This window comes from Arenibacter sp. 6A1 (genome assembly GCF_012272855.1).
Lineage (GTDB): Bacteria > Bacteroidota > Bacteroidia > Flavobacteriales > Flavobacteriaceae > Arenibacter.
The window spans coordinates 57,672-110,876 of record NZ_JAAXCQ010000016.1; the positions used below are offsets into that span (position 1 = coordinate 57,672).

Genomic DNA, 53,205 nt, shown 5'->3' on the forward strand with positions numbered 1-53,205 from the left:
GTTAGGTTTATGCTTTTAAGGTAAGAAAGCGTGTTGGGGCCTTCGTTAAAAAGCAAGTCTAATATGCTAAGGTTCTTTATAAAATGGTGTCGGTCATCAAATACCTGTACATACTCAGGTTGTTCTAGTGCTACTTCTTTTTTGGATAAGATTAAAAATCTTCCGTCCTTATCCGGAGTCAAATCTTTTTTAAATTCCGAAGTTCTTGTCGTAGGCATCTTTATCTGAAGGCAATCGCAAACGGTCGCTATAGTGGCTAAATTATACTCCATCAAAGAGTCGTATTCATTTTCAAAGAGGGGCGCTAGTTCATCTTCGTAGAACTCAAAGAAAGGGGAAGTTCTATAGGCTGTTTGCAAGGTGCGCCAATGTTGTCTTTGCCATTGATAAGAATTATCGATCTTAAGTTCTGAATACTTTTGCTTACCACTAGTTTTTTTCTCGTGTTTTATGGGGATATTAAGCATATGCATGCCAATGTCCGTGGCAATATAGCAGCGGTTTCGGAAGGTTTGTTTTTGATAATTATCATGAACCTCCCAACAAATATTGTTCTGAACAATAGCGGCGAAATTAGCGATGTTAAGAAAGTAACCAGGGTGAAGGACAAGTGTCATGGTTGTGATTAAATCTTATTAATACGAATGTTTTATAGGGGTATTTTGAGACCGTTCCCAAAACCGGTTCAAGAAGCAAAGGATAGTAGTTTAGTGTATCAAGCTACTATCCCATGCATGATGTTGTTCTGCGGCTTCCGTTTACTATAAATGGAAGCCGTTATTTGACTCTAACTTTATTGGTCTTCTGTTTTCGCTTGTTTCTTTTTTCTAAAATAATCAAAGGCAAACCAAGCTCCTAGGGCAATTAAAAAGTATTTAAAATAAGAGACTGGTTCTCCATCGCCACCAACAGTGGTGAAAACCCTATCCCATCTAATTTTCCAATTGCTTAGGCCGTCATTAATGCCGTCTACGCTCATCCAAATAAAAACAGGAGTACCTACGACATGGTCTTCGGGAACATAGCCCCAATAGCGGCTATCTTCTGAACGATGTCTGTTATCTCCCATCATCCAATAATAGTCTTGTTTGAAGGTGTAGCTGTTTGCCACTTCCCCGTTGATAAGTATCTGGTTTCCATTTACCACAAGGTCGTTTCCTTCGTATTCCTTAATTATTTTTTCATATAAAGGAAGTACTTCTAGGTTTAGAGGAACCGTTTTTCCTTCTTCCGGGATGTAAATGGTTTTCATATTGTCCGAAGTTCCTGCATAGGCGGCATTTTGAGGGAATACATCCGTATGGGGAATGGTGTAAGCGAACTTTTTTATGTCAGTTATACCGGCCTTTCCGGTATAATTTTTAGCTTCTTCTTCTGTTAAATTAAAAAGAGCCATATTTTTTACTTCTTCGGCCTTTAGGAAATTCACAACCTTTTGGTTGCTGATATTACCAGTATAATAGGTATAGGCGCTATCAGAGCTAATCTTGTCTAAATGCATGGCATTAATAACCTCTTGGGCACGATCCTGTTCCAGAGAACTTGCTGGGACACGTATCACGTTTCCAGATACATTTTCCCTGCCTAGAAGGTCTATGGAGGCAGTAGTGAATTGATCGGCCACTGTTACCGTATGTAAAAATTGCGGTTTTGCCCTATAGGGAAGCACCGTTTTTTTGCCATTGATATGAACATAACCATCGATAATAGAAAGGGAATCGCCAGGGACTCCAACACATCGTTTAACGTAGTTCGATTTTTTGTCTATTGGTTTTCTTACCCCTGCCTGCTTTTTAAAGAATTGGTATACCGTATCGGCAGGCCAACTGAAGACCACAATATCATTTCTTTTGATTTTTTTAAAACCAGGAAGTCTTAAATATGGCAGCTGTAATTTGTTCCAGATCGAAGTTTTGTAGGTAGCCGGATCTACATCGGCGATATAAGATCTTGATTTAAAAACAGGTAAGGTATCGTGTACCATGGGCGCTGCAACGGTAGTCATTGGGACACGGGCACCGTAATGAAATTTACTTACAAATAGGAAATCGCCAACAAGTAAAGTCTTCTCTAATGAAGATGTTGGGATTACAAAGGGCTGAATTAAATAGGTATGTACCAAGGTAGCTGCAACAATGGCAAATACGATGGAGCTTACCCATTCCCCAATAGCTGTTCTTGGATGAAGATCCCTGTTTTCGACATATTTTACGTCTAAAAAGTAATTTACATAATAGATATATAAACCAAAGGTTAATAGTACTAGCCAAGTATCAACTAAGGAATTTTTGCCAAAACTACGGATGGTTTCTACCCATATCACAGGAAACATTAACAAATTGATGATGGGTATGAAAAGTAATAGAACCCACCATTTTGGCCTGCCAATAATTTTCATTAGAATAATGGCGTTATACACGGGTATGGCAGCTTCCCATGCTTTTCTTCCTGCCTTTACATAAAGTTTCCAAGTTCCCAAAAAATGTATAACTTGGATAATAAGAATAAAAATAATCCACTGTGTACCGTTCATAATCTATTGGTGTTGATTAATGATGAAGGGATCTTAATCCCGCCATAGTTAAGTCTTAGCTGTCTTGTTTTTGTTACGTTCCTTAACTTAGGTTTAACACATCTTTCATGGTAAAAACGCCTTTTTTACCGACAATCCACTCGGCTGCAACAACGGCACCAAGTGCAAATCCTTCCCGGTTATGGGCGGTGTGCTTAATTTCAATCGAATCAACTGCACTATCATAAGATACGGTATGGGTTCCCGGAACATCGGCAATACGTTTGGCTGTAATGGCAATTTCGTTCTCTTTTGCCGTATCCAATTGCCACCCGGAGTAATCTGTTTCTTCAATAATCCCTTCTGCCAAAGTTATTGCAGTACCACTAGGGGCGTCTAGTTTTTGGGTATGGTGAATTTCTTCCATACTTACATTGTACTCTTTAAGTTGCTTCATCATTTTGGCTAAATGTGAATTTAGTTCAAAAAATAAATTCACACCAAGACTATAGTTAGAGGCATAAATGAAGGCACCATTTTTTTCTTTACAAAGGCTTACTGCCTTGTCGTAATCTTTTAACCATCCGGTAGTTCCGCAAATGATAGGAATATTGTGTTCCAAACAACTTTTAATGTTGGAAAAAGCGGCATTGGGCATACTAAAATCGATGGCAACATCTATTTTTGAGTAGTCGATATCTGTGGTATCCAAATCAATTTTTTCTACAATGGTATGGTTTCTGTTTAGGGCGATTTGTTCAATCATTTTTCCCATTTTCCCATAGCCAAACAAAGCAATATTCATAAATTAAAACTTAATGGTTAGAGCCAAACCGTAAACTGGATTGGCGGTAATTTTATTTATATCCAAATATGGCCTAAAATCCATACTTAGGTTGTCATCTACATTAAATTGTTTTAAATGAGCGTCGACATTGGCGTCTACTATATTTAAAACATACATCCCTATAGTGGCTAAAAGCCACAAATCTCTATCGTTCTGATATCTTTCTTGGGCATCTTCCAAGGCCTTATCAGAAAAATCGGGGGCCGACCCAGGAGGGTTTGGACTGCCTAAATCGTAAAATTCGTCATCGGTAAATCCGGCTTGCCTACGTTTAAAAGCCGTACGAAAGCGATCATAGAGATCGTCATTGTACATATAGGCATATACTCCGGTGCCTATGGCAGCAAATACAATGGGGGTTTTCCAGTAACGTTTGTTGTAAATTTGTCCAAGACCGGGAAAAACAGCGGAATAAAAAGCAGCTTTACTAGGAGCCAAGGGGTTAATACCTCTTTTTTTTATGGAAAGGGTGTCTATGACAGTGATGCCTTCTTTTTTAAGAGAAGTCTTAATAGAGTCCGAGGGTTGAGATTTCTTCTTGTCGTCTTGAGCTGTGCCAAGAACTACAAAAAAACAAAGAAACACCCATGATACAAGAGTTTTATTCACCTGTGATCAATTTTTTTAATCGACTAAATTCTTCCTTAGAATTAAAGGCAATAGTAATTTTACCTTTTCCTTTTTCCGAAGCTTTAATATCTACTTTGGTTGATAGGTAGTTCGAAAAAGAACCAAGATTTTCTTTAATAAATTCTGGCTGAAGGTTTGGCTTTTTTTGGACTGGAGGAATATTTGCTCCAGCATCGCCGTTTAGTATTCTTTCTTGATATTCCTTAACAGCTTTTTCTGTATCTCTAACCGAAAGGTTTTCGCCTACGATTTTCTCATAGAGTGCTAATTGGTCTTTTTGCTTCTCTATATTTACCAAAGCCCTTCCGTGGCCCATAGAAACAAAACCATCGCGAATACCGGTCTGAATAATAGGGTCTAACCGTAGTAAGCGAAGGTAGTTGGTGATGGTTGAGCGTTTTTTTCCGACTCTTTCGCTCATTTTTTCCTGAGTCAATTGAATTTCATCAATTAACCTTTGGTATGATAAAGCTATCTCTATAGGGTCTAGATCTTGTCGTTGGATATTTTCTACCAAGGCCATTTCCAAGGACTCTTGGTCGTTGGCAATACGGATATAAGCCGGAATGGTTTCTAAACCGATCAGTTTGGAGGCCCTAAAACGTCGTTCCCCAGAAACTAACTGATAGCTATTAAAATCGAGTTTTCTGACCGTAATGGGCTGAATAACCCCTAGTTCCTTAATGGAAGAGGCCAGTTCTTGCAGTGCTTCATCGTTAAAATTGGAACGTGGTTGGAAAGGGTTTACTGAGATGCTTTCCAGATCTAATTCTACAATATTGCCAACTACTTTATCGGCATTTTTGTCGGATACCGATTGTATATCATTGTTAGGGTCTTTTAATAAGGCCGATAGGCCTCGTCCTAGTGCTTGTTTTTTGATTGCTTTCGCCATTATACTGTTTCCTTGTTTTTCACTACAACTTCATGGGCCAAATTTAGGTAATTGGCGGCTCCTTTACTACTGGCGTCGTATTTAATAATGCTTTCTCCGTAACTAGGGGCTTCGCTAAGTCTAACATTTCGTTGAATGATAGTGTCGAAGACCATTTCGGAAAAATGGTTTTTTACTTCTTCCACCACCTGATTTGATAATCGTAGTCTAGAATCGTACATGGTGAGTACCATGCCCTCTATATCTAAGTCTGGGTTATGGATTTTTTGAACACTTTTAATAGTGTTTAATAACTTGCCCAATCCTTCCAAGGCAAAATATTCGCACTGAATAGGGATCATGACAGAGTCTGCCGATGTTAAGGCATTAAGGGTCAGAAGCCCTAGAGAAGGAGCACAGTCTATAAGAATATAGTCGTAATCGTTTTTCAGGTCTCTTATTGCTTTTTTCATCATATACTCCCTTTCGTCCTGATCTACAAGTTCTATTTCAATAGCAACAAGATCAATGTGGGCAGGAATAAGGTCGACATTAGGAGAAGAGGTTTTTACAATCATTTCCTTGGCAGCTTTGGTATGCTCCAAAAGTTGATAGGTGCCATACGCTACACTTTCGACATCGATACCTAAGCCAGAAGTGGCATTTGCTTGTGGATCAGCATCAATAAGTAATACTTTTTTTTCCAAAACCCCCAAAGAGGCAGCCAAGTTTACCGAAGTAGTAGTTTTTCCTACCCCTCCTTTTTGATTCGCAATAGCAATTATTTTGCCCATTTTCCTAGTAAGTTAGAGGGTAAAAATACAATTATTTATGGTGTTATAAAATGTAATTTGTTAACACAAAGTGAATAACTTAAGGTATAATTTGTTAAATAAAGTTAATAACTAAAGGTGGTCGCGAACAATAAATGATTATAGGGGGCTTAATCGATCAATATTTTCAAAATTTCAATGGCGGCATCGCTTATTTTAGTCCCTGGACCATAAATAGCCACCGCTCCAGCATCATGTAAGTAGGCGTAATCTTGTTTAGGAACTACCCCTCCGACGATCACCATAATATCTTCACGTCCATGGACTTTTAATTCCTGTAATACTTGTGGTACCAATGTTTTGTGTCCACCTGCTAAAGAGGAGACCCCTAGAATATGTACGTCGTTTTCCACGGCTTGTTTTGCGGCTTCTGCCGGGGTTTGGAAAAGTGGACCTATATCTACATCGAAGCCTAGATCGGCATAGCCGGTTGCCACTACCTTTGCCCCACGGTCGTGCCCATCTTGGCCCATTTTTGCAATCATGATACGTGGCCTACGGCCTTCCTGCTCTGCAAAAATGTCGGCCAATTCGCGTGCTTTTTTAAAGCTATCATTATTCTTTATTTCTTTTGAATACACCCCGGTAAACGATTTTGTTTCTGCTATATGGCGCCCAAAAGCTTCTTCAAGAGCCGAACTTATTTCTCCTAAAGTAGCTCTGGCCTTTGCAGCCTTGATCGCTAAAGCTAATAAATTTTCGTCATTATGAACCGGTCCTCGACTGCTTTTGTCATTGGCTGATGCTTTTTGATGGGCTGTATCCGTCAGGTTTTTTAGAGCCTGTTTCACCGCCTCTTCCTTTCTGTTTTTCTTTACTTCTGCTAAACGGCTCAGTTGTTGCCTTCTCACCGCTGCATTATCGACTTCTAGGATTTGAAGGGTATCTTCTGAGGAATATTTATATTTATTGACACCTACAATTATATCCCTATCGCTATCGATACGGGCTTGTTTTTTTGCCGCAGCTTCTTCAATTCTTAATTTAGGAATGCCTGCTTCAATAGCCTTGGTCATACCGCCTAGAGCTTCTATTTCTTCAATTAGTTTCCAAGCTTTTCTGGCAATTTCGTCGGTCAGTTTTTCTACGTAGTAACTTCCTGCCCAGGGATCTACCGTGTTTGTAATTCCGGTCTCCTGTTGCAAGAACAATTGGGTGTTTCTGGCAATACGGGCCGAAAAATCGGTAGGTAGGGCAATGGCCTCGTCCAATGCATTGGTATGCAGGCTTTGGGTACCCCCAAAAGCAGCCGCGGCCGCTTCTATGGTAGTACGTGCAATATTGTTAAAGGGATCTTGCTCCGTCAGACTCCAGCCACTAGTTTGGCTATGGGTGCGCAACATCAAACTTTTTTCGCTTTTTGGATGAAACTGTTGTACCAGTTTGGCCCATAGTATCCTTCCCGCCCTCATTTTGGCGACTTCCATAAAATGGTTCATTCCTATGCCCCAAAAGAAAGATATCCTGGGGGCAAAGGTGTCTATGGACATTCCTGTTTTTAGTCCGGTTCTGATGTATTCTAGGCCATCGGCAAGCGTATAGGCCAATTCTATGTCTGCCGTAGCCCCTGCTTCGTGCATGTGGTAACCAGAGATACTGATACTGTTAAATTTTGGCATATACTTGCTGGTATACTCAAAAATATCGGAAACAATTTGCATGGAAGGTGCTGGGGGATAGATATAAGTATTTCGCACCATAAATTCCTTTAAGATATCGTTTTGTATGGTGCCAGCAAGATCTTTGATAGCAACGCCTTGTTCTTCTGCAGCTACGATATAAAAAGCCATAATCGGTAAAACGGCACCGTTCATGGTCATGGAAACCGACATTTTATCTAAAGGGATGTCCTGAAATAAAATTTTCATATCCTCAACAGTATCAATGGCTACTCCGGCCTTACCAACATCGCCCACCACCCGTTCATGGTCACTGTCATAGCCTCTATGAGTGGGAAGATCAAAAGCCACTGAGAGGCCTTTTTGCCCCGCTTTTAAATTTCTACGGTAAAAAGCATTGCTTTCTTCCGCGGTGGAGAATCCGGCGTACTGCCGTATGGTCCATGGCTTTTTTACATACATAGTAGAATAGGGGCCTCGTAAAAAAGGCGGAATCCCGGCGGCAAAATTTAAATGTCCTATTCCTTCAATGTCATCGTGGTTATATAGAGATTTTAAAGCGATGCCTTCAGCAGTTTCAAAGGTAGTGGGCTTTTCTTTCCCAGAGTTGGCCGCCATCTTCTTGTCCTGCCAATCTATAGGTGATTCTTGGGAAGGCACTAGTTGTATGTGTTGAAGATTTTTTCTTGCCATGGTATCTAAAGATGATTAGGTAGGTTTAGTACAATATTTGTTGGTGTCATAGAACCAAAAATACTACGGTAACGGTAATTGTTTATGCTTGTTCTTGTTTTAACCTATTTTGTTCCAGGGTTTCCGACAGTCTTTTCTCTATAATTGGTTCAATAAGGGTTTTTCTGGTTTTGATTTTTACAAAAGGGTAAAGCTCTAGCATGTCTTTCATTGCGTCTTCCTTGGAACTATATTTATTGGTTCCAACAAGGATTTTTTCTTGATGGTTAAATAGCTGTTCTTCCTTGACGGCATTTTCCTTGATCTTTTTCTGTATTTGGTGTTCTTTTAACTGTACCAAAAAACCTCCGCCTTTTTCAATTAGCTTAAAGAGGTCCAAAGCTTTTGAAGCTAGTTGATGCGTTAAGGATTCTATATAATAGGAGCCCGATGAAGGGTTATTTACTTTGTCAAAATAACTTTCATTTTTTAGAATCAGCAACTGATTTCTGGCCATGCGTTCTGCAAACTCATTATCTCTGTGATAAATGGCATCATAGGGAGTGTTGCAGATAGTATTGGCCTCGCCCAATATGGCCGACATACATTCTGTAGTGGTACGGAGCATATTGGTATTGTAATCGTAAATGGTTTTATTGCGTTTGCTAGGGATAGCAATGATATGGCAGTTGGGACGGGCACCGTATTCGGTGGCCAGGGAGGCAAATAGCCTGCGTAAAGCCCTTAATTTTGCTATTTCAAAGAAATAGTCGCTACCCACGGCTACTATAAAGGTAATAGTATGCTGCTGTATCCCTGCTTTTTGGGTATTGTTTATATGGTTTAAATATTCGTTGGCATGGGCTAGGCCATAGGCCAATTGTTGGGTGATATTAGCACCTGCATTTTGATATAAAGTCATATCTACCCCCAAGGTCGTAGCGTGGCCCAGTGATACTATAGTATCTAGTTTCTTATGGTCTTCTTTTAGGTTGAAGAACCAATTGCCCTGCCTTGCCAAATGACCAATGATATCTATATTCAGAAATATTTTGGCCGATTTGTTTTTGCCAAGCTCGAGAATGGACCTAGTATAATCCTCGGAAAGAAATTGAAGGTCGAAATAGATTGGAGTACTCGCCAGGTCTATACCCTTTAAGAGCTCTTGAATTTCGGTTTCTGCGGAAGGCACTGTAAAATAGATACTTTCGGCACCACGGGAAATAGCATCTAAGGCTTTGTTGTTGGCTACAATCGCATTTCCCGAAAATATTTTTTGACAAATTCTCCAATTGTTTTCCTGGGGAAAGGAGTTCAAAGGTAGGTCTGTTATATCTTCTGAATTGTAAAAAGGCTTAACCTTAATACCTTCAGGTGATTCCCATACCAAAGTTTCGTTATAATCGGCCCCTTTGAGGTCTACCTGAATTTTTTGTTTCCAAGCCTTGGATGTTGTTTCGGAAAATTCACTAAATAGATCGGGTTTTTCCATTATTTTTTAGTTTTTAAACTATCCTCGTATTCTATTAAATAAATTTCTTCGTTCTTCCTTTTTAGGTAGTACTGTTCCCTAGCAAATTTTTCGAGTTCGTTTTTGTCCGATAATTTTTCGATAATCAATTTGTCTTTGGCAATTTCTTCCTTTAAAAACTGTTGTTGTTTTTCTAATTTTTCAATTTCCTCTTTGAGTTCCCAATGTATTAAAAGGGAATTGGTGTCAAAAAAAACCATCCAAATGACAAACACCGTAAGGATCAACACATAGGTGTTGGTAACAATGCCAAACCATTTTTTCTTTCTTATACCCTTCATGCCCATATATGATTATCCTATTTTGTCGTTTATAATGGTACGTACTATATCTACGGCAACGGTATTGTATTTATTGTTCGGAATTATAATATCGGCAAATTCCTTGGTAGGTTCTATAAACTGATCGTGCATGGGTTTTAAAGTATGTTGGTAACGGTTAAGTACTTCCTCTAAATCACGTCCACGTTCATTAATATCTCTTTTTAACCTTCTAATGAGGCGTTCATCCGAGTCTGCATGTACAAAAATTTTAATATCGAATAATTCACGAATTTCTGGTTGTGTCATGATTAAAATTCCTTCTACGATCATTACCTTTCTAGGATGTGTAAGAATAGTATCCTTGGTCCGATTGTGGTTCACAAACGAATAAATCGGTTGATGTATTGGTAGACCCTCTTTTAAGCTTTTGAGGTGACTAACGAGCAAGTCAAAATCTATGGCCCGTGGATGATCGAAATTTATTTGTGAACGCTCCTCATAGGTCAAATGGGACAAATCATTATAATAGGAATCTTGAGAAATAACTCCCACCTCCTCATTAGGAAATTCATTGATAATTTGGTTGACGACAGTTGTTTTTCCACAGCCTGTTCCTCCCGCAATCCCTATAATTAGCATGCTTGTATTTTTTGTTTCAAAAATAAGGATTTGGCACGAAACCAACCCGATTAAAATAAATGGCTACCGTTAATAAAAGATATTCCTTAATGAACAGTACACCGAATTTGACTTTTTAGATGTAAAGATGTCAAAAACCTTCAATAAGGAATTAAAACACAGTCCATATCCTATGTACATTCTCTTCCGTAATAGGATCCAACCCTATTGGTTATTGTCGACTTTTGTTGTCTTTTTACGTATAACGAAACCTTAAGAGGTTTAGGTTTTCTATATAGGATAGCCTCTCGTAGCATCTTTGTGAAAGTTAAGGAATGTTTTTTTAACAAAAAAATGGATTTAAATCAGTGAAATCCCTATGATTTATTAGTGTTTTTTATTTTTATAAGTGATTAAAAATTAACAGTTTGTGGACGGTGATATTAAATACCTTTGTTCTTGTAATAGTTACTAATATATGAGAAACCTCTTTTTAATTTTCTTCGGTTGTTTTATGTTTTCATGTCCTATGTGGGCACAGAAAGAATTGCCCTTACATCTTGATGATGCTAAATTAAAACCCTTAAGGAGTTTAGAGCACACTCTTTTGCAAAAGAATTTAGAGAAGGAGCTCATGGCCAATGCCCGTTGGAAATCGCTCATGAACCAAAAGAAAATGGCTGTCGGGATTGTAGATTTGAGGAATCCAGAACAAGCAAAATTTGCCAGTATCAATGGTGCCCATATGATGTATGCAGCAAGTTTGCCCAAAATAGCAATATTATTAACCTCCATGGATGCCATAGAAAAGGGAGAGTTGCAAGAAACTGACGAAATTAAACGAGACATGCGTTTAATGATCAGTAAGTCTAACAACCAGGCTTCTACAAGAATGATAGACCGATTGGGGTATGATAAAATAGAGTCGGTAATGACCGACCCTCAGTACAAATTCTACGATAAAAGCCGCGGGGGCGGTCTTTGGGTAGGAAAACGTTATGGCGGAGGTGGGGATACCAATAGGGAGCCCTTGAAAAATTTATCGCATGCCGCTACTGTAAATCAGGTCTGTAGGTATTATTATATGTTGGTAAACGGGAAATTAGTAAATAATCAACGCTCCAAACAAATGCTGGACATTATGGGGGAACCAGAACTACACCATAAATTTGTGAACACACTAGATCAAATTGCGCCCACGGCAAAATTGTTCCGGAAATCGGGTTCTTGGAAAAACTTTCATTCGGACTCAGTCTTAGTGTGGGGAAAAAATCCTTCTAGACGTTATATTCTGGTAGCATTGGTCGATGATCCCAATGGGGACGAAATTATTAGGAGCCTAGTAAGGCCCGTAGAGAAAGTTTTAAAGAAGACCGTAAATACAGTGGCTTTAAATTAAGACGACCTAATAAATAGTCCAAGAATTTTCTTCTGGCTATAACGGCTTTAGTCTCTTTGTAATCAATTATTTCCTTAAATTACCACGGGATGAATCTTGTGAGATGGTTGGCCTTACGGCAAGGGTCATAAATAAGATTCAAAAGGAAACATAATACAAAGAGCTAAGATCGTAATCATTTATGCTAAGAACTTTACTGACAAGATTATTCGATATTCGCGAGGGTGAGTATAAGGTGTCCTTATGGATGCAGGCATATATTTTTATAATCATTGCCACCTTGCTTATTATTAAGCCAACTGTTAACGCATTATTTCTTTCGGAATTAGGGGTAGAAAATTTGCCATTTGCTTTTTTATGGGTGGCCTTAACAGCAGTGATAAGTTCTTATTTCTATACTAAGGCGCTGCGTAAATTCCCTCTTAATAAAATAATAGAAACCACTCTTATGGTTTCTATAGTGCTTCTTTTAGGACTGGGGGTATTTTTACAATTGGGGGCACGCACCAATTGGGTGCTCTATTTCTTTTATGTTTGGGTGGCTATTTATGCCGTGTTATCGGCTTCTCAATTTTGGGTATTGGCCAATTTGGTGTTTAATATAAGGGAGGCAAAGAGATTGTTTGGGTTTATTGGCTCTGGCGCAATTTTGGGCGGTATTTTTGGAGGCTACCTCACTTCTTTGTTAGCACCAATCATAGGAGTCGAAAATGTCATATTTGTTGCAGCAGGTTTATTGATGTTAACCCTGCCTTTATTGCGCAAAATTTGGCGTAATAGGGTTAAGAAACTCAATGATTTTAAGCAAAAAAAACGAAGCGTCTCCCCAGAGGAAAGGCCAATTGCCCTGATAAAAAAATCGAAGCACCTTAGTTATGTGGCCGGAATAGTTGGAGTGAGCGTTATAGTAGCCAAATTAGTCGACTACCTCTTTAGTGGTTTTGCCTCATCTGCTATTCCCGACCCCGATGAACTAACTTCCTTTTTTGCCTTTTGGTTTTCTACCTTCAACGTTTTATCTTTAGGGATTCAATTGTTTTTTACCCAACGGGTGGTTGGCGTTTTTGGAGTGGGCTTTTCCCTGGTCTTATTACCGCTTGGGATTTTGATCAGTAGCAGTTTGTTCTTTGTTTTCCCTGAGCTCGCTATTGTTATTTTAATTAAAGCGATAGATGGCACCTTAAAACAGTCGATCAACAAAAGCGCTATAGAGCTGTTATCGCTACCATTGCCTTTTGAATTAAAGAATAAAACTAAATCCTTTATCGATGTGGTAGTCGATAGCATAGCTACTGGTATTGCTGGTTTTATTTTGATTTTTGTCATCAAGGGCTTCGAGTTAAGTACTACCTATATTGTTTCTATTATTCTTATCCTAGTTGGAGTATGGGTGTATTTTGTAAAGAAGGTAAGAAGCGAATATTTTAAAACTTTCAGGGAAAACCTAACATTACTGACCGATAAGAGCGGTCATAAAAAACTACCAGTAAAACCTGTTTCTGTGATACAGGGAATGAAAACAGTTTTTGAAAGCGGTTCCGAGACACAAATTTTGTTTATGCTTAAAAAGCTTCTCGAAATAAATGACAAACGATTTGAGTTAGAAGTGCAGCAACTATTATCGCACCCAAGTGATAAGGTAAAAACGGCAGCCATACAGAACATGTATTTCCTAAATAGCAATACAATGGTTACTCAGGTTCCAGCACTATTACAATCTGAGGACGCGGAACTTGTTACTGCTACGCTTGCTTATTTGTTATTGCATTCCAACAAAAATAGTGCTGTAGTTTTTGATAGCTATTTGTCTGATGAAAATCCGCATATTTCCGATGCCGCTCTCTTGTGTTTAGCTCGTGAGGCGAGGGATAATTATTCCTTAAAACAACACTACAACTTGGAAGGACTCATTGAAAAGAAGATAACTTATGTAGCAGCTCATCCCGAGGACGAATTTGGGTTACATATGCTGTTGAAGACCATTGGTGCGGCCAATATCCCTAAGTTCCATTCTTTTCTTATTAATTACTTTGAGCATGCCGACACCAAGGTTGTACGTATAGCCATTGAAGCTGCTGGCGCTACTTTAAACGGAATGTTGATTCCCCATCTTTTATCCTTTTTACCCCACAAAGGGTATCGGGAGAGTGCTATTTTAGCCCTACATAACTATGGAAGGGAGCTGCTTCCCCAATTAAGGGCTATGGTGGCAGACCGAAAAATTACGGAGGCCTATCACCAATACATTCCCAAGGTTATGGAAACGTTCAACTCTCAAGAAGCTGTCCGGAATTTGTTCTTTTTGCTAGAAGATAAGGATTTAAATATGCGGTTAGAGGCCCTGCGCTCCCTGAATAGTTTGAAGCGAAATACGCCAAGGTTAAAATTTAATAAATTTAAAGTGGTAGCGATTATTCTGGAAGAGTGTAAAATGTACCATCAAACGTTATCCGCTATGCATGCACAAATTATTATTGCTTACCGAAACAGGAAAAAGTCTAAAATACAGGTGAGTGCCGAGGAATATGATGCCAGAGCTACCTTGTTGGATTTGTTGGAAAGGCGGTTAGATTTGGGGCTTGAACGAATTTTTAAACTATTGGGATTAAAGTATCAACAAGGCGATGTTGAAATAGCCTATTCGGGCCTTCTTAGTGAACGACAAGAGGCTCAGGCCAATGCCATAGAGTTTTTGGACAACCTTCTTACCGGAAATCTTAAGCGTACCCTATTGCCCATTGTCGAGAGTACTATTTTAGACGTAACTACCGAAGAAGGGATACAGAAAATAAAGCATAAGATTCCATCAGAATTAGACTGTTTCCAAATGTTGATAGAGGCTCATGATTTAAAATTAAAATTAGCTGTTTTATATCTTATTAAAGTACAAAAGGACATTCGCTACCTTCCTCTTGTTGAAAAATTAAAGGATAGTGAGGAAGTTAAAATACGAACTTTTGCCCAAGAGGCCTTGTTGGCGTTGGGGGATATCGCTAGCCCTTCTTAACAATTTTATCAATATTGGTCGCTAGGGTCATATGATCAGTGGCCGAATTTTTTCGCAATACATTGGTCATCAAGACCACCATATAGGTACAGTTGTTAGGGTGTTCTATAATAGCAACGGAATTCATAAAGTTGCTTATGTTGCCCATGTATTTACCGCAGGGCTCACCACTGGTTTTGTTGCATTGGTAAAGGCTTCCAGATTTAAAATATACGGCGGCCTCTTTTAGGGCGGGCGATTGGGCATATCTAATACGGCGATCAGTCATATACATAAGGCGTTTCATTTCCACGCTCGATTTTTCATCGACAACATTGCCTTGTTCTAATTTGATCAAAAACTTCATTATACCTATAGGGCTACCAATACTACCTCCTTTATCGCCTACATAGTTATTGGCTCCTTTGGTAAAAAAACTTCCCAAACGCCATTCGTCCGTAGTAATCCCTAATTTCCGTAGTGGTAGGTTTACCACACTATTTCCTAAATCTGTCAGTTCTTTTCTCGGGGTAGTTGCAAAATAGGAATCTGCCTGTTCTTGGGTCAAGTTGGGGTAGTCCTTGCCAAAAGCGGCCATAAGCATCGCTTCTCGCCATACGATACTGGCTGCGCCGTTATTACTTACCGATAACATATGGTCTGTCCATTCAAATAAGCTAAATACATCACTGGGAATTACTTGCCTTTTGAGCAGTTTATTGGTTTCTATATTAAAAATAGGAATGGTATGCGAATCTGTCATTCCCCATTGGCCAGCTTTTACAGATTTAGTACGCAATAACTCGAGTCGTTTTTCAAAGGAGTCGGGGTATATATTAGCCAATTGGGTAAACAAGGCTACTAGTACGGCTATTTTTCCGACACTTCCAGGTTGGTAGCCAGCGGTTTCATTACGTTTTGCAAAACGAAGGTTTTCCGGATCTGAAATATCTAAAACGGCAATGGAATAGCTTTTGTCCAAGCCTCTGAAAAGTCCGTTTATTTCGCTCTGAAAGTTGTCGTTTACCTTAAAAAAGGAATTGGTGCTGTCATTTTTTTTGGCAGTTAGGTTTAGGGAAATATCCATATAAGACTTCATGGCTCCCGGTGGAAGGGTGTTCGGTTCTTTGATAACGCCATTTTTTATAAGTTCTACTCGCAGTAGTCGTTTAATACCAGTACGGGTATACCCGTCAATAGGATAGTAGGCGATCGTGGTAAAGGCCAAACAGAATAGTGCAGGTACTAGAAATTTTAAATGATTTTTCATCCTATATTTTTTTAGAAAGCGGTATTCGCTTATTAATATCTATTTTCGGAGTTATGGATTCCAAATAATCGGAAGTCAGCGCTTTTTTATTTTCCACGAAGGGCCGTATTTGAAACAACCACAATTTGTTGTTTTGGAATCCTAGTTCCACATCATAGGCACCCTCATAATCTGAATGGGTTTCTTTAGGTAGGGTCTGTCGGATGGTTTTTGCAAATTCCTTAATATCTTGAATGTTTTTTGGATTAAGGATGAAGTTTTCAAATGTGGATGATTTTTTTTCGGTTCCACCGGTTGCCGGCAGTCTATTGTGGTACATATCCCTAGCAGGAGCCAATAATTGTATTCCGCCCGTATCTTTTAGCAAATAGGTTTCTGCAGCCTGACCGTCCACAGCTCCTCCGGCACCACGACTAAAGGCAATGGTTAAATCCTTGTCATTGCCAGAGCTAATGCCTTTTGTAATTAGTACCCCTGAATAATCCACATCGACACTTGGAATGACCAAAATGGAAGGGAAAACATTTTCTGGATTGAGCAGGTATTTTTGACGCCATTTAAAACTGCGTTCGGTATAGGGGGAGGCCCATACATCTTTAATACCTGATATGATTTTTTCTTTGGAAATGACATTAAAAATAGTCAGGTTTAATCCGGCTCCTGTAAAATCTTTAAGGTCTTCCATATTGGTGTCACTTCTTAGGAAAACCGGAAGATCTCCAATGTCCTTTCCTAGTACATTCTTAAAATCTGATTCTAATTGGGCTATGAATTGGGGTTGTAGGGGCATTTTTTTTATGGCCTCTCGCAACTTTTCTAGCTGTCTTAGCTGGTAGTTTTCTATTTCCATTTCAGGAATACCTTTGCTGTGCATACCCTCGGCTTCTTTGAACATTTGGTTTAAAAACTGCCAATAGGTGATTTTTTGCTCTGGCATAGCTTGGTCCATATGGGCTCTAAAGATGCCAAAAGGAATGACCAAGCCTTCGACTACTTTGTCTGGGAACATTTTTTTTAATTGCCCTAGATTAGCAGCTTTTGGACCGCAAAGTTTTCCAGAGTCATCGGCATCAACCGATCTGAGGTTAAGGATTTTGGTATTCGTTAATTCAATGTTCTGTATGGGGACTTGAATTTTTTCTTCTTTACGTTCCTTTTTGGCAAAGAGGTTTTTCTCTTCTGGGGTCATGTCCTTTTCTAATTTCATAATAACATTCCCTTTATTGGAGACGGCGTAAAAAACTCTTTCTCCATGGAATGTTTGAAGATTTAGCAAGTTGTCATCTGCTAGGGCCACATTGGGAATTCCAAGGTTTCGCGCTAATAATTGCACGTGAGACACCATATTACCCTCTGAAACCGTAGCAATACCGGCAATGGGTTTTAGATCGGCCGGGGGGCGTTGAAACACATATATTTTATTGGAAGCTACTTCAATATTGTCTGGCGATCCGCTTACGACAACCAGTTCTCCAAGGGCATATCCGGGGTTGAGACCTCTTATGCCACTTTGGTTGGGAATGTTTAAAACCTTATTGGTCAGTGCTGATTCCTGAGCGATAATATCGCCCAAGTCTCCAACGGCCTTGCCTAAATGCAGGGCAATGGACCCCCTGATTTTATCATCGATAAACCCATTAGCCAAGGGTTCAAATTCAGTATATAAGTCAACTACTTCCTGATAATTAGCTTTTACCATGCTAGAACTCCATTCTACTTCCCTACGGGCATTTTCTAATATCGCAGTCAGGTCTTCCAAGGAGGCCGTTTTTTGTGAAGAAGAAATAGTACTTAAATTCAATTGTTCCCATTCTGCTAGTTCTATATATCCGGCGCCGGCATTGGCCATTCCTAAGTAGCATATTTTAGTTAATAAATCGTTTAGGGTTTCTGGTTTCCAAAGGGGCGAATTTTTAAAAATGACTTCTTCCAATTTTAAGGAGGCATCTAAAAGTTGGAGTTTGGCAGCGGGACTTTCTTGTGTTAGTACTGCTTTCCTTATGGCCAATAGAAGCTCTGCTGTTGCAGGAACAAGAAAGGAAGGCTCGTTTTGGTCCTTGTTATTGGAAATATAGGTCTGGATGGTTTTTCCTATTTCATCCTCCTTTACCAAAGAAGTCTTTTGTTGTAGGGAAGCGATATCTATTGGTTTGTAAAAACCGATCATATTCTCTAACAAAATATCTATTTTGGCGTGGATGGCAGAAGATAGTTTATGGCCGTTGGTGCGTTTAAATTCCTTTACTTTTTCGATGTCACTTGCCTCTGGTTGTCCATGTATTTTTATTCTGATGGACATAAAATCTGGTGCCATATCAGAGATGACTTTAGAATCGCTGCGGATTAATTGCGCTATGTTATCGTCCCCTAAATGGGGTATGTCTTTTAAGGATTGGCGGATGAGGTAAAAATTCTCTTTTAAGTTATTATTGTCCGAGAGCAGCCATTTGTAAAAATTGACGCCCCAGGCTTCTTCATCTTCGGCCTGGATAGAGCCTCTGTAATATTGTCCTTTTTGAAGGATCCAACCATTGTCTACGGTTCTTAAATATTGGTTGAGCTGGTATTGTTTTAAACGGGAATGGTTGTTTTCTGCATCCCAAAATTCCTCTTGTGCGGTATAGGCCAAAATTTGACCAAGATAAATATGATGCTGCTTTCCGAGTTGGATAATAGAAGGCTTGTAAGTGGCGTGCTGTATTCCAGGGCCTATGTTTTTAGGACACGGATCTTTTGGCGCTCTGGTACTACCATCGGTACAGAACCAACGAATTTCTTGATAAGGTCCCCGGATATCTGATTTGTAAGAAGCTATCTGTTCTTTAATTTGGTTCGGGCTTATTTTTTGCGCCACTCCTAAATGGAAAGCATAAAATAATATGAAGGTGAAAACAAGTTGTTTAGTCATAGGTTTCGATTGGTAATAAAAGCTAGTGGTCGTTTAAATGTAATATCAAATATTAATCCAAAGGGTATTTTTAAACATAAAATCGTTTTTTAGAGCATTAATGCCGATTTTATCATCAACTGAATGCTTCAGAATCAATACGGAGGCATTCGTTTTATCTTTTGGAAGATAAGAAAAAATCAACCGAGTTTATAAATTATCGATGAGGGAATACTAGATGTGTTTATTTTGTGTTGAGGAATCTAACCCGCAGCGAAATCAGACAGATTGTTTTAGGAAAATACCCGAATAGCGTACATTTGAAGAGATCCTATTGCCTATGGGATACTCGTAATTATTAGTATGAACAAAAAAACTAGCGAAATATGAAGGTCAGCGAAAACCATATTCAGATCGTTGAAATGCTCTAAAAATAAAAGTATTCTGACTATTCTATAGCTTGATATGGTGCCGAATTTTCGGAACAATAGATCTTTTAATACCAACCGTAATGGGATTGTTCAAAATGTATTAAAGTTCTTGATCTTTTCTAGAAATTGGATTACAAACTCATCGGATTAGTAGTTTATTATTTAATTATTATAATATCTTTAAGCCTTTTTAGAAAAGCTTCATTTGCGAATTCGTAAACAAATTTTGATGAGAACAAAAATTTTATTCTTCTGTTTTATAAGCATTATAATTAGTCCATTATACTCACAGGACACTGTAGCAAATCTAACCCAGGAGGATCCGGTAGAACGATACGAGGAATTACCCAACCCTATAGCTGTAAACCCAAATAAATGGGGAGCTGCACCAAGCACTATGGTGGCATGGGGGAGTACTGATGTCCGCTACAATAAAGAGGAGCCTGCTACTGCCATTGAGGACTCTAAAACTCTTTCCCTTACGGGGTGGAAGGGCGAACAAGTATCGGCTCAGTTTGTAATATCGAATAAAAAAGGCGCCAAAGACTTTAGTTATACTATAGGTGATTTGGTACACGTTTCTGATAAAAAGCAACGTATAACATCGGATAATATCTTTTCTGGCTTTGTTAGGTATGTATTGACCGATGGCTTGAACAAAGACGGCAAGGGTAGTTGTGGTTATAGAAAAGCAATAGATTTTGATTCTACTTTAGTGGCCGATCCTATTGACCACCATGCTACGGTGCTTACCGTAGGGCCGATGAATAGCCAAGGGGTATGGATACGGACCGCTATTCCTGCCGATGCTAGACCGGGAAATTACAAAGGAAAAATTATAGTAAAAGCAGACGGAAGGCGAATAGAAACATTGGTATTTCAAATAAAGGTACAGGACAAGGTATTGCCACAAGTAAGTGATTGGAAGTTTCACTTAGATCTTTGGCAAAATCCTTATGCCGTGGCTCGTTATTATGGGGTGACTCCTTGGTCCGATGCTCATTTTGAAGCCTTGCGAAAAGAACTGAAACCCTATGCAGATGGGGGTGGAAAGGTAATTACCGCTTCTATTATGCACAAACCGTGGAACGGACAAACCTTTGATTATTTTGAAACCATGGTCACTTGGATGAAAAAGGCCGATGGCAGTTGGGCTTTTGATTATACGGTGTTTGATAAATGGGTAGAATTTATGATGTCTATGGGGATAGACAAACAAATAAATAGCTATTCAATGATACCATGGCGGTTGTCGTTCCAGTACTTTGATCAAGCGACGAACTCCCTGCAGGTTGTAGAGACAAAACCAGGGGATAAGGCTTATGACGAAATGTGGCATGCCATGTTGACTTCTTTTGCGGCACACCTAAAAAATAAGGGATGGTTTGATAGAACCTATATTTCTATGGATGAACGTCCTATGGATGCCATGCTAAAAACATTGGCGGTAATCCGTAATGCCGATCCAGCATTTAAGGTGTCATTGGCCGGAGCTTTGCACGAGGAGTTAGTAGGGGAATTAGATGATTATTGCGTGGCTTTGCGCATGAAATATTCCGATGAAACTATTGAAAAACGCCGTGAGGAAGGTAAAATTACCACTTATTATACCTCTTGTGAAGAGCCGTACCCTAACACTTATACTTTTTCGCCACCGGCAGAATCGGAATGGTTTGGATGGTATGCTGCCAAGGCCGGATTAGATGGGTATTTACGTTGGGCATTAAATAGTTGGGTAAGTAATCCTTTACAAGATAGTAGGTTTACAGCATGGGCTGCCGGAGACACTTATTTAATTTACCCAGGGGGGCGAACCTCTATGCGTTTTGAGCGTTTGGTAGCAGGAATTCAGGCTTATGAAAAAATACAAATTTTAAAAGAATCCTTTAAGAAAACGGGAAATCAGCAAGCTTTGAATACGCTGGATAGTGCATTACAGGCATTCGATGAAACAACCTTGGATGAAACTGCTGCTGCTGAGGTCATTAAAAATGCAAAAGAGGTGGTAAATAATCTTAGTGTATTGTAATTTATTCGTGTTCAAAGGATTAGTGATCTGTGGGTTTATAAGATTATTGTTATTTCCGTTTTCCTATAAATCATTCAGTAAAATGCCGTTATGGGTACAGACCTTTAGGTAATGGTCCGAAATGGTGTGTTTTATGTGATGACATTGAAATTACCCGCGGCTATTTTATGGCTATAGTTTTGCTATATATAATTTTGGTTGAGTCTTGTTTACGGGGTGTAAGTAGTTTATTATAAATCGGTTAAGGTTTTAGTCTATGGCCTATACTAATACACTCGTAAACTGTTATCATTATGTTATAATAAAGAGTAGGTTATTTTGTCTATAGGCTTATGCGTACTTTTGCCGGATGCAAAAATCGCAAAGTAAGCCTCAATTTGAATTTGTTGCCATTATGGCGTCCTTAATGTCTATTGTAGCTTTGGCTATCGATGCCATATTGCCTGCCATGACCCATATCGGTATTTCTGTAAACAGCTTGGACCCCACGGTAAATCAAATGTTTATCACTATGATATTTTTGGGGTTGGGAGTTGGGCAATTGGTTTTTGGGCCATTGTCTGACAGTTTTGGAAGGAAGCCCATTGTATACCTTGGTTTTTCGATATTTATTATCGGTAGTATACTATGTATTATGGCTCCTTCTTTTGAATGGATGATAATAGGGCGGGTATTACAGGGTATTGGACTATCGGCCCCGAGGACTATTAGTATTTCTATGATCAGGGACTCTTTTAGGGGCGACTATATGGCCAAGATTATGTCTTTTGTTACGGCCTTTTTTATTTTAGTTCCGATAGTAGCTCCTGCCATGGGCAAATTCTTCTTGGACCATTACGGTTGGGAGGCTATTTTTTATGTACAGTTGTTTTTTACCCTTTTGGTAAGTCTTTGGTTTTGGAAACGACAACCAGAAACCTTAAAAAAGGAGTACACCATACCATTTTCCAAACATGTATTTGTAGATGGGTTTAAGGAGTTGTTCCGTCATAAGGAAACGGTTGCATTTACCCTTGTATCTGGACTAATAACTGGGGCATTTATGGTGTATCTAAGTACAGCCCAACAAATTTTTGAAATCCAATATAATTTGGCAGACGATTTTCCGTACATCTTTGCAGGACTGGCTATTTCTGTAGGTTTGTCTACCCTTTTAAACGGTACCTTGGTAGTACGTCTGGGGATGCGCAGACTGGTTTATATAGCACTTTCCTTGTATTGCAGCATTGCTTTAATTTATATAGGGATGTTTTGGAATGCTCCCAATCCTAGTTTAGGGGTATTGATCACTTTTTTAACGCTCCAATTTTTTACCCTTGGTTTTTTATTTGGGAATTTACGTGCTATTGCCATGGAGCCCATTGGGCATATTGCCGGAATAGGGGCGGCGATAACCGGTTTTATTTCGACCATGATGGCCATTCCGATTGCCACTTATATTGGTAGTTTTGTGCAGAACAGTACGTTGCCTTTATTTATTGGATTTTCTGTCTGCGGGGTGATTTCATTAGGGGTTTTTCTAATGATGAAGGGTAGGTCACTATTGGCGACTGCCTAATCTTTTTTTTCTTATGGGTAAGATTGGATAATGTTTTTAAAATTTGCATTACTGATTGCAGCGGCATCCTTTTTATGCCGAAGAATGAGGCGTAAAAAGATATAGCGTAAAGCAGGTGCCACTTTTTGGTTTCCCAAAAAGTGGCAATGCCCTAACAATTATTAACAGTTGCTGCTTCTGTATTACAGCCCTACAGTGCGCTATCCTTAATCACATCTACAATTTCCGGATTTAGCAGGGTAGAAGTATCTCCCATATTGCTCATGTCCTTACTAGCGATTTTACGTAAAATACGCCTCATGATCTTACCAGAACGGGTCTTGGGAAGGCCACTAGTAAATTGGATCTTATCTAATTTGGCGATAGGGCCAATATGTTCCGTAATGATTTGATTGATCTCTTTTCTTAGGTTGTCGTGCATACGGGATTCCCCGGATTCCTTGAGGATAACGAAGCCATAAAGAGCGTTTCCTTTTATATCGTGTGGGAACCCTACAATTGCCGATTCTGCCACCGCCGGATGTTCGTTAATGGCGTCTTCTATTGGGGCGGTACCCAAATTATGTCCAGAAACAATAATTACATCATCGACACGACCGGTAATTCTGTAATAACCTACCTCGTCCCTAAGGGCGCCATCGCCAGAAAAGTACATACCTGGAAAGGCCGAGAAATAGGTGTCTTTGTAGCGCTCATGATTGCCCCAAATGGTTCTGGCCATCCCTGGCCACGGGAATTTTATGCACAAGCGACCCTCTACTTGGTTGCCTTTTAATTCTACTCCTTTTTCATCGAGTAGTGCTGGTTGTATCCCTACAAAAGGAAGTGTAGCGTAGGTTGGTTTTGTTGGCGTTACAAAAGGGATAGGAGTAATCATAATGCCACCAGTCTCTGTTTGCCACCAAGTATCTACAATTGGACTTTTCTTTTTCCCGATAACATCGTTGTACCAATGCCATGCTTCTTCGTTAATTGGTTCTCCAACGGAGCCCAATACTTTTAATGAAGAGAGGTCGTGTTTTTCGGCGAAAGATATATTTTGTTTTGCCAAGGCCCTGATTGCGGTAGGAGCGGTATAAAACTGATTGACCTTATGTTTTTCGACAATTTCCCAAAAACGGCTGTAGTCGGGATAACTAGGGACACCTTCGAACATTAGGGTAGTGGCACCATTGGCCAATGGCCCGTACACAATATAACTATGACCGGTAATCCATCCTATATCTGCGGTACACCAATATACATCGTTCTCTGTGTATTGAAAAACGTTTTTAAAGGTATAGCCGGTATACACCATATAGCCCCCTGTAGTGTGGACCATTCCCTTCGGTTTTCCGGTAGATCCTGAAGTATACAGAATAAATAAGGGATCTTCGGCATCCATGATCTCTGGAACACAGTCTTGGTAAGCTTTGTCTAATAAGGGCTGTAGCCATTTATCGCGTCCCTCTTTCATGGTAACTGCTGTATTGGTTCTTTTTACAACCAACACGGTTTCTACCCCTGGGCAATCTTCCAAGCCTTCGTCTACAATTGCTTTTAGGTCAATAGATTTGGAGCCTCTGTATGAGCCATCTGAAGTGATGACCAATTTACAATCACTATCATTGATCCTGGTAGATAATGCGGTAGATGAGAATCCGGCAAAAATCACGGAATGGATGGCCCCAATTCTGGCACATGCCAATAACGCAATGGAAAGTTCCGGAATCATGGGAAGGTAAATACACACCCGATCTCCTTTTTTTACCCCTTGATCTTTTAATACATTGGCCAATTGGCATACACGGGCATGAAGCTGTCGATATGTAATATGTTGAGCTGCTTCTTCTGGATTGTTTGGTTCAAAAATTAAGGCAGTTTTGTCTCCTCTGGTGAGCAAATGCCTGTCGATACAATTTTCTGTTATGTTGAGTTGGGCACCTTGGAACCATTTTACTTCAGGAGTATTAAAATCCCAACTTAAAACATTGTCCCATTTTTTACGCCACATAAAATGCTCTTCTGCGACTTCTCCCCAAAAATTTTCTGGTTCTCTTACTGATTTTCTATAAACTTGGTAGTATTCTTCTAAATGTTTGATGTGGTAGTTACTCATTGTTTCTCTATGAATTTTATTGAATCATCAAAAAATAGGGATGATTATATTGAACGATTTAAATTTACTATAATAATATTAAATATCTAGCTCTTTTATGTTTTTCACCGATGTTGTCAATGCATTTTAGCATTCTCCGCACCGCTAGGTATACGGATGTTTTCTACGATTTCTTGAACTTGTAAAGGAGGTTGTGGAGTGAAGCGACTGATAATCAGTGCCACGATAAAATTCACGACCATGGCAACACTTCCAAATCCTTCTGGAGATATGCCAAACCACCATTCGGATTTATCGGGAATTTCTCCTAGCCAGCCCAATTTAAATTTGGCCATATAGTAGAGCATCAGGCCTATACCTACTATCATTCCGCTTACCGCCCCTTCTTTGTTCATTTTTTTATAAAAGATCCCTAGGATAATAGCGGGAAAAAAGGAGGCTGCGGCCAAGCCAAAAGCTAGGGCTACAACAGCGGCGACAAACCCGGGAGGGTGAATGCCAAAATACCCAGCAACGATTACGGCTAGGGTAGCAGCAATACGGGCTGCCCACAATTCCCCTTTTTCCGAGATATTGGGATTAAAGACATTTTTGATCAAATCATGGGAAACCGAGGAGGAGATCACCAATAGGAGGCCGGCTGCCGTAGATAAGGCCGCTGCTAGTCCACCAGCGGCTACCAAAGCAATGACCCATGCAGGAAGGTTGGCAATTTCAGGGTTAGCCAAGACCATAATGTCATTGTCTACGGTCAGTTCGTTTTTGCTATTGTCTGCAACATATTGAATAATGCCATCCTGGTTTTTATCTTCAAATAGTAATAGGCCAGTGTCTTCCCAATTTTTAAACCATTTGGGCATATGGCTATATTCTTGATTGCTTACTGTATTCAGTAAATTTGTTTTTGCAAACACGGCAACTGCCGGGGCAGTAGTATATAAAATGGCAATCAGTAACAGCGCTATTCCGGCAGATTTTCGGGCGTCTTTAACTCGTTTCACCGTAAAGAACCTCACAATAACATGGGGGAGGCCTGCCGTACCAACCATTAATGCCAAGGTAATGGCAAAAACATCTATCATATCTTTAGCACCATCGGTATAGGCCGCAAAGCCTAATTCTGTGGAGAGGCCATTTAAGCGGTCCAGTAAAAATGTTCCAGAACCGTCATTTATGGTAGCGCCCATGCCTAATTGAGGAATAGGATTGCCCGTCATTTGCAAAGAAATAAATATTGCCGGCACCATAAAGGCAAATATTAAAACACAATACTGTGCGACTTGGGTATAGGTGATTCCTTTCATACCCCCCAATACGGCGTAGAATAGTACAATAACCATCCCAATAATGACCCCGGTATTTATATCGACTTGTAAAAACCTTGAGAATACCACACCAACACCCCTCATTTGTCCGGCCACATAGGTAAAGGAAACGATTAGTGCGCAGCATACGGCTACGATACGGGCGGTTTTTGAATAGTAGCGTTCCCCAATAAAATCGGGAACCGTAAATTTCCCGAATTTTCTAAGATAGGGAGCTAACAGAAGGGCCAATAGCACATAGCCTCCGGTCCACCCCATTAAGTATACCGAGCCGTCATAGCCAGAAAAGGCTATAATACCTGCCATAGAAATAAACGAAGCAGCGGACATCCAGTCCGCGGCAGTGGCCATTCCGTTTGCCAAAGGAGATACGCCACCCCCGGCGATATAAAATTCTGTGGTAGAGCCGGCCCTAGACCATATAGCAATACCTATATATAGGGTAAAGGTAATTCCGACAAGGAGGTAAGTCCATACTTGTACACTCATAAGTTTAGGTTTATTGGTTGGTGGTAGGGGTTATTCGTTGTAGCCGTATTTTTTATCAAGTTTGTTCATGAGGCGTACATAGACAAATATTAAAACAACAAAAACGTAGATGGCGCCCTGTTGGGCAAACCAAAAACCGAGTTGAAATCCGCCGATCCTAAAATTGTTCAAAGCATCTTTTAATAAAATTCCGGCACCAAAGGAAACGGCAAACCAAATTGCCAGAAGAACTAAAACGTAGCGGATGTTTTCTTTCCAATAGGCGGTAGCTTTTTTTTGTTGATCACTCATTTTAAATACGGTTTTATTAGAGATATCTGTGGTTTGGTCAGATTAGTTTCTCGAATATAGGAAATTGTACTAAAATAAACGATTGGTTTTTTTAGGAAGGGAGATAGATTACGCCGCCCGAACAATCTTTTTTTGCACCGGTAACGGAGCTTAGGCAATTGGTTTCTTCTACATCTCTTAAGACACCCATAAGGGCAAAAATAAGCGCTTCCTTAAATTCTATAAGGGTGTCGGTAGGGATAATAATTTTTACGTTGGCCCCTAATTTATCTTGTAAAGTATCCATTAAAAAAGTATTCAATGCTCCACCTCCTGTAACAAATAAGCGGCTATTTGTTTTAATATTATGCAATTTTATCTGCACATTTATCTGTTCGGTGATGTGATGGATACTAGTATGCAATAAATTTTCGATACTATCTTGGGTGTTATCTACAATAGGCAGTACTTTTTCAACGAACCATTCGAACCCAATGGACTTTGGAAAGGGCAACTGATAAAATTCCAACTTGTTTAATTCTTGGAGCATATAGCTATTAATCTGTCCCTTGGAGGCCATAGTGCCATTTTTATCATAGTTAAGATTTATTTTTTGGGTGATGTGGTTTAGGATCATATTGGCCAGACCGATGTCATAGGCCAAGCGTTGGCCATTTTTTTGGAAAGAAATATTGCTGATTCCGCCAAGATTAAGACAGTAATCGTATTGGCCAAAAAACAATTGGTCTCCAATAGGAACTAATGGAGCCCCTTGTCCGCCCAAGGCCACATCGTTGGAACGAAAATCACAAATAACCTTTTTGCCACTTTCGTGGGCCAGATGTTGTCCAGATCCGATCTGGAAGGTAAATCCTTTTTGAGGCTGATGGTGGGTCGTATGGCCGTGACTGGCTATAAAATCGACTTCTAAATGATACTTGTCAATAAATGCTTTTGCCTGTTTCCCCAACCAAGAGCCATAGGTATTATGGAGCTCTAACAATTCTGTTGCGGGCAAGTAGATCGCATTTTTTAGTTGTGATTCCATGGTTTTGTCATAGGCAATGCTTTTGGATCGTTTAATCTCGAAATCCCATCCTATAGGTGTTTTCCAAATATGGCAATAGGCAAGGTCTAGACCATCTAGAGAAGTGCCCGACATTAATCCTATGACTTTATATATCTTCATTCCAGGGAGTTTTGATGTTATTTGATGGCGTCGTACAAAACTTGCTGAATATTGGTACGAGTATTCAGTTTGTACAAGGTAGTATTCTCCCTAGTGGGGAGGACACGGTTGGAAAGGAAAACGTATAAAAGGTCTTCTTTAGGATCCATCCAAACCATGATTCCTGTAAATCCGGTATGTCCAAAACTATCGCTGCTCGCATCTTTGGCGGTATTGCTATTTTTACCTTTATATTCCAAATAAGGCTTATCGAATCCCAGTCCTCTGTGGTTGTTGTTCTCGGGAAACTGTGCTTTGGTAAATTCTTTGAGGGTGTTTTCTGCTATAAATTGCTCCCCGCCATAGGCCCCCATATTGAGGTACATCTGCATGAGTTTGGCAAGGTCGTTCGCATTGGAGAACAGCCCTGCATTAGCCGACACTCCGCCCATCATCGCAGCCCCTTCATCGTGAACGGCGCCATGCACCGGAAGGTGTCTGAACATAAAATCGTGCTCGGTTGGGACTATCCGTTTTTTAGCAAATTTTTCCGATGGATTGAATGTCAAGGAGCCCGCTCCTAATTTGTCATAGAAATTCTGATCCATGTAATCCACAAAATTTTCCTTTGTAATTTCTTCAATCATCTTGGGCAAGAGCATAAAAAGCAAACCAGAATATTTATATTCCTTTTTTTCGAGCAGGGGCGATTTTTTGATAGCCTTAAATATCTTTTTTTGATACTTGCGATGCAGCCACATGTTGGAGGTGATCTTTATGGGAAAACGTGCCGAGGAATCTTTTTTGATGGTACTCCATTTGTAGCTGCCATTTTTCCGAAGGGTATTTTTCCAATAGGTGATGTAGGGGTTAAACCCGGCCTGATGGGTCAGTATTTCCTTAAAATTAGCATCATCCTTATTGGAGTTTTTAAAATACTTTAGATAATCGCCTATACCTTTGTTGAGGTCAAACTTCCCTTCATCGTGTAATTTCATAAGGGCGGGAAGGGCAGAAGAAATTTTTGTTACGGATGCTAGGTCATAGATATCTTCAAGAGCCACTTTAGTGGTGTCGTTATATTTTTGCAGGCCGTAAGCCTTGTGTAAAACAACCTTACCGTTCCTAGCGACCAATAGTTGCCCTCCTGGAGTAGCTTTGGCATCCATGGTTTGTTGCATTAGAGAATCTACACCATGGATTAGGGTTTTAGAATCCATCCCTGCATCCTCCGGCAAGGTATATTTAAAACGTATTCCGCCTTGAATAGTAAGGCCGTCCCCTGCATTAAACTTTTTGCCGATTCCAATTGGGAGTCGGCCATTGGCCCCGATTCCTCCAAAAATTAATTGTGCGGTCAGGTCTTGGGCAGATTTACTATCCTGATAGGCGGCAATTAGTCCCAAAGAATTTTCAATATTATCTAACTTATCTATGGAATATGGGTTTTTAAAATAAGCAATTAGCGTTTTTTCAAAAGGAAGGGCCTGTATAAAAGATTGTACAGATTCCGAAAATTTTATGGTATTTCGGGGTCTTGGGCTATCGTCGTGCACACCAATGATGACTAAATTGTATTGGGGGAATTTTTTCTGGATTGCCTCAACCTCTTCAAAGGATGCTTCCATAGGCAAGGTAAAATGAGCAACTTCTGAATATAGATCTAGCGTCTTTTGAAATTTAGTCTTGGTGTCCGTACCTATTGAAACCGACATGATTTTAAGGGTGTCCAACCTTTTTAAAGGGATGATATCTCCTTCGTTTTCTAATACAGTTAAGGAGGCTTCCGTTAAATTTCTTTCTAACAATAAGGCCTGTGGATTATGAATATCTTCTATGAGGTTGGTGAGGGGTTGGTCTTGGTATTCGTTTAATTTTACCCACTGCTTGGCGGCTAAAATTTTTCTGACCCTAGCATCTACCACTTTCTGGGAAATTATACCTTTGTCTATCGCTTTTTTTATTTCAGTAATAGCCTTTTCTACATCCTGCACCAGTTCTAGGACATCATTGCCCGCCAAAACGGCTTTTTTATCTACCACCCCGGGTTGGTTGCCTTTGGTTACTCCCTTCATTTCCATGGCGTCGGTAACTATCAATCCTTTAAACCCTAGTTGGTCTTTTAAAAGATCGGTGATGATTGCTTTAGAGAGTGTTGAAGGTTCTCCGCTAGGATCTAGGGCCGGAATATTTAAATGGGCCACCATCATGCCATTGATACCGGCCTTTATAAGTTCCTTGAAGGGGTACAGTTCCAAATTGTTCAATCGTTCCAAGGAATGATTTATTTGAGGCAGATCGTAATGAGAATCGGTGCTGGTATCGCCATGTCCCGGAAAATGTTTGGCCGTAGTGATCAATCCGCCATCTTGCATTCCCTGCATATAGGCAATACTCTTTTCGGCAACCTTTATTTTATCTTCGCCAAAAGAACGATAGTTGATCACGGGGTTCTCTGGGTTGTTATTTACATCGGCAACAGGGGCAAAGTTCAGGTGCAGTCCCACTCTTTTTATTTGTTGAGCCACTTCTTTCCCCATCTTATAGATTAGGGTGTTGTCTTCAATGGCACCCAAGGCCATCTGAAAAGGGAAACTTATGGTGTTATCTAATCGCATCCCAAGTCCCCATTCGGCATCGATAGCACCCATTAACGGTACTTTGGCTGCATTTTGGTATTCGTTCATCAATTTTACCTGGGTAAGGGGATCGCCTTGAAAAAAGACCAATCCCCCAATATTCCATTTTTCAATAGCTTTTAGGATATCTGCTCGGTGTTCCGGCCCTCTATTAGAATAGGCAGACACCCAGATAAGTTGCCCTATTCGCTCTTGGGGCGTTAGGGATTTCATAATGGAGTCTACCCATGTACTATGAGTATATTTTAAAAACTCAGGGGGTTTTGAGGCGTTGTCCTGAGCGCTTAACAGATTGACGAGCAGTATTAAGGCGATAAATAACCTTACTTTTCTTAAAAACATATTGATGGTGATTATTATACTTTAATATAGATTCTTTTTTTGTCGAGCACATAGCCCAAAAGCCACATCACTACAATAAAACTTACGGCAAAGCCAAGGGAAGCATTCAGGTCCTCCATCCAGCTTAAATATAAATTAGCGTATAGCCAAGACTTTAGAGGGACTGCATTGACATAGATCAGCGCCAAAAGGTTTGCTGCCAGCCCCGAAACCACATAGATAAATAGTGGGTTTTTGCCAAATGGCTCAAAGAAATAGGCCCATTTTTTAAAGTTCAATAATTCAATGGTATAGATCAATATAGCTAACACAATTAGTGTCCATCCTGTACTGTACAACACAAATGAACTTGTCCATATAGGTTTGTTAATGGGGAAATAAATATCCCAAATAAGGGACACAACGAGTAGTATCAAGCCTGCGGCTATAAGTTTCAATACAGTTTTAATATTATTTCCAGATTTCTGTACAAAAATACCAGCCACATATCCAGCAATTACGTTCACGGTGGCTGTCAGGGTACTCAATAGTCCTTCGGGATCAAAAGTAATTCCAAAACCTTTGTAGATGTTTTCGGTCCTAAAAATTAGGCTGTCAAATTTTAAGGCTGCATTATTTTCCAAACTGAAAGGCAATGGCGATGATCCAAAAAAGTACATAATGGCCCAATAGGCCAAAAGGATGAAGACCCCTACTATTATAGATTTTTTTAGTTTTAGATAATGGATTATCAAAGAAGCAAAAAGGTAGCAGAGCGCAATACGCTGCAAAACTCCCATAATCCGGATATTGGCTAGGTTTTTAAGGACAATTTGCCCATCGATACGCTCAACAAAGGGAAAGGCATTTAATAGGAGGCCGATCAAAAAAATGGCTCCGGCCCGTTTAAATATTTTTTTTAAAAACTCGCCGTTCCCAAGCAGCTCATATTTTCTTAAACTAAAGCTCATGGCGGTGCCCACTACAAACAAAAATGTGGGGAACACCCAATCTGTTGGGGTGAAACCATGCCAAGAGGCATGTTTTAGGGGAGAATAGATATGGGACCAGGTTCCGGGGTTGTTTACCATTATCATTAAGGCGATGGTCATGCCGCGTAGAATGTCCAAGGCGTAGTACCTTTGAGGGGTAAGTGATTCTTCCATTAAGTATTGGTTTTATGAAGGTTTAAGTCGATTATTGTGTTGAGCCTAAGTGCTATGTAATTTAAAACGTTTTTACGGCATAGAGTACTTAAAATATGATTGCGTTGATGGTTGGTTGTTAAGAATCAAAGCAGGTTTATCCCTTCCTTTCGATATTTATTTAGGGCGGCTGAGCTTGGGTCTAGTTCAGTTACTAATGTGTCAAGAGCATTTATGTCGCAAATTTTATATCGATTAGTGGTGTTTAATTTTTCTGATATAGTAAGTGAAACTAATTTTTTGGAAGCCTTGATCATAGCTTTTTTCATTTGAGCTATTTCCCAATCTACCTCTGTAATTCCGTTTTCTTTATCAATATATCCTGTTCCTAGAAAACAAATATCAGCGGTGATTTCCGATAGAATATTGATAGCACCTCCCCCGGTTGTCAATTGTGATCCTCTAGAAAGTTTTCCTCCAATAAGATTAACTTCATATCGGCTAGAAGAACTATTGAGTAATTCAATTGCCATGGGCAAACTAGGAGTGAAAAATGTCAGATTCATTTTTCTAGGAAGCAGTTTTGCAAGTTCTAGATTAGTAGAGCCACCACTGATCAAGACTACATCGCCGTGTTTTAAAAGGGAAATTCCCTTTTGTGCGATAAGGGATTTGTTTTCATACTTATACACTTCATTTGTACGGTCTGAATATAAATTAAATCCATTTGAAACTGCTCCTCCATGAACTTTTTTTAGTTGCTGTAATTTATCGAGCTCCTTAACATCTCTACGAACGGTGTCCATAGAAACATTTAGTATTCCGGCTAAATCGTTTAAAAGCACTCTATTATGAATATGTACTTCGTTGAGGATAATTTGATGTCGTTTATTCTTTTCCAAACTATAGCTTTAAAATTAGTCTGTATTTCGATTTGTTGTAAAACAGCCGCTTATCGTTTTTTTATGTTCAATTCCGATGTTTTGAAGCTTGAACAAAAGATTGCTACTAATTACCGAGGGTGAAAAATAGTATTAAAATCATCATGGAACAAAAAAAACAGCAATAAAACCTTGCAAATATATTTAAAATTGCAAGTAATTTGCTGTTATGCAAGATTAATTGCTGTTTTATATTGCACAATACGATTTTCTGTCATAAGTTTGAATACTAATCAATTTTAACTAAAAATTATGAAAGTAAATCGATTTCTACTACCAACGCTGTTGCTGGTGTTTTTCTCTCGGATCTTGATTGCCCAAACTGGTTTGGTTTCGGGTATAATTAAGGATGAGAGCGGAGTTCCGCTTCCTGGCGCAAGTATTGTTGTAAAGGGGACAACTAATGGTGTTGTTGCCGGTTTTGACGGTGATTTTAGCATAGAAGTTAACAGGGGGGATGTTCTCGTTGTATCTTATTTAGGGTATGCTACCCAGGAGGTTACTGTGGGAGACAAGGTGAAAATAGAAATTACTATGGTGTTGGATGCCTCTGCTCTTGATGAAGTGGTGGTAACCGCTTTAGGAATTAAAAGAGAGTCCAAAGCTTTGGGATATTCATTGACCCAAGTAGATGGAAGTGAGTTAGCTCAAGTAAAAACCACCAGTGCTGTAAATTCCTTGCAAGGAAGAGTTGCCGGTGTAAATATTTCTACGAGTAGTTCTGGTGCCTCAGGATCAAGTAGGATAATTATTCGTGGAGCAAGTTCGTTGACAGGGAATAATCAACCACTTTATGTGGTTGACGGAATTCCTATTATCAATAATACAAACGGATCTGTTGTTGGGCCTACTAATGATGGTACAGGGGATGGAGGAGACGATATTTCCTCGATCAACCCAGATGATATTGAAACAATATCGGTATTAAAAGGAAGTTCTGCCGCCGCTCTTTATGGTTCCTTGGCGTCTAACGGGGTCATCATGATAACTACAAAATCAGGGAAAGGTAAAAAGGGTTTTGGTGTTGAGTATTCTAGTTCTTATTCTTTTGAAAAAGTCAATATGGGGCTTTTAAATCTACAAACCACCTATGGTCAAGGAAATCAAGGTTTAAGACCTGGTTATGAGTATGACTTAAACAATAATCCAGTGGAAATTTCAGATCCTGCTTTAGCTATTGATAATTCTTTTACGTACTCATTGCAATCGTGGGGGGCGAAGTATGATGGCAGCCAAGTGTATAACTGGGACGGAGTAAAAAGACCTTACACATACCTAGGCAGTAATTTAGATAAGTTTTATAATACAGGAAAAACGGCTGTAAATACTGTTGCCTTGTCCAATGCCAGCGAAGATTATAATTATCGATTTTCAGTATCCAATTTAGATAATAAGGATATTTTTCCAGGATCAAATTTGGATAGAAAATCATTGTCATTAAATGCTTCGGCAAAAATAAATCCTAAATTAACCTCTACGATCAACGCTAAGTATGTAATCGAAAAAGTGCATAACCGTATTAACCTTGGTGACACTCCGGGGAATGCCAATACTGTAGCCTACACACTTCCTGGTAATTTGGATATTTATAATTTGAAACCAGGAGCGAATGACCAAGGAACAGAGTTGTTGTTTCAACCTAGTCAGTTTATTTCTAATCCGTATTGGGTAGTGAATAATTTTAACAATGATGATAAGAAAAATAGATTTACTGGGTCAACAACATTAAGATATGATATAACGGATTGGCTTTATGTAAATGGTAGAGCTGGTTTGGACACCTATGATTTGGCTAGACAAAAAGTAACTCCTTACGGAACAGCTTACCGTCCTGCGGGTGAGTTATTGCAAAGTAAATCTAAATTTACTTCGGTTGATGCAGATTTAATGTTGGGTGTAGAGTTGCCAATTACCGATAAAATATCGACCAATTCTATAGTTGGAGTGAATTCTAGAGCAACAACGTTTGAATCACTGAGTGCTTTGGGTAGAGGTTTTATTGTTGTGGGGTTGGAAGATATAAACAACACTACGCTTCCAGAGCCTAAAAACGATTATTTTAAAACTGAAACAAGTTCTGTTTATGGTTCTTTTGAAGTTGATTATGATGATTTATTATTTCTAACATTTACGGGGAGAAATGACTGGTTCTCTACCCTTTCTTTTCCTGATAAAAAGACTCCTAATAATGATTTTTATTGGTCTTTAAGTGGTAGTTATTTGTTAAGTGAAGCTTTAAATTTACCAAAGGCCATCAACTATGCAAAAGTTAGGGCTAGTTACGCCCAAGTCGCAGGGGGTGCTCAGGATGCCTATGCCCTAAATTTGGATTATGCAATTTCTGGATCATTTCAAGGGCAATCTTTTGGCCAGCTAAATGGCAATTCTATTCCTAATCCCAATTTGGTTCCTTTTCAAAAAACGGAATATGAGTTTGGTCTTGAGGGTAGGTTTTTTGATAGCCGTTTAAATTTGGATATAGCCTATTACGCTAACCAAACCAATAACGACATTGTAAGGGCCGCAGCTTCGCAATCTTCTGGTTTTACCTCTGCAATTTTAAATATCGGTGAGCTGGAAAATAAGGGAGTTGAGTTATTGATTGGCGGAACACCGTTGAGAACTGAAGATTTCTCTTGGTATACTTCCTTTAATTTTGGCTTTAATGATAGTAAAATAATAGCTACAGATGAAGAGAATACCCCTATCAATGTTGATGGCAGCCAAACGAGATCTAGAACTGCCATTATTTCACATATTGTAGGAGAGCGGTACGGCGTAATTTATGGTTCTTCCTATAAAAGAGATGAAGCAGGTAATATTTTTTATGATAATAGTGGTACAATACCAAGACCAGTACAGGGAGAAAATAAAATTTTGGGGGAAGGTGTAGCTCCGTATACCTTAGGTTTCTCAAATACCTTTAAATATAAAAATATATCCCTTGGGTTTTTAATTGATGCCAAATATGGTGGAAGTGTTCACTCTGGAACTAATAGGGAATTAGTACTAAGAGGACTTGATAAAAAAACACTTGAAGGTCGTGAAAATGGTTTAGTTGTATCGGGGATAGATGATGCCACAGGGCAGCCTTTTTCTACAACGGTAGAGCCAATAAACTTAAGGACATATTATGGTCGTGTAGGAGAAGAGAGTTCTGGTATCTCTGAAGAATTTGTATACAGTACTGATTTTATAAAGTTTAGAGAGTTGTCATTATCCTACAATTTGCCAAAAAATGTTTTGGGAAAAACTTTTATGAATGATTTGAGATTTTCGTTAATCGGTAGAAATCTATTCTTTATCTCAAAAGATATTAACAACGTTGATCCAGAAGCGGCTTTAAACAATCTTAATTCTCAAGGGATTGAGAGATTTGGTGTGCCGGCAACCAGAAGCTTTGGTTTTTCTGTAAATGTTAAATTCTAAAATTGAATTAAAATGAAAATAAAAAAAATACTTACTGTACTAGCAATAGTTGTATTGGTTGGTTCTTGTGACAAGGGTTATGAAGAGCTTAATGTAAACCCTACAAAACCAACACAACTAGATCCTTCAACGAAACTTACTTTTGTTCAGCTATATACTGGCGGAAGTAGTTATGTGGCCTATTTGTTTTGGAATGTTATTCATTTAATGCAGAATATTCAACATCTTAACAATACCTCTTATGTGTCCTTTTTATATAAGGAAGGAAACACACATCAGTTTTTCGAAGAGCAATTTTCCAATACTGTTAAGAATATTGTCGATTTAGAAGCGCAATTAGAAGCAAGTGAGTCGCCTACCGTTGCAACTGATTTGGCAATTGCAAGAATACAAAAGGTTCTTATTTTTAGTAGGTTAACCGATATTTATGGTGATATACCTTATAGCGAAGCGGGAAAGGGCTTTTTAGAGGGGATTCGTTTTCCTAAATATGATAAGCAAAGCGACATTTATGCCGATATGCTAGCCACTTTAGAAAGTTCAGCGGCTATTTTAAACGCTGGTGGTGCTAGTTCTTACGGCTCGGCAGATCTGTTATATGGTGGGGATGTTCTAAAATGGAAAAAGTTTGCAAATTCCTTAATGCTTCGTTTAGCGATGAGAATGGTGAAAGTAGATAATGCCGCAGCACAAGCATGGGCTACTAAAGCTATTAGTGGCGGTGTTATGACCAGTAACGACGATATTGCTTATACGAAATATGAGAATTCTGCAAATGACGGCGGACCTAATGTAAACCCCCTAACAAAATGTTTTACTTCAAGAGCTCCAACACAAGTGAAAATTTCTAAAACGTTAATGGACTTCATGAAAGATAGAAACGACCCACGGGTTTCTGTGTTATTTTCTACCGTAGATGGGGACACAGATCCTGCATTACAATTTGGTCAAGATATTAACAATCCGGAAAGAGGTGTTGCAAACTCAAAACCAAATATTAATATTTTTGGTGGCTCTGGCGTCGTAATTTATGATGCTCCTTTTTTCTTCCAGACGTATGCTGAAGTTGAGTTTATGTTAGCTGAAGCTGCGGAACGATGGAATTTGGCAGATGGTGATGTGGAAGGACATTACAACGCAGGAGTAACTGCGGCCATGGAATATTTGGCATTATACGGTCACGGGGTTAATATAACACCAACTGAAATTAGTGATTACTTGGCAGCAAATCCTTTTGATCCTACAGAAGCATTAAAAATGATAAATGAACAATATTGGGTTGCCACTTTTGGAAACGGATTAGAAACATTTTCGAATTGGAAGCGATCGGGGTATCCTGAATTAGTTCCTGCGGAAGTAGCAACAACTCTTACTGGAGGTAAAATACCAAGAAGATTACCTTATCCTGGTTCCGAAAAACTAAATAATCCTAAAAATGTCGAAGCGGCAATATCGCAGCAGGGCGGTGATGGTCTGCTTACCAGAATGTGGTGGGATAAAGAGTAAGAAAGTTAAAGAAACTTAAGTTGCCTTACTTATACTTTTTAATGAATAATATTAATGCCACTTGTCTACAGATCAAATGTTGATGAGTGGCATAATTATAATTGATTCCCCAAAAAATTAAAGAACTATTATAAAGAATTGGGCGGAATAAATTGTTCGAATGAAAAGTTGGATTCATTTGAACATCTAGAAGACTAAAAAGACCTGTTTATTTCTGAAAAACTCTAGTAGGTCATATTTGGAAACACTAAAAAAAAAATAAAAGTTTGAACCCTATACTTATACTTTGTGTCTTAGTAATTTATTTTGGAATGCTAATGACAATTTCCTATTTCACCTCTAAGAAAAGAAGCGATGAAACCTATTTTACAGGAGACCGACAATCTCCATGGTTTTTGGTGGCATTCGGTATGGTCGGTGCGGGCCTTTCCGGGGTTACTTTCGTTTCCTTGCCAGGAATGGTAGGGAATAACAGTTTCTACTTTTACCAATTTATACTGGGTAATGTAGTAGGTTATTTTTTCATTACGTTTGTGTTGATACCGCTTTATTTTCGGTTAAGATTAGTGTCTATTTATTCCTATCTAGAAGAAAGGTACGGGAAGAAAACCTATAAGACAGGATCATTGTTCTTTTTGGTGTCTCAATCCTTTGGTGCCGCCTTGCGATTATTGTTGGCGGCAAAAATTCTTCAATTTGCCTTTTTTGACAAGTTTAATATTCCGTTTTTTTTATCGGTTATAATTATTTTACTTTTAGTTTGGTTCTATACCAACAAATCAGGGATAAAAACTATCGTGTGGACTGATACCATGCAAACCACTTTTTTGATATTAGGAGCCGTTATAACTATTTACACCATAATTACAACTTTAAATTTATCTTATGGGGAATCTGTTCAACAAGTGATTCATCATAAGTATTTTGAAGTTTTTAATTGGGACCATAAATCGAGTAATAACTTTTATAAACAATTTATTGCGGGGGTTCTGGTAGCCATTGGAATGATAGGCCTAGATCAGAATATGATGCAAAAAACATTGACGTGTAAGAATAAATGGGATGCTCAAAAAAACACCTTGACCTATAGTTTAATACTTGCGGTTACACAATTCTTGTTTATGGGGCTTGGTGTGTTATTGTATATTTATGCTGAAAATAAGGGCATATCCCTAACTATAGGTGATAATGGCCAACTCTTGGATACAGATACGTTGTTTCCTGATTTGGCATTGAATCATCTTGGATTATTTGCAGGAATGTTTTTTTTGTTAGGAATTATAGCAGCTTCTTTTTCAAGCGTAGATTCGGCCCTAACGGCTCTTACCACTTCCTTTACATATGATTTTCTGGACATATCCGATAAATCCCATAAGGAAAAGAAAAGACTTAAAAACTGGGTGTTAGTAGGATTTTCTGTTGTAATATTTATAATTATTATGTTGTTCGCAAACAGTAGGGGGGATGTCATTTCTCTTATATTCAATGTGGCGGGGTATACCTATGGTCCACTCCTAGGACTATATTTATTAGGGATGTTTACAAAAATAAATATCAAGGATAAGTTGGTGCCGTTTATCTGTGTAATAGCTCCAATAGCTACCTATCTCCTGAGTACCTATTTTAAAAAGAGTTGGGATTTCGATTTTGGTTTTTTAAGTATAGCAGTGAATGCTAGCTTAACGGTCGTTGGTCTGATATTGATTAAGGAAAAAACTAAAAGATAAAACTTGATTTATAATAATTGTCCATCTAGAATGATAAAGAATAAATGTGCTTTTGCTTAGTAGTAATAACAACAACTATTGCCGTACAATTATTCGGCACAAATTAGAAGGCGGCTGATAATAGCGTAATAGTACTAGGGATATAACCAGAATAAATCTAAGGTTCTTGAAAACCCTAAAAGCGAAACCGAATCATGCCAACCCAGGTATTGGGGACCCGATAAACCAAAGATAAAAATACATTATTAGGAATTAAAACCATTTAAAATGAAGGTTACTAAAATTTTAAGAAGCAATTTTTTTGCATTTTTAATATGCGCTATTTTTTCATTGATTGGCTGTGGACAAGCTGTCAAAAAAGTAGAACAGATAACTAGTACGGATAAAGAACATATTGTAGTTGGGGCAAATCGAACGGAAAAATATTTGCCTCAATTAAAAGGAAAGAATATTGGGATAGTTGCCAATAACACCTCTGTAATTTTTAAAGACTATGAGGGAAGGGAGCCATATATTCACCTTGTAGATTCTTTATTGTCTCTTAACATAAATATTGTTAAGGTTTTTGCTCCTGAACATGGTTTTCGAGGTAAAGCGGATGCGGGAGAGGTCATAGTGGATTCTAGAGACGCTAAAACAAATTTGCCTGTTGTTTCGCTTTATGGAAGTAATGTAAAGCCTACTGCAGAGCAATTACGTGGTATTGATGCCGTGATGTTCGATATTCAGGATGTAGGAGTTCGATTCTATACTTATCTATCTACAATGCATTATATCATGGAAGCATGTGCAGAGAATGGTATTCCTGTTATAGTTTTAGATAGACCAAACCCTAATGGACATTATATTGATGGCCCAGTTGTGGAGAAAGGCTATGAAAGTTTTGTAGGGCTTCATCCTGTACCAATTGTCTATGGCATGACCATCGGGGAGTACGCAAAAATGATAAATGGGGAAAAATGGCTTCATGAAGGACTTCAGTGCGATTTAACGGTTATTCCATTAGTAGGTTATACTTATAATTCATCTTATAGTCTTCCTTTGAGGCCTTCACCTAATCTGCCAAATGATAAAGCTATTAATCTCTACGCGAGTCTTTGTTTGTTCGAGGGTACCAATGTGAGTTGTGGGAGAGGCACTGAAAGGCAGTTTCAGATATTTGGTTCCCCATATCTCCTTGGGGATACTTATGATTTTACATTTGTACCTAAACCGAATTTTGGTTCGAAAACACCAAAATATATGAACGAAGAATGTTTTGGATTGGATCTTACAAAAACGGAGAATTTAGATAGGTTAAATTTCACTTGGCTTTTAGAAGCATACAATGGTACAAATCCAAAAGATAAGTTTTTCAATAATAACAAACACTTTGATAGATTGGCAGGAACACCAAAATTAAAAGAGCAAATAATACAGGGAAAATCTATTGAAGAAATTAGAGCTACTTGGAATAAGGGTCTTGAAGAATTTAAAAATATTAGGGATAAGTATTTAATGTATCAATAATCATAAAATTGCATGGCTGCTAGTAATAATCATAAGTAATGAGTATGGACACACTAAAAAAAATAATTTCGACACAAGCTTTGGCTACTTTGAAAATTGTACGGGTCACACTCACAGTATCATTCAGTTATGCTACTACGGCTGTTGTTTAATTCAAAATTATGACCATGTAATGATAGCTTGTTTTTTCAATAAATCCTTTGGAGTTTGATATAGTATTGCCTTGAGCTACATTTATTGTAAAACTTAGGATTAGGAAAGATTCTATGTAATCATCGATGTTATGGACTACATAGAATTAAAAATAGAATTACTTTTGCTCATTACTTATTGGTAAAACACAATCGTTGTCAGCATAAAATGTAGGTTCTTTATTAAGTTGGCGAACCTTTACCTTTAGAAGGATTAAAGTGCAAGGCAACAACATTTAATATCAAACAATACAATTATATCAAGTATGTCAAATTATAAAAAAATTACCGAATCATCATCCAATTATACAAATCTGGAAATGATGGATACGGATACCATTCTCACCAGTATTAATGAGGAGGATAAAAAAATTGCCGCGGCGGTAGAAAGGGAAATACCGGCAATCACAAAATTGGTAGATGGCTTGGTGGAAAGATTCAATAAAGGAGGGCGTTTGTTTTATATCGGGGCAGGGACCAGTGGCCGACTAGGGATATTAGACGCCTCTGAAATTCCACCTACTTTCGGTTTACCTCATGATAGGGTCATAGGAATTATTGCCGGAGGGGATACCGCTATTAGGAAAGCAGTAGAAAATGCAGAGGATGATTGGAAACAGGCCTGGAGCGATTTAAAGGCCTTTGATATAAATGAAAATGATACGGTAGTAGGTATTGCCGCTTCGGGGACCACTCCTTACGTTATTGGAGGTGTTAAAGAAGCTTTGGAGAACGGCATTTTGACGGCTTGTGTTACCAATAACCCAGGCTCTCCCCTTACTCAGGCCGTAGAAATCCCTATTGCCGTTAACGTAGGACCCGAATTTGTAACTGGTAGTACACGGATGAAAAGCGGGACTTCCCAAAAATTGGTGTTGAATATGATCACTACAGCCCTCATGATCAGAATAGGACGGGTGAAGGGGAATAAAATGGTGAATATGCAACTTAGCAATATAAAATTGGTAGACCGTGGAGTCCGATTTTTAATGGATGAATTAAAAATAGAGTACCAAGAGGCCGAAATTCTTTTGAAAAAATACGGGTCGGTGAAAGCCGCTATGGATGCCCAATAAAAGAAAAATTTTGGAGTTTTTATAACAAGGAACCGGCCAAGGACGTTATTCTTTAGAAATGGCGGCCACCTCTTCAGGAGTGACGGTTTTATCCGATTTATTTCCCCAAGAATGTAAAATGTAGTTCATTACATCTGCTATCTCTTCGTCCGCTAGTCCCATGGGAGCCATGGTGCCATTATAGTTTATACCATTGACGACAATAGGGCCTTGTTGACCATATTTGATACCACGGATGCTTTCTTCTCTTTTTTTAAGTAGATAATCGGAATTGGCCAAGGGAGGAAAGGTGTTTGTAACGCCTTCTCCCTTGGACATATGGCAGTTGACACAAAAGTCGGTGTAGATGTCTGCTCCTCGTTTAATGCTTTCTTCTAATTCCTTGTCCTGGAAAATAAAAATGGACAAAAAAACGACGGAAGGAATATAGGTTAAAAAGAACAATTTCATTTTACGAAGGTTTATGAGGGATAGTAATTTTTATTCTTTTCTGGGCATTGAAGTAACCCTGACTTAGCAAAACTAGCGCTTAATTAGGGATCAATTTATAAATTCCCTTTCCTTCTACGGCCACATAAATATAACCGTTCGGAGCTTGCCTAACATCGCGTACGCGGCCAATATCGGTCATTAATTTTTCGCGTTTTACGACTTTATTGTCCTTAAGAACCAATCTTTCTAAGTATTGAAATTTTAGGGACCCTATCAATAAATTATTTTTCCAATCAGGGTATTTGTCCGAAGTCACAAAAGTCATTCCGCTCGGGGCAATAGAGGGTACCCAATAGTATATCGGTTGTTCTGTCCCTTTCATTTCCGTGCTGTCCGTGATAGAGGTTCCACTGTAATTAATGCCATAGGTAACCAAGGGCCAACCATAATTTTTGCCTTTTTCAATAATGTTGATCTCATCGCCACCTTGGGGCCCATGTTCGTGTTCCCATATGGTACCGGTTACAGGGTTTTTGATCAGGCCTTGAGGATTTCTATGGCCATAACTAAAAATAGCTTTTTTAGCCCCTTCTTGACTTACAAAAGGATTGTCTTCAGGAATAGAGCCGTCGTCATGGAGCCGGTATATTTTTCCTCCATCTCTGCTAATGTCTTGTGGATTAATGTCTCTGTCTCCTCGATCACCAATAGAGAAATACAAATATCCCTCATTGTCAAAAACAATTCGAGATCCAAAATGTTGTCCTTTAGTAGTATTTGGGGTGGCTTTGTAAAGCACTTCTGAGTTGGTTAGGCTATTGTTATCTAGTTTTGCTCGAACTAAAGTGGTGTTGCCTCCTTTTTCGGCGCCTCCTTCAGAAGAGAAGGACATGTAAATCCAGCCATTGTTCTTATAATCCGGATGCAGGGCTATATCCAATAAACCGCCTTGCCCCCTAACATAAACAGCTGGCACATTGCTTACTGTGGATTTTTTTCCGTCTTTAAAATGGATTAGTTCTCCCGACTTTTCTGTGATTAACATACTGTCATCCGGTAAGAAAGCCATTCCCCACGGAATTTGTAGTTCATCGATTATTAATTCTGTCGAAAAAGGCACTTCTGTAGGAGTATCTATCTTATTATCAGTGGATTGCGCGCAAGATAAATTCATCGTCAATAGAGTGAAACTGAGTAGTAGAATACTATACTTCATGATAAGGCGTTAGTTAATAAGTGATTAAGTAAACAAATTTACCTAAAGATAATTATAAAATAGCCAAAAATAACCAATAGCATGTAGACTATATTTTGTTCCCCATTTAAATAGAGACCTTAAAATCCTTATATAACCTATGCTTCCCAGATATTTCAAGCATATTTTTTATGCATTGCTATTAATTATCGGATCAATTATTTGTGGTTCGGCAATGGCGAATTCCACGGTAAATGGTTTTGTTTCGGATATTTCAACAGCCTTTAAAGAAATCAATACTTCTTCTGCCCATAAATTGTTATCAGGGGGTATAATTAATCACCAGTCCATAATTTTCCCAAAAAAGCAATCGCGTTCAACAAAGGAAATGAGTACTATGATGTTTTCAACTGTTATCAATGGGGCAAATGAAGAAGTTATATGTACCAATGATGGTACTACATTGGCCAAGTTTTTTCTTTGTGGTACCGGAGACAATAGAACGGTAACGGTAAATGGGAGTGGGACCATAACTTGGCAAAAGCAACTGTCCAGCTGTCCATTGGTCGGAAGTGATGCATGTCCGGTGAAGGATAATAGTTGTTATGGACCTGGCATTACTGGAGCATCTTATTTTTTAGATGCGAGCGATCCCTCGGTAGCTGGGGAATATAGGGTACGGATAGACTCTGGCGTGTTCTATTATTTCAGAGTATCGTCTAATCCTTTGAATCCTCAGTTAAGTACTCAAGATTTTGTTTGTGGTGCGCCCGGTAGGGTGGAAGTTACTAATGTTCCTTCTGGCTATGAATACAGCCTTAATTCGGTTACCGGTCCGTTTCAGGACAATCCCTTTTTTGATATAACGGCGGCTGGGGAGTATCGGGTATTTACCAGATTAAAAAACGCTTCGCAGAGCGCTTGCGTTTTTCCATCACAAATAGTAACCATTAGTGAAGTTGATATGACTGTGGCGGTGTCTAAGGTCGATATCAGTTGTAGTGGGGACAAGGGGAGTATAACTATCGATATATCTGGAGTTCCTGGATTTTATAGCTATAGGTTGATACGAAACGGGGCTACCATGAACTCTTTTGGTCCTAATAGCTCTAATACCCATACTTTTAATAACCTAGGTGCTGGTACTTATTCTGTCGCTGTCCAGGCCAGTAGTAGTTGTGCCGAAACCATCAGTACTATCAACGGAGACCCAATAACCATAGGAGCTGGATTGATTGCTGTGGATGCCACCGCCTTTGCGACGGATAGTTTTGGTTGCGGAGCAACTTCGGTAGCCATTACTCTAAATGCTAGTGGAGGTACCGCTCCTTATGAATTCAGTGTCAATGGAGGGGCGTTCGTAGGGAGTTTTACCGATGGCACTACCCATACTGTAAACAACCCTGGCACCTATAATATTGCTGTCCGTGATGCCAGTGGTTGTTCTAAAAATACTGTGGTTGATGTAGAGAATATTCCACCTCCCGTCTATAATATCACTACTGAAGATGCCAACTGTGGAGGAGCTAATAATGGGAGTATCACAGTAAACGTTACCAATAGCAACGGTTATAATTTGGAATACAGTATTAATAACGGGACAAGCTTTCAAAACAGTAACGTTTTCTCTAATTTGTCTCCGGGTACTTTTGAAATAGTTGTTCGTTATCAACAAGATACTTTTAGCTGTAACACTCCAGCAATTAGTAGGTCCATAGGCACACCTTCTACGATAGTTGCCAGCGCCAATGTAACCCAAAGCCCTAGTTGTCTAAGTCAAAACGGTGGGCAAATTACCTTTTCCGGAGTTAGTGGTGGGGTAGGTCCATATGAATACAGTATAGGATCAGGTTTTATTTTAGGTAATACTGTTTTTAGCGGACTTTCAACCGGAACCTACAGCCCCCAGATCCGGGATGCCAATGGTTGTGTAGAGACCTTACCGGCCATTGTTTTTAATCCGCTTGACAAACCGACCGATATCGATTTTACTATTACGGGGATCGATTGTGCAACTTCCACGGCTTCAGTTAGCTTGGCGGTGATTGGCGGAGCAGGTATAACCGATTACCAGGTTATTTCTCCAATAACGGTAAATAATGGTGCTAACAATAACTTTACCGGATTGGCTTTAGGGAGTTATACTTTTAGGGTTACCGATGCCGAGGGGTGTAGTTATACCGAAAGCTTTGCAATTACCGATATCAGTTCTATTGGCGTCAGCAGTCAGGTTGTTCGCAATAGTAGTTGTATTGGTGACAGTGATGGGGAAGGCCGGTTTATTGTTGATGGTTTTAGCAGTACCTACAGCTATCAAATAGATGGAAATCCTATGCTTACCGGTCAAACTTCTAATGTTATTCCCTTAAGCGGTTTAGTCGCGGGTTCCTACGCGGTTACAGTAACGGACGAAGTTACTAGTTGTACGGAATCGAGCATATTGACCATTGCAGAACCTTTGGCCCCTCTGACCATAGCTCCGATTTGGACCGATATGAGTTGTCAGAATAATAATAGGGGATCGGTAAATGCGAATGCTTCTGGCGGATGGGGAGGGCATAACTATACGCTCACTAGGCCAAATGGCAGCACCATTGGTCCTAGGAGCAATCCAAATTTTTCGGGACTCACAGATGTCTCAGGCTTATACACTATAACAGTGATAGATGGTGGTGGTTGTTCAGCTTCTGCCAGTTATGGCTTTACGGCGCTATCCGCTCCTACCTTAGTATTAGATATCGCTGCCTCCGACTTTTGTTTCGATAATACCGATGCTACTACTTTGGTGGTAAATGCTAGTGGTGGCGATGGCAATTACGAATATAGAATAAACAATGGGACATGGGCACCAGGGGCAATGAGCGCTAGTTTTGGGAATCTAGGTCCTGGCAACCATAAGATAGAAGTTAGAGATGGCAACAATTGTATTGGTAGCATTGCCCGGTATATTAGACCGCAAATAACCTCTAGAATCAGTATCCAAAAAGAACTCACCTGTAGCCTAACAGGAACCGGAGATGCAGAAATTAGGGTGACATTAAGTAATGGGAACCCACCTTATAACACCTATGAATTAAGTTATAATGGTGGTGCGTATGTAGGTGCGACTGCTATAGCGGGGAGTAGTTTTGTATACACCACTGGAATTTCAGGTACTTATCAATTCCGGATTACGGATAATTTTGGATGTATGGTCGAAACTAATATTGTAACCATAGACCCCACGGCAACCATTGTAGCAAATGCCATGGTCACCGATCCAAGATGTGGTGACCCCAATACAGGGGTAGTAGAATTGGAGCCAGATACTTCGGTCGGAATTCCGCCTTTTCAATATAGCATTGATAATGCTGTGGGCTCGTTTACTAATCAGAACGTTTACGGAAATCTTTCGCCGGGGAATTATACTTATTATGTCAGAGATAGTAGAGGATGCAGTGTAGGAGTAGACTTTACCATAGGGCCTCCAATAGCCGGAATAGATGCATCGGTAGTTGCCAATGCAGCAAGTTGTTCTGCTGGGGCAGTATTAGGTAGCATAGACGTTGTTGGGAATACAAACGGTTTGGCCCCTTACACTTATACCTTATTAGATGGTGCCGGAAATATTAGGAGTGCTATAGGCCCAACGCCCAGTGCCACTACTAGCTTTACAAATCTAACAACCGGAAGATATAGCGTAGTAACCAGGGATGCTGCCGGATGTGAAGACCGCGATGCAATCACTGTAACAGTTTCTGGATTTAGTATAGCCCCTATTCCGCCTCCGGTTCCGGTGTCTTGCGATGCAACAGGGTTTACCTATAGCGTAACGGTATCCGGAGGTTCTGGATCTTATGAAATTAGACTGTTGGGAGAGCCCGCCTATTACCCTTTAACTCCAGGAGGCGGAACCCATACTTTTAGCAATGCTTTGAATGGAATTATTTATGGGGTTCCGTATACCGTTGAGGTACACGATTTAGGAACCAACTGTTACTATTTTCAGGAAATCCCGCCCGTAGACGAACCTAATTCCCTCCAAGTTACAGCTTCGGGAACTACAGCCTCCTGTGATGTTGCTGGGAATGGTGTTTTTAGTTATGAGGTTATAGATTACTCAGGAACACAATTAGAAATATCGGTAATAGATGCTAGCACAGGAGCAATTATTTCTCCTCCAACACCCATTACGGTTCCAGTCTATACGGGAACACCTTATGCAGATCAGATCACTGCATTGCCCCCAGGAAGTTATCAGGTCTTGGTAGAAGATTTGAATTCTAATTGTACAAGCAGTGCCCAGGCCCTTATAATTCAGGATATTCCAACAATTAGTGTCGATCGCAATACCAACGCCAATTGTAATAATCCCAATGGACGACTGATAGTACGTGGGGTGGGGGGTACAGCGCCATATCTGTTTTCTGTTGTGCCTAGAGCAAAGCCAGTGGAAACCTTTACAGCTGCTACGACCTATGATTTACCTCCTGGGGATTATGATATTTATGTGCAGGACGGCAATAGCTGTGTTTCTAACATGGGGCAGACTATTGCCATGTCTCTTGGCGTACCTACACCTACGGTAGATGTAACCAATCAATGTACCGCTGTTTCGTCCTATATCGTAGCGGTTACTTCTCCATTAAGTAGCGGAACATCACCAGAAACAACTTTTCAATATGATATGGGCGGCGGGTTTCAATCTAGCCCCACCTTTACCGTGCCCAATCCGGGGAGCTATACTATCACGGTTCGCGATGGTAATGGATGTACCAATACCGTAGAGGCAGCCGTATTCGATTTCTTTTCTATAACTGCAAGTGCTACTGCAGAACCTTCTTGCAATAATTCAGATGGAATTATAACGGTAGAAACTTCGGGTGGAAGTGGCGATTTTAATTATGTTTTGGATGATGGTGTCAATCCGGTTATTCTTCAATCGGATAACCCGGTATTTACCGGTTTACCTCCAGGGAATTACAACATTACTGTTACCGATAGAAGTTCTAATACCCTGCCATTGTGCCAAGATACCGCTACGGTAGAAATTATTACGGTATCGCAACCTATAATTGATTCGGTGAGCATTACGGATATTTCTTGTTTTGGGAGCGCCGATGGCAGTATTACGGTCGATTTAGTCCCTTCTTCGGTAACGGACGGGCCTTTTACGTATAATTTATATGATAGCACTAATACATTGGTAAAAAGCCAGCCCGATGCTATTTTGGATAATTTATCGCCCGATACTTATGAGGTTGAGGTGGTGTCTAATAGAGGGTGTGTGTCCCTACGCTTAGAAGCAACTATAGCAGAACCAACCGTATTAATGGGGAAAGCAGATGCGCCTTCATTTAGCTGTAATCCGGCAATTAATACCTTTAATACCACAACCTTAACTATCTATTCGGACACTAATGGCGATGGAAGCGGTAGTCTTACGGGAACTGCTCCCTATACTTATAGTATCAACGATGGGACGGCTGTTTTTGATGGTACCAACTTCCAAAGCAGTAACACCTTCGAAATTATAGATAATGGTAGCCCACAGATAATAACGGCAACTATTCGAGATGCTAACGGATGCGAATTTATAGATACCGTCAACCTGATGCCTCCCAATGGATTAACCTTTAATTTTAATGAACTTAGCCCGATTAGCTGCGATGCTTCGGGAGCAGGGGTTGTTGCCGGTACGGTAGAAATAATAATTGATCAGGGACCGGGGAATTACGGAGTAGAAATATTACCGCTAGGCTCCCAACCAGAACGAATAACTGGTTGGGCAGATAGGATTGTCTGGGATATAGATACCCCAGGGGATTATATTTTTGCGGTCAGGGATATCGACAATGGAGGGTGTCTGTATGTTACCCCTATTCACACGGTGCCAGATTATAACCTTTTAGAAGCGGAGATCAACGAGCTTAAGCCGGTAACTTGTTTTAATGGATCCGACGGTGAAATAAGTATTACAATCAATAAGTATATCGGTACATATAATTACGAGGTATTTTCTCGTGATATGGCCGGAATGGAAACATCGACAGGGGTTATGGGTAGTTTTGATACCGAGAACCCTATTAATACGCCAGAAATTATTAGAGGGGTGCCGGCAGGAAACCTTGTTGTTCGCATTCTAGAATTAGACAGTCCATATTGTACTTCCATTAGTAACGTTACTACCGTAAAAGGACCTGATAGGGCCTTGGAGGTAACACCGGTACAAACCGCTGGTGTAACTTGTTTTACTCCTGGGAGGGGCGAAATTACCGTTAGTGGCGATGGTGGTTGGGGCGGATACCAATATCAATTGGAACAAGAAACCGTCACACCCGGTAGCTTTAATATTAGTACACCATTTTCTGCTACCAATGTTTTTTCAGATTTATCAAGCGGTAACTATAGGTTGAGTATTATGGATGCACAGGGGTGTGTAGTTTCAGAGGAATTTTCTCTTGATTTACCGATGCCGATTGCTGCCGATATTAGAATTGTACAACCGCTTTTATGTCCTGGTTCTAATGATGGTAGTATAGAGGCTTATAATATTAGGGGAGGAGAAGATCTAGATGGGGACGGAGAAGAATATTTGTACCAGTTAAACCGATTAAACAGTGCTGGAGCTATATTAAATACTAGTGGTTTACAAGAGTCTGTCCGATTTTACAACCTTCCTTCAGGGCGCTATACTATAAACGTATTCGATGGTTGGGGCTGTAGCTTTACTACCCAAGAAATTATTATTCAAGACCCCTTGGCAGTAGATCCGGATTTGGTAGAAACCATGTCTCCTGGCTGCGGGGATGAAGGGCGAATGGAATTGTCGGTGGCCAATCCTATGGCAGAAATGGAATATTTTTATCGCAGGAGCGGTACGTCAGATCCTTTTGTGTCCTTCGGCGGTTTAAACCTAAGTAGTGTAGAAATTATAATTCCAGATGTTAATGTTAACCCAGGGCCATATCAGTACGATGTACAAAACGGAAACGGTTGCCCCATTCAACAATCGAACGAAATTAATTTAGATAGGGCATTGCCATTGGTCATAGCCTTAGATTTGGTCGATGCCAATATAAAATGTTCAGGAGAAGCTACCGGTATCATCCGTTCGGAAGCTTTTGGTGGCGTAGGCAATTATAATTATATCTTGGTAAATAACGATTTAGATAGTGGTATTCCGGGAGTACCACGAGTACCTGGGCCGTTAGATATTGTTAGGAACTCACAAAACTCAGGTGTTTTTAGAAACTTAGATGCCGGAAGTTATTATGTCTATGCAAGGAGTGCCGGTTGTACGGCTATTTCCCCAGAAATAGTGATCAGTCCAAAAGACGCTTTAGTTTTAGAGCGTTTAGAAGCCGTGCCTGTGAGTTGTAATGGTGATTTGGATGGACAAATAAGAATAGAGGCGAGCGGTGGGAGCGGACAAATCCGGTTTTCCATTTCGGAAACCTTAAGCGAGTTTTTTGAGGGTAACGATCCCCTTAATCAAAATGCCATAACCTTTAGGGATTTGCCTCCTGGGAACTACGAAATTATTGTTCAAGACGAATTGGGATGTAGCATTTTACGGGAAATTTCCGTGACCATTCCAGAAGAATTATTGGTGGCTAATGTAGCCACTACTCCGGAAACCTGTTTACTGGCATCGGACGGATCTGTACAATTGAGTATGGTAGGAGGAACACCCTTTGTGGATGTCGGCGGATCAGTATACTATGAGACCAAAATAATTGGCCCAAATAGTATAGGAGATGAGGTGTTTGCCAGAAATGATCAGTTATTTTTTGACTATTTAATAGGTGGCGAAACCTACGTGATATTTATTAGGGATGCCAAAGGTTGTGAAACTAATGTGATAGTTCCCATAACCATGGGGGTAGAATTGATAGCAGAGGCTGAGGTAGTTTATGGTTGTGAAGGTATTTTTCCCAATAGCACAACAAGCATACTATTGGCAGATCCAAGCCTAGAGTCAACTTTGCTCTTTTCTTTGGATATAGACGATCTCTCTTTGGCAAATACCCAGACCACTTTTGGAAATTTACCGCCAGGGGAGCATACGGTTTATATATACCACGAAAACGGATGTAGCAGCTCAGTAGCGTTTACCATCGAGCCTTACGAACCCTTAACCCTAACTGTAGTAAAAACAGGCCCCGACCAGATAACGGCTACGGCAGTAGGGGGCTTTGGAGGGTATGAATACTTTTTCCAAGGCAATGCTACCGGGGCAGATACTATTTTCTATGTCAGGGAAGATAGTAATGTTACCGTATCGGTAATAGATCAAATGGGATGTAGTGCTACCATAACTATTCCCTTTGATTTTACGGGAAGGCTAGAGATACCTACCTTTTTTACACCCAATGGGGATCATAAAAATGACGAATGGGTTCCTGGGAATAGCAGTTATTTTCCAAATTTAAAAGTAAAGATCTACGATCGCTACGGTAGGGTAGTGGCTATACTGGATAATGTCTCTGGCTGGAATGGAAATTATAAGGGTACGGAAATGCCTACTGGAGATTATTGGTACGAAGTGAATACCCATGATAAGGAAAACCATCAGTATATAGGTCATTTTACCCTGTACCGATAAAAAAACAACTACTAAATACTTGATACAAAAGGGAATGAAAAATCAGGAGAATTTTTTATGAATTTTTCCTTTTTTATTTAAACATATGTTCTATATTTGCAGTCCGAAAAAATAGCAACTGTTTTATTAGAACAACCGCTGATATTTTCTTCGGGGTGTAGCGTAGCCCGGTTATCGCGCCGCGTTTGGGACGCGGAG

The 53,205-nt window shown here is 39.6% G+C and carries 31 protein-coding genes (1 of these 31 cut by a window edge); 10 read left to right on the forward strand and 21 right to left on the reverse strand.

Annotated elements, in window-relative coordinates; genetic code table 11:
• The 10 genes from HCG49_RS14195 to udk form a co-directional block, all read right to left on the reverse strand.
• Positions 1 to 617, reverse strand: partial view of a WbqC family protein gene (locus HCG49_RS14195; RefSeq protein ID WP_168470193.1) — the 5' portion only. The gene continues 16 nt to the left of window position 1, outside the view; 617 of the gene's 633 nt are visible here — the first part of the coding sequence; it begins with the start codon at positions 615 to 617; the stop codon falls past the left edge of the window.
• Between the two features lie 176 nt (positions 618 to 793).
• Positions 794 to 2,533, reverse strand: coding sequence for a signal peptidase I (lepB, locus tag HCG49_RS14200; RefSeq protein ID WP_168470194.1), 1,740 nt, complete (start codon positions 2,531 to 2,533; stop codon positions 794 to 796).
• An 82-nt stretch (positions 2,534 to 2,615) separates the two neighbouring features.
• Positions 2,616 to 3,317 (reverse strand): 4-hydroxy-tetrahydrodipicolinate reductase, encoded by a 702-nt coding sequence (gene dapB / locus HCG49_RS14205; RefSeq protein WP_168470195.1) that lies wholly within the window; start codon positions 3,315 to 3,317, stop codon positions 2,616 to 2,618.
• 3 nt (positions 3,318 to 3,320) lie between these two features.
• Positions 3,321 to 3,968, reverse strand: coding sequence for a DUF5683 domain-containing protein (locus HCG49_RS14210; protein WP_168470196.1), 648 nt, complete (start codon positions 3,966 to 3,968; stop codon positions 3,321 to 3,323).
• Complete coding sequence (locus HCG49_RS14215) at positions 3,961 to 4,884, reverse strand: ParB/RepB/Spo0J family partition protein (RefSeq protein ID WP_168470197.1); 924 nt, start codon at positions 4,882 to 4,884, stop codon at positions 3,961 to 3,963. Before HCG49_RS14215 ends, HCG49_RS14210 begins: the two co-directional genes overlap by 8 nt.
• Positions 4,884 to 5,657 carry a ParA family protein gene (locus tag HCG49_RS14220; protein ID WP_168470198.1) on the reverse strand — a complete coding sequence of 258 codons (774 nt, stop codon included), beginning with the start codon at positions 5,655 to 5,657 and terminating at the stop codon, positions 4,884 to 4,886. Before HCG49_RS14220 ends, HCG49_RS14215 begins: the two co-directional genes overlap by 1 nt.
• Before the next feature lie 149 nt (positions 5,658 to 5,806).
• The gene (scpA, locus tag HCG49_RS14225; RefSeq protein ID WP_168470199.1) at positions 5,807 to 8,008 is read right to left on the reverse strand and encodes a methylmalonyl-CoA mutase; all 2,202 of its coding nucleotides are present in this window, start codon (positions 8,006 to 8,008) and stop codon (positions 5,807 to 5,809) included.
• A gap of 82 nt (positions 8,009 to 8,090) precedes the next feature.
• Entirely contained in the window at positions 8,091 to 9,479 is a 1,389-nt protein-coding gene (locus tag HCG49_RS14230; RefSeq protein WP_168470200.1) for a methylmalonyl-CoA mutase subunit beta, read from the reverse strand.
• On the reverse strand, positions 9,479 to 9,805 hold the full coding sequence (locus HCG49_RS14235) for an FtsB family cell division protein (protein ID WP_168470201.1): 327 nt from the start codon (positions 9,803 to 9,805) through the stop codon (positions 9,479 to 9,481). Before HCG49_RS14235 ends, HCG49_RS14230 begins: the two co-directional genes overlap by 1 nt.
• A 6-nt stretch (positions 9,806 to 9,811) precedes the next feature.
• The gene (gene udk / locus HCG49_RS14240; RefSeq protein ID WP_168470202.1) at positions 9,812 to 10,420 is read right to left on the reverse strand and encodes a uridine kinase; all 609 of its coding nucleotides are present in this window, start codon (positions 10,418 to 10,420) and stop codon (positions 9,812 to 9,814) included.
• 457 nt (positions 10,421 to 10,877) lie between these two features.
• On the opposite strand from udk, the gene HCG49_RS14245 reads away from it, so the two are divergent.
• Together HCG49_RS14245 and HCG49_RS14250 are read left to right on the forward strand one after the other, a co-directional pair.
• Positions 10,878 to 11,798, forward strand: a complete 921-nt coding sequence (locus HCG49_RS14245; protein ID WP_168470203.1) for a serine hydrolase — start codon at positions 10,878 to 10,880, stop codon at positions 11,796 to 11,798.
• Between the two features lie 181 nt (positions 11,799 to 11,979).
• Positions 11,980 to 14,805, forward strand: a complete 2,826-nt coding sequence (locus HCG49_RS14250; RefSeq protein ID WP_168470204.1) for an Npt1/Npt2 family nucleotide transporter — start codon at positions 11,980 to 11,982, stop codon at positions 14,803 to 14,805.
• On the opposite strand, the gene HCG49_RS14255 is transcribed toward HCG49_RS14250, so the two are convergent.
• Both HCG49_RS14255 and HCG49_RS14260 read right to left on the reverse strand, forming a co-directional pair.
• Positions 14,792 to 16,054, reverse strand: a complete 1,263-nt coding sequence (locus HCG49_RS14255) for a serine hydrolase (RefSeq protein WP_168470205.1) — start codon at positions 16,052 to 16,054, stop codon at positions 14,792 to 14,794. The genes HCG49_RS14250 and HCG49_RS14255 overlap by 14 nt on opposite strands.
• A gap of 1 nt (position 16,055) precedes the next feature.
• Positions 16,056 to 18,962 carry a PEP/pyruvate-binding domain-containing protein gene (locus HCG49_RS14260; RefSeq protein WP_168470206.1) on the reverse strand — a complete coding sequence of 969 codons (2,907 nt, stop codon included), beginning with the start codon at positions 18,960 to 18,962 and terminating at the stop codon, positions 16,056 to 16,058.
• A gap of 639 nt (positions 18,963 to 19,601) precedes the next feature.
• Between HCG49_RS14260 and HCG49_RS14265 the strand changes: the two genes are divergently transcribed.
• Both HCG49_RS14265 and HCG49_RS14270 read left to right on the forward strand, forming a co-directional pair.
• The gene (locus HCG49_RS14265) at positions 19,602 to 21,401 is read left to right on the forward strand and encodes a DUF4091 domain-containing protein (protein WP_168470207.1); all 1,800 of its coding nucleotides are present in this window, start codon (positions 19,602 to 19,604) and stop codon (positions 21,399 to 21,401) included.
• Between the two features lie 349 nt (positions 21,402 to 21,750).
• Complete coding sequence (locus HCG49_RS14270) at positions 21,751 to 22,959, forward strand: multidrug effflux MFS transporter (protein ID WP_168470208.1); 1,209 nt, start codon at positions 21,751 to 21,753, stop codon at positions 22,957 to 22,959.
• A gap of 190 nt (positions 22,960 to 23,149) precedes the next feature.
• Here HCG49_RS14270 and acs read toward each other — a convergent pair whose 3' ends face one another.
• The 7 genes from acs to HCG49_RS14305 all read right to left on the reverse strand — a co-directional run bounded on the left by acs (position 23,150) and on the right by HCG49_RS14305 (position 33,316).
• Positions 23,150 to 25,057, reverse strand: coding sequence for an acetate--CoA ligase (acs, locus tag HCG49_RS14275; protein WP_168470209.1), 1,908 nt, complete (start codon positions 25,055 to 25,057; stop codon positions 23,150 to 23,152).
• 116 nt (positions 25,058 to 25,173) lie between these two features.
• Positions 25,174 to 26,871: a sodium:solute symporter family protein gene (locus tag HCG49_RS14280; protein WP_168470210.1), complete on the reverse strand. Its 1,698-nt coding sequence runs from the start codon at positions 26,869 to 26,871 to the stop codon at positions 25,174 to 25,176.
• 30 nt (positions 26,872 to 26,901) lie between these two features.
• Positions 26,902 to 27,162: a DUF4212 domain-containing protein gene (locus HCG49_RS14285; RefSeq protein ID WP_168470211.1), complete on the reverse strand. Its 261-nt coding sequence runs from the start codon at positions 27,160 to 27,162 to the stop codon at positions 26,902 to 26,904.
• Positions 27,163 to 27,253: 91 nt separating this feature from the next.
• Positions 27,254 to 28,330, reverse strand: a complete 1,077-nt coding sequence (locus HCG49_RS14290) for an anhydro-N-acetylmuramic acid kinase (protein ID WP_168470212.1) — start codon at positions 28,328 to 28,330, stop codon at positions 27,254 to 27,256.
• A gap of 17 nt (positions 28,331 to 28,347) precedes the next feature.
• Positions 28,348 to 31,290 carry a glycoside hydrolase family 3 N-terminal domain-containing protein gene (locus HCG49_RS14295; RefSeq protein ID WP_168470213.1) on the reverse strand — a complete coding sequence of 981 codons (2,943 nt, stop codon included), beginning with the start codon at positions 31,288 to 31,290 and terminating at the stop codon, positions 28,348 to 28,350.
• Positions 31,291 to 31,304: 14 nt separating this feature from the next.
• A complete protein-coding gene (locus HCG49_RS14300) occupies positions 31,305 to 32,435 on the reverse strand; it encodes an acyltransferase family protein (RefSeq protein ID WP_168470214.1) in 1,131 nt (376 codons plus the stop codon).
• Between the two features lie 125 nt (positions 32,436 to 32,560).
• Positions 32,561 to 33,316 (reverse strand): DeoR/GlpR family DNA-binding transcription regulator, encoded by a 756-nt coding sequence (locus HCG49_RS14305; protein WP_168470215.1) that lies wholly within the window; start codon positions 33,314 to 33,316, stop codon positions 32,561 to 32,563.
• A gap of 291 nt (positions 33,317 to 33,607) precedes the next feature.
• Between HCG49_RS14305 and HCG49_RS14310 the strand changes: the two genes are divergently transcribed.
• The 5 genes from HCG49_RS14310 to HCG49_RS14330 all read left to right on the forward strand — a co-directional run bounded on the left by HCG49_RS14310 (position 33,608) and on the right by HCG49_RS14330 (position 42,793).
• Positions 33,608 to 36,784, forward strand: coding sequence for a SusC/RagA family TonB-linked outer membrane protein (locus HCG49_RS14310; protein WP_168470216.1), 3,177 nt, complete (start codon positions 33,608 to 33,610; stop codon positions 36,782 to 36,784).
• Between the two features lie 12 nt (positions 36,785 to 36,796).
• A complete protein-coding gene (locus tag HCG49_RS14315; RefSeq protein WP_168470217.1) occupies positions 36,797 to 38,290 on the forward strand; it encodes a SusD/RagB family nutrient-binding outer membrane lipoprotein in 1,494 nt (497 codons plus the stop codon).
• Between the two features lie 317 nt (positions 38,291 to 38,607).
• Positions 38,608 to 40,017, forward strand: a complete 1,410-nt coding sequence (locus tag HCG49_RS14320) for a sodium:solute symporter (protein ID WP_240938711.1) — start codon at positions 38,608 to 38,610, stop codon at positions 40,015 to 40,017.
• A gap of 267 nt (positions 40,018 to 40,284) precedes the next feature.
• Positions 40,285 to 41,526 carry an exo-beta-N-acetylmuramidase NamZ domain-containing protein gene (locus HCG49_RS14325; RefSeq protein WP_168470219.1) on the forward strand — a complete coding sequence of 414 codons (1,242 nt, stop codon included), beginning with the start codon at positions 40,285 to 40,287 and terminating at the stop codon, positions 41,524 to 41,526.
• Between the two features lie 457 nt (positions 41,527 to 41,983).
• The gene (locus HCG49_RS14330; RefSeq protein ID WP_168470220.1) at positions 41,984 to 42,793 is read left to right on the forward strand and encodes an N-acetylmuramic acid 6-phosphate etherase; all 810 of its coding nucleotides are present in this window, start codon (positions 41,984 to 41,986) and stop codon (positions 42,791 to 42,793) included.
• A 45-nt stretch (positions 42,794 to 42,838) separates the two neighbouring features.
• Here the strand turns inward: HCG49_RS14330 and HCG49_RS14335 are convergent, their stop codons facing one another.
• Together HCG49_RS14335 and HCG49_RS14340 are read right to left on the reverse strand one after the other, a co-directional pair.
• A complete protein-coding gene (locus tag HCG49_RS14335; protein ID WP_168470221.1) occupies positions 42,839 to 43,243 on the reverse strand; it encodes a c-type cytochrome in 405 nt (134 codons plus the stop codon).
• A 79-nt stretch (positions 43,244 to 43,322) separates the two neighbouring features.
• A complete protein-coding gene (locus tag HCG49_RS14340; protein ID WP_168470222.1) occupies positions 43,323 to 44,441 on the reverse strand; it encodes a PQQ-dependent sugar dehydrogenase in 1,119 nt (372 codons plus the stop codon).
• 214 nt (positions 44,442 to 44,655) lie between these two features.
• On the opposite strand from HCG49_RS14340, the gene HCG49_RS14345 reads away from it, so the two are divergent.
• A complete protein-coding gene (locus HCG49_RS14345) occupies positions 44,656 to 53,007 on the forward strand; it encodes a T9SS type B sorting domain-containing protein (RefSeq protein WP_240938709.1) in 8,352 nt (2,783 codons plus the stop codon).
• Positions 53,008 to 53,205: the final 198 nt, after the last annotated feature.

Coding starts and splice junctions, on each gene's coding strand:
- lepB (WP_168470194.1), bottom strand. CDS start 2,533: ATGAACGGTACACAGTGGATTATTTTTATTCTTATTATCCAAGTTATA.
- dapB (WP_168470195.1), bottom strand. CDS start 3,317: ATGAATATTGCTTTGTTTGGCTATGGGAAAATGGGAAAAATGATTGAA.
- HCG49_RS14215 (WP_168470197.1), bottom strand. CDS start 4,884: ATGGCGAAAGCAATCAAAAAACAAGCACTAGGACGAGGCCTATCGGCC.
- HCG49_RS14220 (WP_168470198.1), bottom strand. CDS start 5,657: ATGGGCAAAATAATTGCTATTGCGAATCAAAAAGGAGGGGTAGGAAAA.
- scpA (WP_168470199.1), bottom strand. CDS start 8,008: ATGGCAAGAAAAAATCTTCAACACATACAACTAGTGCCTTCCCAAGAA.
- HCG49_RS14230 (WP_168470200.1), bottom strand. CDS start 9,479: ATGGAAAAACCCGATCTATTTAGTGAATTTTCCGAAACAACATCCAAG.
- HCG49_RS14235 (WP_168470201.1), bottom strand. CDS start 9,805: ATGGGCATGAAGGGTATAAGAAAGAAAAAATGGTTTGGCATTGTTACC.
- udk (WP_168470202.1), bottom strand. CDS start 10,420: ATGCTAATTATAGGGATTGCGGGAGGAACAGGCTGTGGAAAAACAACT.
- HCG49_RS14245 (WP_168470203.1), top strand. CDS start 10,878: ATGAGAAACCTCTTTTTAATTTTCTTCGGTTGTTTTATGTTTTCATGT.
- HCG49_RS14250 (WP_168470204.1), top strand. CDS start 11,980: ATGCTAAGAACTTTACTGACAAGATTATTCGATATTCGCGAGGGTGAG.
- HCG49_RS14255 (WP_168470205.1), bottom strand. CDS start 16,054: ATGAAAAATCATTTAAAATTTCTAGTACCTGCACTATTCTGTTTGGCC.
- HCG49_RS14260 (WP_168470206.1), bottom strand. CDS start 18,962: ATGACTAAACAACTTGTTTTCACCTTCATATTATTTTATGCTTTCCAT.
- HCG49_RS14265 (WP_168470207.1), top strand. CDS start 19,602: ATGAGAACAAAAATTTTATTCTTCTGTTTTATAAGCATTATAATTAGT.
- HCG49_RS14270 (WP_168470208.1), top strand. CDS start 21,751: ATGCAAAAATCGCAAAGTAAGCCTCAATTTGAATTTGTTGCCATTATG.
- acs (WP_168470209.1), bottom strand. CDS start 25,057: ATGAGTAACTACCACATCAAACATTTAGAAGAATACTACCAAGTTTAT.
- HCG49_RS14280 (WP_168470210.1), bottom strand. CDS start 26,871: ATGAGTGTACAAGTATGGACTTACCTCCTTGTCGGAATTACCTTTACC.
- HCG49_RS14285 (WP_168470211.1), bottom strand. CDS start 27,162: ATGAGTGATCAACAAAAAAAAGCTACCGCCTATTGGAAAGAAAACATC.
- HCG49_RS14290 (WP_168470212.1), bottom strand. CDS start 28,330: ATGAAGATATATAAAGTCATAGGATTAATGTCGGGCACTTCTCTAGAT.
- HCG49_RS14295 (WP_168470213.1), bottom strand. CDS start 31,290: ATGTTTTTAAGAAAAGTAAGGTTATTTATCGCCTTAATACTGCTCGTC.
- HCG49_RS14300 (WP_168470214.1), bottom strand. CDS start 32,435: ATGGAAGAATCACTTACCCCTCAAAGGTACTACGCCTTGGACATTCTA.
- HCG49_RS14310 (WP_168470216.1), top strand. CDS start 33,608: ATGAAAGTAAATCGATTTCTACTACCAACGCTGTTGCTGGTGTTTTTC.
- HCG49_RS14315 (WP_168470217.1), top strand. CDS start 36,797: ATGAAAATAAAAAAAATACTTACTGTACTAGCAATAGTTGTATTGGTT.
- HCG49_RS14320 (WP_240938711.1), top strand. CDS start 38,608: ATGACAATTTCCTATTTCACCTCTAAGAAAAGAAGCGATGAAACCTAT.
- HCG49_RS14325 (WP_168470219.1), top strand. CDS start 40,285: ATGAAGGTTACTAAAATTTTAAGAAGCAATTTTTTTGCATTTTTAATA.
- HCG49_RS14330 (WP_168470220.1), top strand. CDS start 41,984: ATGTCAAATTATAAAAAAATTACCGAATCATCATCCAATTATACAAAT.
- HCG49_RS14335 (WP_168470221.1), bottom strand. CDS start 43,243: ATGAAATTGTTCTTTTTAACCTATATTCCTTCCGTCGTTTTTTTGTCC.
- HCG49_RS14340 (WP_168470222.1), bottom strand. CDS start 44,441: ATGAAGTATAGTATTCTACTACTCAGTTTCACTCTATTGACGATGAAT.
- HCG49_RS14345 (WP_240938709.1), top strand. CDS start 44,656: ATGGCGAATTCCACGGTAAATGGTTTTGTTTCGGATATTTCAACAGCC.